Below are 42527 nucleotides of genomic sequence, written 5' to 3' on the forward strand. Positions count from 1 at the left end.
CGCCGAAAAGTAAGAAATAAGATAGAATTACTAAGGATATAGTGAAATGTGATCATTAATATTGAAAAGCTATCTAAGCAATGTTTTAACATTGCTTTTTTATTTTATATGCACCGGTCAGTTGATAGTAGGGAAAAGGAATTTTTGGCGCGAGGTATTAATTAATTGTTAGTTATTAGTTAAATACTCTGCGTAACGCAGAACTTCCTTAATAAGATATGGAGTGATTTATTTTTGTTTAAATATATTTTTTAAATGTTTTTAGATTGAAGTATATGTATTTTAAAATGTTGTTATATATTTTTTGTAATGTTTATTTACGTTAAAAATTGTTAATTAATTAAAAATATATACTTAACAATGTGTTAATAAGTGGTCACTACTTTTGGAGCAAATAATCAACCATTAAAGTGATGAAAATTAAAATGTCCATTCTAAGTGCAATGCTTCTTAGCATTGCATCATTACAAGCCCAAACTGATGATGGTATCATGCGTATGGGTGAATTTGCTTATCCTGTAAAAAGACAGCACGTTAATATTCCCGATGTTAATGGCTTTCGGGTTCTGAAGTGTGATTTTCACATGCATACCGTATTTACAGATGGTCATGTATGGCCAAATGTCCGCGTACAAGAAGCATGGAGAGAAGGAGTGGATGTTATTTCTTATACGGAACACATGGAATATAATCCACATAGTGCAGACGTAAAAGTGGATCATAACCGTTCACATGATTTAGCTATCGATCTAGCAAAAGAGAATAATATTGGACTAATCAAAGGGACGGAAATAACTCGTAAGACGCCTCCGGGACATTTTAATGCTCTTTTTATTGAGGACGCAAATAAGCTGGTTTCTGACAACGATTCAAAACTAGATCAACAGGCGATCGACAGGGCATTTGAACAAAATGCATTCATCTTTTGGAATCATCCAGGATGGCAAGTGAATAAGATTCCTGGATCCTACGAGTGGATTGATTTCGTAGAGAAGATGTATCAGGAAAAAAAACTTCACGGAATTGAGGTAGTGAATGGATTAGGATTTCATAAAAAAGCACTTGATTGGGCGTTGGATAGAAACCTAACAATCATTGGTAATACGGATATACATAATCTTATCGCGCATGATTATAATATTGGTCAGGAAGGTGTTCATAGAACAATGACTCTTGTAATGGCTAAAGATAAAAGTGCGGCATCTATCCGTGAAGCGCTAGACGCGGGTCGTACGGTTGCATGGTCAAGTAAGTATTTATTCGGTAAAGAAGAAAATGTGCGTGATTTGGCGAATGCTTGTATTGAAGTGACGTCAGCTTATCATGAAAAGACGAAAGCGAACACGAACGAAACCACCAAATATTACGAGATCAAAAATAATAGTGATCTATATTTTGAGTTAGTCTTAAAAGAAGGGGATGGTACTAAACGTCTCGTACTGTATCCTGAATCTACCCAAATATTAACAGCACAAGCTGGGCAAACTAAATTAAGTTACGAAATCGTATCCACTTTTATCAGAAGCGATCGACACTTGCAATTTGATATAACCTTACGATAGGGCATACCGGTTTTATGAAACAATACATACCAATATTTCTATTGGCAGGGACCATATTGTCCTTTCCTATGGAATCGAAAGCTTTTAAGTTAAGAAACGAATTAGCTTCGATGAGTAATTATCAGCGGTCTATCAATGGTCAGGTTATTGACGGAAGCGGTAATCCGATCGAAAACGCAACAGTAACAATTCAGGGCACCAATAAAGCCACCTCGACGGATAACAATGGTAAATTTACCTTGGAGTCAGACGCATCTGCAATCACATTAGCAGTTTCTTATGTTGGTTTTACAACTAAGACACAGCAGGTATCAGGGGAGGCTACTAATATAGTTATACAGCTAGATAATAAAAACGATTTGGAGGAAGTCGTCGTTGTCGGCTATGGTACACAGAAAAAAATTAACCTTACAGGAGCAGTGGCTCAGGTAGGATCGGAAGTTTTAGAAAACCGCCCCGCAGCCAACTTAAGCCGGATGTTGCAAGGTGCTTTGCCGAATTTAAACTTGCAAATGGTTGATGGTAGCCCGACTCGTGGGGCAACATTCAATGTGCGTGGTACCACCTCTATTGGTGCGGGCGGGAGTGCGCTAGTTTTAATCGATGGAGTAGAAGGAGACCCTAACATGGTGAATCCGAATGACGTTGAAAGTGTAACCGTATTGAAAGATGCTTCATCAGCAGCGATCTATGGTTCGCGAGCAGCATTTGGGGTGGTTTTGATTACTACAAAATCGCCAAAAGGCGGGAAAGCTACCGTCACATTTAACTCCAATGTGTCGATCAACAACCGTGTTGTGGAGCCTAAACTAATAACGAATGGATATGAATGGGCAAATAATTTCAATACTGCGTTTAATGCTTGGAATGATTATAAATCCACGCCTATATCGGTAAATAATATCTACCCGTTCTCTTTGGAATACCTAGAAAAATTAAAACAGCAAGCGGAAAATCCAACAGGTGAAGATGCGATCTTCAATGAGGCTACCAACCGCTGGGAATATTTTGGAAACACAGATTGGTACAATATGATATATCGTGACGATATGCCGAGCACCGAACAAGCATTAAGTATCTCTGGTGGTGGCGAAAAAGCCTCCTATTATCTGTCTGGTCGTTATTATCATCAAGGAGGGATTTTCAACTATAATCCAGATAAATTTAACAAATATAATATCCGTGGGAAAGGTGACGTCAAGGTAAACGATTGGCTAACATTTGAAAATAATACGGAAATCAGTTCGTATGATTATCATTACCCAATGTTTGCTGACGGTGATGGAAATATCTGGCGTCAATTTGAGCATCAAGGATACCCGATGGCTATCGTGCATAATCCCGATGGCACCTACACTCATTCGGCCGCATATACAGGTGTGGCTTCTTTTATGGAAGGCAATAATGCCTCAGACCTTAATAATACGGTGTTAAGAAACACGGCGGGTGTCATTATTAAGCCGCTGAAAGGTCTTACCTTAAAAGGAGATTTGACCTACTCACGTACTTGGCAGGATGAACAGCGAACAAACAACTATGTCGATTATAGTAATTCCCCCGGAGAGACTTATCGTTTTGGCCGAAGCATGTTAAGAGAGCTAGGGGAGCGGACCAAATATATTGCAGGAAATATTACGGCTAATTATTCAAGGAAATTTGCGGAAAAACACGACATCAATGCACTCGTTGGCTACAATGTCGAATCGCAAACCTTTAAAGCATTAAATGCGCAACGTGACGGTATAATCCTTGCCGACAAGCCTGATTTTAATCTGATGGACGGTTTAAACTATAACATCACGGGTGGGGGAAATGAGTGGGCATATATTGGTTTGTTCTACCGTTTTAATTACGCGTATGACAATAAATATCTTTTAGAACTGAACGGCCGTTATGATGGTTCATCTAAGTTTCCTGAAAACCAGCGATACGGATTCTTTCCTTCTGTTTCTGCTGGCTGGGTAATCTCAAATGAAGCGTTTTTTGAAGACGCGAAACCTCTAGTAAGTAATCTTAAGTTTAGGGCGTCCTATGGTTCCTTGGGGAACGGGAATGTGGCGCCATACCGGTATTTAGAGCAAATGTCTGTTGCGAAGACAGGCGTTGTATTGGGAGGTGTCCAACCGAGTTATACGTCTATTCCTGGGGTAATTCCCGATGGTTTGACTTGGGAGCGTTCAACGACTTTTAACCTAGGTATGGATTTGGGATTCTTTGACAATGCGTTGAATTTTACATTTGACTGGTATAACCGTAATACCTTTGATATGTTTACAATTGGTCAACCATTACCAAATGTATTTGGTGCCGCGGTACCCTATGGAAATTTCGCAGATATGTCGACCAAGGGATGGGAGCTAACGGTTAATTATAACAACCAGTTTGAACTTGCGGGTAAACCTTTTAATTGGGGAATCAACGGGTCACTTTGGGATAGCAGGTCACACCTAACACGTTTCAATAATCCTGAAAATTTGTTGAACACCTATTACGTAGGACAGGAAGTTGGAGAGATATGGGGGTATGAAACCTTGGGTTTTTTTAGCTCGGAAGAAGATGTTGCAAACCATGCCGACCAAAGTTTTATCCGAAATTCCAATAACAATGTTTGGTTGCCAGGGGATCTGAAGTTCGCCGACCTAAACGGCGATGATGTGATCAATGAAGGCGATAATACGCTTGATAATTCTGGAGATCGTCGGGTTATCGGTAACAATTCACCACGTTATCAATTTGGTTTCACTTTATCTGGACGGTGGAATGGAATAGGGTTATCTGCCTTTTTTCAGGGTATTGGCAAGAGGGATTACTATTTCTCTCCGGAAGCAGGATTATTCTGGGGGCCATACAACAGGCCTTATGGATATCAACCTACAAAAATGATGGAAGATATATGGACAGAAGAAAACCCTGATGCGTATTTTCCACGCTATCGCGGTTATACAGCGCTTGGGAAAGACCGGTCGTTAGGGGCTCCTCAAACGAGGTATTTACAAGATGTTTCTTACTTACGTTTAAAAACGTTGACATTGGATTACACATTGCCTCAACGTTGGGTACAGGGAGCTAAACTGAGTAGTGTACAATTGTTCTTAAGTGCTCAGAATCTATTTACATTCTCTGGTTTGTTTAAGCATACAGATAATTTCGATCCCGAAGTTATTGAAAAACCTATCGGAGAATTAACTAACGGATCGGGGGAAGGGTACGCGTATCCGCAACTTAAGACCACGACATTCGGTGTTAATGTTACTTTCTAAACTTATTCCAATGAACATAAAATTTAAAATCGGCATACTAGGATTCGTAGCTTTTGCTTTTTCATCGTGTAGCAAAGACTTTCTTGACAGAGAACCTTTCGATAAGTTAGTACCTTCTACATACTTTAATACAGAAGCTGATCTTCAGCTATATACTAATTCATTTTATCAGCAGTTTATACCAGCGGGACTTGATATCGTACAAGCCGATGAAATGGGAGAATATACGTCCAAGAATAATTCGCCTACGTTCATCGCAGGAAATTTTTCACCTGTTGATCAAAGTGCGTGGAGTTGGACAAAATTGCGTAACGTGAATTACTTTTTAAGTAAATACAATAACCCAGCTATCCCTGAGGAGGCAAGGAATCATTACGCCGGAATAGCACGGTTCTACAGAGCAATGTTTTATTTTGATATGGTAAAGGATTACGGTGACGTACCTTGGTACTCTCAAACACTCTCGACCGAAGATAATGAGCAGTTGTACAAACCAAGGGATCCAAGAGCAGTCGTTATGGACTCTGTACTAGCGGATTTAAATTTTGCTGTTGCTAATATTAGAGATATTAAGGATAACACCTCCTCGACAGTTACAAAGTGGGTTGCGCTGGGGTTAAAATCGAGAATTTGTCTGTTTGAGGGTACCTATCGTAAATATCACGATGAATTGAATCTTCAGAATACGGCCGATAAATGGCTGACCGAAGCATTCAATGCATCGAAGGAGGTGATTGACTCAAAACAGTATAATCTCTATAGTACAGGTGCTCCTGAACTAGACTATAGAACACTGTTTATTAGTGAAAATCCTGTTTCTACGGAAGTGATGTGGTCTAATGTGCATAACAATTCATTGAAGCGTTGGCATAATATTACATGGAAGTTTAATTCTGCCACTTACGGCGCGAGATGGGGATTGAATAAGCAATTTATCAACACCTATCTAAAAATTGATGGGAGCAGATTTACCGATAAACCAGGGTTTGATGAGATTGCGTTTGTTGAAGAGATGAAAGGTCGTGATCCCCGCTTGGCACAAACTGTTCGAAGCCTGGGTTATACACGTTCCGATGGTTCGGCGGCCCCGCCGAACTTTGGTTATACCTTCACAGGCTATCATATATTGAAATTTAGCTTGGATGATAAACGTTTAGATGGCGTTGGAGAAGGTTACAACTCCATCACCATGATGCGTTACGCCGAAATTTTGCTAAATTATGCAGAAGCCGGTGCAGAATTAGGGAAATTAGTTACAGACGAATCGATTTGGAACGAAACTATTGGCGCGCTTAGGACTCGTGCTGGCGTAGATCCAAAGATGCCTGCCGTAGCGGACGGCTATTTACAACAAATATACTTTCCAGAAATTTCAGATAAATATTTGTTAGAAGTGCGCCGCGAGCGCGGAATCGAATTAGTATATGAAGGATTACGGTATGACGACCTTATGCGTTGGAAAAAAGGAAGGCTTTTAGAGATGCCATGGAAAGGTATTTATGTGCCAGCCATGGATCAAGAAATGGATTTAGACGGCAATGGCTCGCCAGATGTATCGTTTGTCAGTAAAACACCGGCGAGTCCTAAAGCCGGCGTATCCTATGTCGTTATTGATGGAACCGCTTCAAAATTATCTCAGGGAACAAAAGGACATATTATCTGGAGAGATGATGAGGATCGTCAATTCGACGACAAAAAATACCTTCGGCCGATATCCAATACAGATTTGGTAATCAATCCTAACCTTGGTCAAAATCCGGGTTGGTAATAATAGATTTAAGTAGTCTTAGTTTTTATCGTTGGAGTCCTTGTGATATAAATCGCCGGGACTCCTCATTTTTAGGCTATTCGAGCTAAAACAAAATGGGGCATTCGCCCCATTTCTTTATTGTTTTTTTAATCATCGGTCTTGTCGGTGTGTGTGATGCGCCAAAGAACAGAGCCTATCACGGCTCCCATAATTGGAGCAACGAAAAATAACCATACTTGCGAGAGAGCCTGTCCGCCAGCAAAGATTGCAGGCCCCAGACTTCTTGCTGGATTAACCGAAGTTCCAGTCACGGGTATAGCCACTAGGTGAATTAATACAAGGGTAAACCCGATGGCCAGACCTGCCATTGTTCCATTTCCGACTTTTGAGGTGGTTGCTAGAATTATAAACAAGAATATCGCTGTCAATATGGTCTCAACGATGAATGCCGCGGTCATGCTATATTCATTCTGGTAGCCTTCGCCCCAGCCGTTTGAACCAAAAGCCCATTCGCCAGCTTCAAAACCGTTAATTTGTCCTGAAAGGATTGTTTTGAGCACGAACGCACCGAGGATTCCCCCGATTATTTGAGCGGCGATGTAAACCAATGCATCCTTTGTCGAAATACGTCCTGCAGCCAGCACGCCAATTGTAACAGCGGGGTTGATATGACATCCTGAAATGCCACCAATCGCATAGGCAAAGACAACGACCGAGAGTCCGAAGGCAAAGGAGATTCCCAGTAATCCTAAGCCGGAAGTTTCAGCTAATGTGTCGGCCCCAGCGATCGCAGCAGCACCACAACCAAAAAGTACTAAACCAAATGTACCGATCAATTCGGCAATAAATTTAGACGAGATTTTCGTTTCCATAATTTAAAATTTAAGTCAAGTTATTACCAAATATACTTTTTTTCGATAAACTAAGAATCATGTAATCAAATTGTTTTATCGTAATTTTATTTTCTAAGCGACTGAAAAGAAAATTTTAGGCTATTCGCCATCCTTCAAAAATTCTAGTAAGTGTTGTAGAAAAATCTCTGGACAGGAATAGTGGATGTTATGGTTGTCACAACTGAATTTGTGGTAGGTGATAAGGTCAGGATGTTCTGATTTTAATTTCTCATTTTCTTTGTCCGTCAGAAATTGATCGGTTTCCCCGGTGGCTTCTATGATTAATAAAGGCACGTTTAGGTTTTTTAAGATGTCTCCTGGATTAAGTTCCACAATAGAACGCGCATACCGAGACGTAGATTTTGGTGAATGCAGGAGCGTCTTGTACGAAGTACCGTTCTCCATATGCATATACTTATCTAATCCATGGTAAATAATCCACTTGTCGTCTTTGGGCTTAATGATCCCGAAATACTGATAATCACCCTTACCATCGTTTATTTCGCTTAGATGTCTATAGGCCATCAACTTCGTGTCGTATATCGAAAAAAGAGCTTCCTTGACTTCAATAGGGGGTTCAATCCCGTCAAGAAATTCGTGGAACTTTGCCGGTGAAAAGGTGTCAAATAGAGATTTAAATGCAACAGTCCCACCATCTTCCAATACGAGTTTCTGCACCTTGTTTGGATGCCTTTCGTAGAAGGCTGTCGCCATGTAAGCCCCACGAGAAAATCCCCCAATAACAGCTGATTGAATATGCAGGTGATTCATTAAGCTATTTAAATCGTCTGAAAAATCGTTAAAACTGAGGTCTGTAGTAGGAATTTGAGTAAGTCCATGTCCGTAGTGATCGATGGAAACCACATAATATCCTGCGTCGACTAGTGCGCTAGCGAATGGTTCAAAGTCATAAGCCGATAAAAAGCTTCCCGGAAGCCATATGAAAGTTTTCTCCCCGGGCTGACCCCAGTGTAGATAGTTCAATTCTACGTGTTTAGTTTTGAATTTTCCTCGATGAATTTCTTCATATGATTGAAAGTACGCTTGGTCTTTTTGAAATTGTACGGCAATTGGATCGACCTCATGTTGTGCAATAGCTGTAGTAATTCCGACAAGAAGATAAAAACCGACAAAGGAGATCCAATTTGTGTAGCTCATATTTAATAGTGCAATATGTTTATCAAAACCTCGAGCAATCAAAACAAAAAACATTTCTCGGTTTGCCGTTGTAAATATAAAGATTGTTCAGAAAGAAAAAATATATAATCCTCTCGTGATGTTTTCGAGTTATCAACTCGAAAAACATCATGAGAGGATAGCAGGGATTTACTATCCTAAGGTAGCAACGCAATCTAAATTTATAATCTACGTCTAACGTCTTTGAACACTTTTTTATAGTGAATGGGAGGTTGACGTGTACGCTGAGGAAGAGAGTTCTACAGAGGTGGTGGAGTGCTGATGGAGCTGAGATAAGGCTTGAATTTTAAGCATAAACTTTAAAGTCTGAAGTCCAGCTAATTAGTTTTGTTGTAGGTCGGTTCGTTTATGTAAATAAGTTACCTTTGGTGGGAGAATTATTTGAAAGAATAAATTGACGATGGTTTGATTATTTCCTGGAGGAAAAGTAAAACCTTGAAAATCGATAACTTGATTGAAACGAAATGAAAGAAACAGATTTAAACCACATAATCGAACGGTCAATAAACATAAGAAAAGCCTACCACAAGTTGGAAAGGCAACACCACGGAAGTGAATGGTCAGTGGAAGAAGATGCCTTGGCATTTTTGACTGATGCGGGGCTTGTTGGGCGGCAAATAATGTCCCAACAGGGGCGCTGGCCATCCAAAAATACAGAGGTGGAACTTGAGCATAAATTAGGAGAATGTCTTTGGTGGATTGCCGTTTTGGCTGCCCGACTGGATTTAGATCTCGAAGATTCTGTTGAAAAATTTTTAACAAAAACAGAAAAACTACTCGAGAAATAGAATCAATCGTTAAATATGGTTCGACGGGCTTAACATGTTATGGTTTTTACCTGGGAGAAATTATTTAAATAACACCGGCTTTTGTTATGAAGAAAGATTAAGTGGAATGTATGTGGTCTAATTAGTTGATTAAAAGCGCTTTAATTATTTTCTTTTATTTTGTCTTTCGCTGAGAGGGGCCCTGGGTAAAAATAATTTTATAGAATATGTCCAATTTCTCTGATTTCATACATTATGATAGTATAAATAACAAAACACATTTAAATTATACTAAAATGAAACAGAGAATGAATGCCTTTGAAAAAGGCCAGAACGCAATGAAGGCGATGTATGGTATCGGTGCTTATCTTAGCAAAAGTTTAATAGAACCAAAATTATTACATCTTATTTACTATAGGGTATCTCAGATCAATGGCTGCGCATATTGTTTGGATATGCATTCCAAGGATTTACTTGCAGTAGGCGAAACAGCACAACGTCTCCTTGTATTGGACGCTTGGCGAGAAGCCCCTTTATACTGCGATCGTGAATGTGCGGCATTGGAATGGGCAGAGGCCGTAACAAAGATTGACGAAGGCAATGTAGCTGATGAAGTTTATGAGACGGCTCGCAAACAATTTTCTGAAGAGGAATTAATAGACCTGACGTTGGCTATCACCGCCATCAATAGCTATAATCGTATTAATATCGCTTTTCGCACCGTTGCCGGTAGTTACGTTGTTGGGCAGCATAAGATACAGGCCAAGTAAATAAGAATGTTATATAATCTTATTAATTCTTATCTTCAAAAATAAAAACAACTACGATGAAAGATTTCATACTCATATTCCGACAGGCCAATTACGATCATTCTAACACGTCGACCGATGAAACAGACGCGTTAAATAAAAAGTGGAACGATTGGATAGGCGGAATAGCTGCTCAGGGGAAATTTAAAGCCCATGGCGCTCGTCTGGAAACGACTGGTAAAGTACTTAAACCAGGCGGTGTGGTCACTGATGGACCGTTTGTAGAGATTCGAGAAAGACTAGGGGGTTTCATTGTGATTTCAGCAGATAGTTTAGACGAAGCAACCACATTAGCACACGGTTGCCCTGCGCTTGATGCGGAAGGCAGTGTAGAAATAAGACCTATCCTAGCTTGATAAAAAGATCATGAGCAGCATGGTTCATTGCTGCTCATGCTAATTATTATGGAAGATAAATTTTTAAAGCAATTATTTCAGGAAGAATTCAGGAAGATGGTTGCTGTCATCAGTAAGCGTTTTGGGCTACAACATATAGAAATAGCTGAAGATATTGCAAGTGAAACCTTTCTGCAGGCTACGGAAACCTGGAAAACCAAAGGAATGCCGGTAAACCCAACCGCTTGGCTTTACGCGGTAGCTCGTCAAAAGACATTAGCATACTTCAGACGGAATAAAATTTTTGAAGACAAAGTAATTCCCGCGCTTAATCAAAACCAAGATCACTTGGAAACCCCTGATGATATAAATTTTTCAAAACAAAATATTAAGGATAGCCAGCTTCAAATGCTCTTCGCTATTTGCACACCTGCGATTGCCAGCGAAGCGCAAATTGGACTTGCTTTACGCATACTTTGCGGATTCGGCATCGATGAAATTGCAGAAGCTTTCCTATCAAACAAAGAGACTATCAACAAGAGACTTTTCAGGGCAAAGGAAAAATTGCGAACAGAAGGCATTCAACTGGCCTTACCTGCAGAAAATGAAATCAGTAAGCGTGTGGACAACGTCTTGCAGATTATTTACCTGCTTTTTAATGAAGGATATTATTCCAGGACTCAGAATCAAATTCTGCAGAAAGACCTTTGCATAGAGGCTCTGCGACTTGGTGTCTTGTTAACAGAGTATGAAACAACCAACCTTCCTAAAACCAATGCCCTAATTGCCTTGATGTGTTTTCATTCTTCACGTTTTGAAGCGCGACAAAGTAATGGCGATGAAGTGATTTTGTATGAAGAGCAAAATGAAAGCAAATGGGATAGGGCATTGATTAGCCAAGGTATTTATTTTCTGAATCTCTCTGCTACTGGTGAGGAGTTAAGTTCGTACCACTTGGAAGCCAAAATTGCTTATTGCCATTGTACAAAGCAAGATACAATGGAAAAATGGGAGGAGATTTTGCAGCTTTATAATCATCTTCTCACAATTAATTACTCTCCAAGTGCAGCCCTTAACAGGACTTTTGCTTTATATAAAGCGAACGGTGCGCTGGTTGCGTTGTGCGAGGCAGAAAAATTAAAACTTGGTACCAACCATTTTTATTTTGTCCTGCTGGGAGAACTTTATAAAAATATAGATAAAACCAAAGCAATTACCGCTTTTAAGAGAGGGAAATCATTAGCAAAAACCATAGCGGAACAGCAGCTTATCCAAAAGAAAATAAATCAGCTTGGAGGGTGATACTAGATTCGACGATGCCGATCACAAACATGGGTGTAAAAAAATATTTAGATGGTTTGTTTTTTCCAAAAAAATTTTCCTCATACCAAGTACACCATCGTTTTTAATTTTCTTGCTCAACAAATAACTTACCAAAGAAAATTTCTATAACTTTATAGTTAATCGAACTCTTCGCCTGCAGAAAACCATGATTCGGTAGAGATTTATTAGGCAATATAAACGAATAATTATGAAGCGGATAGATTTAATATTGTTGTTGTTATGTAGCATATCGACCTCCATATATGGACAAAAAATAAGTGATTCACTTCTAACTTTAGGGGATCAAGCACCTCCTCTAAGGGTAAAAGAATGGATAAAAGGGACTCCTATCAAACATTTTGAAAAAAATCATATCTACATCATTGAGTTTTGGGCCACCTGGTGCGCGCCATGTCGAGCTGAGATGCCTCATCTGTCCAGTATTCAAAAGAAATTTAAAGATAAAATCACGGTCATTGGTGTCGATATATATGAAGAAGAAAACACGTCGCTTGAAAAAATTAGAAGCTTTGTAGATAGTATGGGCGATAAAATGGATTATCATGTGGCGATAGATGACAGCACCCACATGGTGGAGGATTGGATTGTAGCCTCTGGCGAGAAAAATGGCGGAATACCGGAATCGTATGTTGTGGATAACAAGGGAAGATTAGCGTGGTACGGGGATCCTTGGGCGCTTGACACAGTTTTACAGAAAATAATAGATGATAACTGGGATGTAGAGCAAGAATTAGCATATAGAAAGGTTCGAAAACATTTCGAACAATTAACGACACAAGCTAGTGACACTATTCGTGAATTCAGAGTAAATAATGAAATTCTATACTATCCTGTCGAAATAGCGGATTCAACTCTTAAAATAATAAAACGTTTAGTAAGCAGCGAACCACTTCTTAAAAATTCAGCGCCTATTCAATTTTATACGTTAGAGTCTTTACTTGTATTAAATCAAGAAAAGGCCTATCTGTACGGTCAGGAAATTTTATCAAATAAAACAGAAGAACCCGGTTATTTAGATATTATTGGTGCTCTAGAGTGGTATGAAAAAAAAGGATACATTATCCCAAAACTCTATCGGCTTGGTGCAGAGGCCTATCAGGTAAAAGTTAACGATTATATATATCCGGATATTATCGATCTCCCTTATCTCTATAGTAATATGGCGAAGTGGTATTGGGAAGCAAACGATAAGGCTCGAGCTATCGAATCACAAAGACAGTCGATCGACATTCTAAAAAGTAAAAAATCATATAAATCGTCTGAATTGAAAAAATACGAATTGCTACTTCAAAAATATAACGAAACAACCTTAGGAGTGGTAAAGTAGTTCCTTTTGTACTTTGAACCAGTCACGGATGTCGACTGTAGTACGTTTGGTTTCGGTTTTTAATTGAACGCGGTCATAAGAATACGCTACTTAAAAAAGTCCACTGGATTACGTTGCTATACTTTTGTTATGTTTTAGATTCTTTAAGTTAGAATTAATTTACATTTGATGTTTCAGAATAATTCTACTTATTGCTATCTTCGGAAAACGTTATTAACCGATGAAATTAACCTGTATTTTTCTATTTGGTCTCCTGGTATGGATCCAGGGATTTGCTGCGATACCTGAGATATCGAAGGCGAATATTCCTGATTGGGTTCGTCAAACTTCTAAACAACCCAAGACTCCTAACTTGGAAGATATCAGTGATGGTTATTATTTTGAACGGATCGAGTATCAAGTCAACCTTGCTGATCAAACCCGGTTTTACCGAGATGTGAAGGTGTTGACTGAAAATGCGGGAGCAGAAAATGCAGGACAGGTTAATATTACGTTTGATCCGCAGTATCAGGCCTTGATTATGCACGAACTGTTTGTTATACGCGACGGTAAACGAATGGATCGTTTAGATTTAGGAAAGTTCGAGCTGATGGCGTCGGAAACCGAATTGTCACGGTCTATTTATAACGGAACTTATGCCGCCTATATGCTGTTAGCCGACTTAAGAAAGGATGATAAAATTGTCATATCCTATTCGCTACGTGGCTTTAATCCTGTATTTGGCAATCGATTCGCAGACACTTATTTTCTTCAGGGCTATGAGCCTTTCGGCCTATTACACGTGAACTATGTGGTACCAAAATCACGAAAGTTGACATTTAAATCATTTAAGGGGGCGGATTCAGGAAACCAACAAGATTTGGGGTCGGCTACCGCTTATTATTGGGATATTTCGGGAACTGATAAAGTCGAGTATGAGACAAATTTGCCGGCATGGTACGCGACAAGACAGCGAATCGAGTGTTCGGAATTCCCGAAATGGTCGGACGTAGCGAAGTGGGCTGCTGATGTGAATCCTATTCCGGAATTATCTGCCGGAGGGCATTTGAAACTATTTTGTGAACAACTATGGCAAAATAGCAATGGCGATTCGATCGCATACGTCTCGAAAGTGGCTGATTTTGTGCAGAATGATATTCGTTATATGGGCGTCGAAGTTGGTGAATATTCTCACCGAGCGAATAACCCCGAAAAAGTGTTTGTACAGCGTTACGGCGATTGTAAAGATAAGTCTGTCTTGCTTGCGGCTATGCTTCGCGATAAAGATATAGAGGCGACTTTGATATTAGTAAATTCGTATGAAGAATACGGAGTAGACAACTATCTTCCGTCTCCATTCGCTTTCAATCACATGGTTGTTCATCTGGTTATCGATGGCCGAGGTCAATATATCGATCCAACGATAACGGATCAAGGCGGACAATTTCGTGATCGTTATTTCCCTTTTTACGGGAAAGTGCTATGGGCCAAACCGGGAGGGAGATTACAAGACACTGAGAAGATCTTGTCCGGAAATATGCGCGTGGAAGAAAAGTTTAAATTGCAGCGGGACGGAAGTGCACAACTTGATGTGTTGACCGTTTACACAGGCGCAAATGCAGATAACATCCGAGCTTACTTTAAACAAACCGCAAAAAACAATATTGATAAATCGTATGTAGAGTACTATCAAGCGTTTTATAAACAATTGACTAAGCGATCGGCGCTTACATATAAAGATGATAAAATGAATAATGTTTTCCGCGTGGAAGAACATTATGATATAAAATCCTTGGCAGGACTTGATCCCGCCACAAACAGAACTAATGTCTCTGTGTACGCGACAAATCTGAGTAGGTACCTACCTTCGATTGCAGATGGACGCGTTGTACCAATAGCATTACCGTACCCCTTGTCGCTAGAACACGATATTTACATTATTAATCCGGACGGTATTGCTGTTTCTCCCTTACGAGAAAACAAGTTTACCGATCGTGAAAGTTATTATTATGGGAAAAGTATTTCTTCGATCAACGACACCTTGAAGATTGCATTCCGTCTTGGTTTTCACGACACGCACGTTAAAGCGGAATCTGTATCCGATTATCATTCAGATTTTTCTGACAAGGAGGCGTTCTTTTCGAGCGTGGTTTTTTTAGATGATGATGGTTTGATTACAGGATCCAAGACGGCCAATGAAATAAATATCTGGGCAGTATGTAGCTTTGTTAGTATGCTGGCCCTGTATACTGTATTTGTATGGAAATGGTACCACAGACGACGACCATCTACGCTTGTGCGCGTTTATGAGGAGGGGCGATACGATAGGATTGGGGGGTGGCTGATATTCTTGTTGATTGCTTTATTAATGACTGCGCTCCGAGTTTTCTATCAAGGCATGGTTCAGCTGTTTTTTACCCAACAAATGTGGAATACGCTTGATTATAATTTTGGCGTTCATCCCATGCTGTATGGTCTAGTTTTCATCCTGATGTTTGTTGGAAATACGACTATTTTTTTTCTATCGCTCTATTGCGCCTATTTGTTGGTCAAGCGCCGCGATATTTTTCCGCAAACATTATTCTTCCTATTGATATTTCAACTAACACTCGTGCTTTTCGATGAGTTTTTTTCGCGTAGCATCTTCAAAGAGGAGGTTACTAATTTAGAGGGTTTTTCGGAGCTAATTCGTGGAATTTCCTTTGCGGTAATTTGGTCATTGTATTTGTTCAATTCTACACGGGTCAAGGGAACATTTGTGATACCAAGTAAAACGACACTTATGGAAATAGCAACAACTCCTGCACTTTCTTCGCTTCCTACTATACCGGTTTCCGAAATGCCAAATAACGAGCATACGAGGCCCAGTCATCCTAACCAGGAATAGAGCATGTCTTTGAATAGTTAAGTGTCTAAAAGGATCGGTGCCAATTTACTTATGAAAGAATGCTTAGATCTGGCTTTCTTTCGCTTAGGACAGGGCGATAAGTTTCAGTTAAATATCTGCCGGTGATCGAAGTAGGTTGTGCTCTTTATGTTCGCCAATTAGCGTGAAAAAGATAGAACGAGTTTCGTCTCAATGCGCAAATGTAAGTCGTAACCGTTCCTTCAGTCTGTTTAGGGTCATTCGCGTTATTGACTCAAAAACTTTGCGTTAATATCCAAATCGCCAATTAATTTGTCTTGAACGAGGAAATGTAAGTAATTATATTTCTTAACCTATATATTATTTTTTGTATTATTAGCCTGAAATTTTGATTTTTCAAAAAAAGGTTAATTGCTGATGTATAAGGTTCTTTTAATAGGTAGTACAGGAAAGATAGGCAAATACGTATTAAATGCATTGTTAAGGGATCAAGAATTTGATGTTAGGATACTTTTGAGGAAAAATACCAGTAATCAAATTTCTCCAGCCTCCTCTTTTCAAGGTGATATAAATGAACATGAGAGTTTGTATCCTGGAATTGAGTGGTGCGATGTTGTTGTGAACTGTGCTGGTGTGGTGTCTTATAAACCGCAGGATCGTCTAATATTACATCAAACTAATGTTGATGGGACCAAAAATATATTAGAGGCTTGTACGGCTTTTAAAAAATCGCTATTACATACAAGCTCAGCAGTAGTTTATGGTTCCAGCAATGAGCCAGTTCCGCATACAGAATTGTGTAATTATTCTACGGGTTATCTGTCTAGGTATGCCTTGTCTAAATTAACCGCTGATCAATTAATACTACAGTCTCCAATAACATCAATGATCCTTCGTCCAAGTACACTGATATCATCTTACGGATCGACCTTTGCGAAATTATTAGCATTATACCGAAAGGGTGGCCGAGCTGGGTTGAAGGGTGGAGCAAGTTTTGTCGACCCTAATGATATTTCTAAGGTATATGGCCCCGCGATTTTGTATCTACTAAAAAAAGATATTAAAAAGAACATATTTAACCTAGGAGGCAACAATATTCCGATACGAGAAGTTTTCGAACTATTTCTTAAAAATGAACCGCGAAAGACCTGTTATATTTCTAGTAATGTTCTAAATGGACTGAGTTTCATTAACGATAGGTTTCTTTTTCCTGTTTTTAATAGATCTTTTATAACTCGCGAAAACTATTTAACAGGTAGTCTATTCACCTATTTGAATTCTGATAAAGCAAAACAGGAATTGGGTTATTCTATTACACCTTTTTTGGAGGCCGCCAAAAATATACTTAATTATAATGAAAGCAGATAGTTTACTGAATTATTTTAGAATTAATTATATTGGTTAGGTTCAATTAGGTTGAAAATGGTCATTTAATAATCAAACATGTAAGGTAACAACTTTACAGATACAATGTTAGATGAGAAAAGAAAAATTATTAAACCAAACATGGGGTTGAAATTCTAAATCTAGAAAAACAGTAATTAATTACTATGAAAAGAATCTTATTTTTTACAATTGCAAATTTTATTTTCATACCACTCTTCGGGCAGGAACGGGCGGCGAGTTTTACCGAAGATTTTATTAGAATGAATGATGAAAAGGTAACTGTAGAAGTAAATGAAGTTCAAGAGTTAGTCCATGTCCTAATGGCGATTACCGATATCGGATTGCAAGATTCAAATATGATTAATCACAATAGTGAATATTATGATAGTGTTATTAAACATTTTGGTCCTTTTCGAGAACATCCGGCAGTAAGAATAGCTGATTCCCTACTGAACGGGAGTATACTTTATTATATTTTTTTATCGTCAAATGCAAATGGTTTCACGTTCAATGGAAACAAATTAATAAGAACTAATGTCTATACCTTTCCAGCAAAAGGTGTTGGTACGGTAGAAATTAATGAAGATCCAATCCTTAAATATCAAAATCAGTTGGAAGATTTTGCGATGGCAACTGATTTCAGAGGATTTTATGTTCAAAACAAACCATTCTACGACAAAATCAAACGGGATTACGAAAAATATGGGGAGATTGAGAAACAGAAGGAGTGGTTGGAGAGAAAGTTTGATTATAAAATAAATAGCTATAGGGTTTTGACGTCCCCTCTTATCGGAGGCATACACGCCACGACTACCTTCGAGGACAATAATTTTAAAGAGATGCTCCTATATCTTCCAATGATCCGAAATGATAAAGAACTAACCAATGCATTAAATATCGCGATGAATAGCAGGGTGATATTCACTGAGATCGACCATAACTACGTTGGGCCTGTGAGTGATAAATATAGAAACACTATCGACACAGTATTCAATAATAGAGATTTATGGGTAAACTCAGCAAATAGATCAACCGCGCACTATTTAAATCCAGTTAAGGTTTTTGATGAATACATGACTTGGGGACTTTTTATCTTATACGCATCAGACACCTATGTTAACGCTCAAAAAAACTTACAATATATTGTAGATCATATCAACAACAAAATGAGGGCTAAAGGATTTCCTCAATCTGAAGCGTTCAACAAAGAATTATATAGACTTTATAACGAAAATCCGAAGAATAAGATTGAAACGATTTATAAAGATATCTTAGATTGGAGCTCAACCCACCACTAAAGCAACCTCAAAAAAAGTTGAAACTGATAAAACATATAAAAATATTCGCGCAGCAAACTAACTATATTAAATACTAAGCTTATTCATCCTTCAAGCTGTCCACCAGATTTGATTTGGCTGCTTTGAACGATTGGTAGCTGATAGAGACCAAAATAATCGAAAATACAGTTAAAGCCGCTAGGCCGAAATACCACCATTTTATTTGAATGTGGTAGGCAAAATTATTTAACCACTTTTCGATTAAGAGGAAGGACGCAGGTATAGCAATTATACAAGAAATTATAAATATTCTGAAGAAGGGCCTGTTTAATTGTATGAATATTCGATGAATCGAGGCCCCCAAAACTTTGCGGATACTCACCTCTTTTTGTTTTACCGCGATTTGGTAAACCGACATACTAAATAGCCCTAAAGCAGCAATTAGAACAGATATTAATGTGAAAATAATGAAAGCCAATTGCATCTCCTTTTGTTTAGTGTGAAGGTTAGCGTATTGTAGATCCATGAACTTATAATCTAAAGGTAGATCTTCTGAATATTCGTTTTTTTTCCATTCATTTTCTACAACTTCAATAGCTTGATCAACCCTCCCCGGTGCCGCTTTTACCATTAAGCTCATTTTATATCTCCCCGGTCCACATTCATCTTTATAACTATAAACCGTTGGATTTACTACATTTTCAAATCCATTAGTTTTACTATCCTTAACGACAGCGATAATCTTGAAATTAACATCACAGCCGGAAATGCTAGCCCCTATTGGACTATTTAGCCCTAATGTTTTGGCTGCGGTTTCATTTATTATTGCATAATTAGCTAGCGAATCTTTTAAAATTTGATCTAATGAAAGATTTTCTTCACCAGCAATTCTTCCTATGTTAAGCGTTTTAAAATATCGTGTGTCAATACCAACATGTTCTAAATCGAATTTATGATCGTTTGATGTAAAAGACTTTTTAGGAGGTAATTCTCCATTGCCAGGGACGTTAGTGGGCGAGGAGACCGATTCTATATTGGGGTTATTTTCTAATCGTTGCTTAAAATCTTCAAAATTTCCTGAAATGCTCATGTTATAATATAAACCAATTCCATTGAAAGTTATGATTTGCGCAGGCTCAAACCCCTTGTCAGTCGTTTGGATATATTTAATTTGTTTTTGAACGACAATCATTCCAACAACAAAAATAATCGCAATGACAATTTGAAAGGTTAGTAATGCATTACGGAAATTAAATTTATGACGGGTCTTTGTAAGTCCACCCTTTAATAAGTGCATGGTTTTATAACCAGATAATACTATGGCGGGATATATTCCGGATATTAGTGTTGTCGCAAGGATGGCAATGCTTAATTGTATTAAAGTTTTATTTGATATTAAATTTTGTTTTAAATCATCATTGAACCATTTCTGCAGGATATTCCCGGTAATACTCAGTAAAATAAAACTAATCCCTGCAGCTATCAATGTTAACATTAAAACTTCTGCTAGCAGCTGCATCATGATCCCTAATCTCGAGCTCCCCAGCACCTTCTTCATTGCTAGTTCCTTTAATCGCTGATCTGCCTGCGCCATGATCAAATTTGTAAAGTTGACCGATGCAAGAATCAGAATGGTAATTGAAAGAACAGTAATTATCCAAACAGTTAGATAGGCGGTGTTAGATCCTGCTTTAGGTTGTAAATGCAATTTAGATAAAGGATCCGTATATGTGTTTCCATTTGCATAGATTGAAGATTTAACCCGATCATGCGGAGCTATTTCTTTTCCAAATAAGTCGGTCATTTTACTGTTTAAAGCTTCAATATCTGTTCCCGGTCTAACTTGGATAAATGTTTGGTAAGTGAAGGGGTTTCCTACTGCTCTTTCATCGAAAATTTCTTTTATTAATAATAGGTCATAATTGATCAAAGAAAGCGGTCTTTCTTTGATGATACCATAAATATTCTCCGTCATTCCTGACTTTAGAGAGAGCATAGGTAATGATTTTGGCTCATTAAATGCTAAATCCGCTGGCTTGAAAATTAAATTGGCATCTCTTTCGTTAATAAGACTTGCTTCCTTTTGATCCCGCCACTTGAACAAGGGACCATTTTTACTTTCTACTTGAAAAATCTTCGCGGCAGACGAATCTAGCAAGGCGGTATTTTTCATATACACTGTTGATTCCCCAAAAATGGGGTAGCCCCCATAAGGATAAACCATCAATCTCCCGGCGAGTTCAATTTCAGGGAAGTTCTCTTTAATTAATACCGCCAAAGAGGGGGGCGTCTCTACAGAATATTTTCCATTGGCCTCTAAACCTACTTGATAAATTCTATCATAATTTGGATTCCATTTATCGTAACTTGTTTCACGATTGATATATTGGTGAGACAGAATAAATCCAGTAAAACCTAAGGTTAAACCTAATATATTCATCAAAGAAAAAACTTTGTTTTTCCATAGATTTCTCCAGGCAATTTTCCAATCGTTCTTATTCATACTTGCATGTCTTTTGTCTGAACTTTAGTTAATCAATTTATTGTTACAATCGCCTTGCCATAAGTGTAATTGAATGGTAGTCAGTTTATTTCGATATTATCAATGTTCGAATTCGAACAGTTTTCGTACGTATTCGAACATTGAGTCATTGCTGTCAACACACCCTGGAGGAAGTAATATTATTGGTCACGGTCGTCGCTATACTTGCCTATAGCGTTCCTGCGGCTTGGCGTTCGGGCGGGCAATCGAAGTATTAAAAGCGAATTTATTACTAAAATTCATTAGAAAGACAAAACTCAAAGTTTGCACGTCAGCCCGTCTGACGCAACACCCGTTTTATGCGGTCGTGATTTCTTCTGTATTGTTTGTCCAACAGTCTATATTCAAGTGAATTCCACTTTGCCCAAGTCATAACATTTCCTGAGGATGAAATTCCATTCCGCATTGTTGATCATTGTCATAAAGCATCCAAAACAAAATTTTGTCTCTTGTCATTCCAATCTTTTCAAGTTCACAAAACTTTGGCTCTAAAATGTCAAGGAAATTATTAATAAAATCATAGTAGCGGTCATTTTTAGTTTTCACTTACCATATACATCCAATTGCTATATCGGTCTTTCGAAACCTTGTCATTATCGTTTTCAGTCGGCTGAAGATCTAATAGTTTTGTTACGCAATTATAGATTTCAGAGTTATTGTCAGTGTCAATGAATAATTGATAATATTTTATTCTCTTATAGTTGTTTTAGCATGCCGCATTACGGAAAACGCATTGACGAAGTGGCGGTTAAATGTGCAGAAACGTTCAACTTAGCTGCAAACCCGCCATTTTACCAATGCGATGTTAGCTGCGGTTATTTCAAATAGTCAAATATATTTTCAACTTTGTATTTGGGGCTTCTTCTCAAAAAATCCATAAAAAAAGCTGTGTGTGTTCCTCCCATTAAAATAAATATCCTGTCACTCTTGTTAACAGTTATTTGGTTGAGATTTGAAAACATAACTAAATTTCTATGATAAAATTTAGCAGCTTCATCTGCTCCTTCCGAATTTCCTTTGCTTGAAATATATGTCAATAAATCGGCATTAAAATTAATTAGACTTTCCAAATATTGAGGATGATTGTTTAACTTGAATAAATCATAAAAAGGAATTCCTTCTACCGGATATTTTGCCTTATTCTCTTTGACTAGCTCCCAATATTTATTTAACGTAGTTTTATCTAGGTTATCTTTCACACTAATATTATAGTTATACCCCTCTTTAAAATCTATTCCATAAATTTTTTTTGCTCCGCTCAATCTTCCAACTTCATAAGCCAATAACTCTCTTTCATCAGGCTTTTTAAATTTTTTGTGTGGATTATTGATATAATCTAAATAGTCTGCTTGTCTTATACTATCATTTTTAGGTAATGCTTCTATAAGAATTATAGTAGGTTTAAATTCTGCTAAAAGTTTTGCTACTTTTTTAACTTCTATTTGGTTTTTCTTGTCATTTTCATCGAATTTTATCGAGTTGGCATCCGAAGTTTCTCCCATATGAAACGTTGCGACATTTAAAACCGGAACTGCATCGTTAAATTTGGTTTGAAAAATATTTTTTTTATCAAAAGTGGTTTCTTGTCCATAAAGATTTATTGTCACAAATACCAGAAATGTTAAAAGTGTTTTCGTTTTCATATCGGTTTGTTTTTATAATCACAGCTAACATTGATTTTTACGAAACTAATATACTAAAAGTTTCGTTCGTCCATTACTATAGACGTATTTCGTTAAAGCGAAGCATCTTATTTCGCGATCAATAATTATATTGAATAGTCAAAAGCTATCTTTTAAGTAAGTTAAGTTGTCGTTTATCAAGTTTTTAACTTGAGGAGTAAAGAATAAAAAATTCTGTCAAAAATCATGTATTAATTGAAAATTCGCAGATTTTGTACATGATCCGGGTAAAATTCCGCTTGATCCGATAAAAACAGATTTCGGAACCTCATCACCTTTGAACCAAATAATCAAGATATGCAAAAGCGAATTTTAGATGAATTAGGTGGGAGTTTTGGTGGGATTTTTACTTTTTGTTAAAACAAGAAAAACCCACTGATCTTCAGCGGGTTTTAATACGTCTTGGCGGAGAGGGCGGGATTCGAACCCGCGGTACCGTTTCCAGTACGACAGTTTAGCAAACTGTTCCTTTCGGCCACTCAGGCACCTCTCCGTTTTTCAACAGTGCAAACATAAATCAAAAATTCCAATCTACAAAGCCTCAAAACGGATTTTTTGATTATTTTCAATAACCTTCTGAGTCTCAAAATGATTTTTTGTCTAAGGGTTTTCTGCGGATCGTTTCTTGTTGACATCGTAGTCAATCCGGACATGATAAATGCTCTTTAACATCGATTTGAAGATTTCAGAAACCTCTGTAATGTCTCGCATTGTTATGTTTGCGTTTATGAACTGACGTTGTGTTATTTTATAGTCAATAATTTTGTCCACTAATGTATTAATTGATTCTTCGGTCGGATCTTTTAATGATCTGGAGGCTGCTTCTACAGAGTCGGCAATCATAAGGATAGCTGTTTCTTTCGAGAAAGGTACCGGACCCGGATATCTAAAGATACTTTCGTCTACTAACTTTTCTGGATTATTCTTTATAGCGAGATTATAGAAATAATCAACTTTTGTTGTTCCATGGTGGGTCCGAATAAAATCAATTACAACTTCAGGTAGAAGGTTCTTTTTCGCCATATCAAGCCCTTTGTGGACATGTGAAATAATGATTTGAGCGGATTGTTCCGGTGTTAATTCTGCGTGAGGATTAGTTCCAACTTTTTGATTTTCGATGAAGAAAAGGGGATTCAACATTTTACCTATATCGTGATACAGAGCTCCCGCACGAACGAGTAAAGGGTTGCCACCAACTTTATAAACTGCCGCTTCAGCTAAATTTGCAACTTGTAGAGAATGCTGAAAAGTTCCCGGCGCTTTCAATGATAACTCTCGTAGTAGGCGAGAGTTACTATTGGTAAGCTCCATTAAGGTTAAATCAGACACAATACCGAATAAGCGCTCGAAGGCATAAATTAGAGGATAAGCGAGCAGCGTCAATCCAACGCTTACAATAAACGGAATAATGTCTGACCAGTAAATACTTTGAAGCGAACCGTTCCGTGTGAGAACCAATCCAATATAAGAAACTGTATAGGTGACCAAGATGAGGAGTGAGGAAATAAGAAATTGTTCTCGCTTTACGAGGGTTTTTATACTATAAATAGCAACCATACCGGCAATAAATTGTAAAAATACAAAGTCGTAACTATTCGGTACAAATAATGCCGCAATAAGCACCATTAATAAATGGATATTTAATGCAACTCTCGTATCAAATAGTACGCGGAAGATAATTGGTACACTACAGTAAGGGATATAATAGAGGCTTGGGATTTTAACGTTCAAAGCCCAAGATAACACGCCTAACATCGCCACAATGACGATTAATATAATGAATATTAGTCTATTGTTTTGATAAATGGAGGCTCTAAAGTAAAACAAAAATACCATTAACAAAGCCATGCAGGTCGAAATCATCACAAATTGGCCCAATGCGACATAACTTTGGTTTCCACTAATCCGTGCCTCATCTTCGAAAACCTTCCGTAGGGATTCGATTTTTTGATAGGTTTCATTATTAATGATTTTATCTTTTTCGGCAATCAGCTCCCCCTTTTGTACAACCCCTCTAGTTGTTGAAATATTTGTTAAGGCACTCTGTTCTACCTTATTTGTTAAGTTCTCGTTAAATATGTAGTTGAGCGTTATGTATGTTTTTAGTACTTCTGCTAGCCATGCTTTTCGGCCTATCTTATTGTTTTTGGCGAGTGTTTTATTAATGTATTGATTCGCAGATTCAATTGTGAAGATATCAGCAGTGTTTTTTTGCTGCGCGATGTTTTCGTGCAGAAGGGTAAAATTGTACTGGCTTTTTGTTTGGTCAACCTTTTCTGGATTTTCACCTTTGTTTTGATATCGATTGTTTAACGAAATAATACCGCGATCATAGACGTAATTTAATAATGCATTGCCGACTGCTTGGTAGTTTTCTAAGTTTTGACCTGCTACCGAATCCATGTTGCTTATTTGCCATTTTTCGGCTATATCAGTGTTGAATTGATCAATTTGTTCTTTGCTGGCGCTAAGGTTTAAATTATATATGGGCTGAACTGTTTTCAGGATCTGTTCACGATCTTTATTAAGTTCTTCCTGTGTCTTAAGAATTGCGAAATTATATGGTGATATGAGGTTGTCGTGATTCCAGGCTTTACCTTTTTGGAATTCATATCTAAAACGGGGTTGTTTCGGCAAGAAGATACAGATGAGTACAATAGCCAAAATAATCATCGCAAATTTGATAATAAGAGAGTTGTTTTGGTTCTTTTCGCGTAGATAGTTTATTTTAAGTTTCGCCACGTTTGTATTCTTTTGATCTGTTTCACAATATTTAAAACAAATGTACTATTAATTGATGAATGCATTAGGTTATTTAAATTACGAAAAACCCAGTAATTAGTAGCAGACTTGTGTATCTTTGCAAAAAATTAAACATTCTTTAAGATGAAACACTTAATCGCTCCTTCCGTATTGGCTGCAGATTTTGCTAAACTTTATGATGATATTCAAATGGTCAATAATAGTCAGGCGGATTGGTTCCATATCGATATCATGGACGGTGTCTTCGTGCCAAACATTTCATTTGGTTTTCCTGTAATGCAGGCTATTGAGAAACATGCGCAAAAACCCCTTGATGTTCATTTGATGATTGTCGACCCTGATCGTTATTTGAAGGTATGTAGGGATTCGGGGGCTGCAGTTATAACGGTGCATTATGAGGCATGTACACATCTTCATAGGACTTTAGCAGCGATCAAAGAATTAGGCTGTAAGGCTGGTGTTGCGTTAAACCCGCATACGCCCATTAGTCTACTTCAAGATGTGATTCAAGATATCGATTTGGTATGTTTGATGTCCGTGAATCCCGGTTTTGGGGGACAAAAATTTATTGAACGCACATATACGAAAATCAAGGAACTTCGAGCTTTATCTGCGGGCGTTAATGACACTCTTTTAATTGAGATAGATGGCGGGGTAGGTGACAAGAACGCCGGATTGTTGTTAGAGGCAGGGGCAGACGTTTTAGTGGCGGGGAGTAGTGTCTTCTCTGCAGAAAATCCGACAGAAGCGATACAAAGACTTAAAAATGTGACGCTTGGTGCGCAACAAATTTAGAATGGATAATCGGAAGGGCGTTTTGCCCTTTTGTTTTTTGATGCGTAAGTATGGATTATTGTTAGAGTAGTGGTAACCTATTCCGTTAAATCATAAATGAATATTACTCTTGTTTGGATTTATTCCAAATTAGGGTTCCGCTTGGTTTAAAACTATTTTTAACCTATTCTTTTTCGTATTTTTGTGTGAATTGAAAAATCGGGTAACCGATTTAGTTTTAATTGAGTACATCAAATAATAATTATAATAAATGGCTTTTGATATTGAAATGATCAAAAAGGTTTACAGCCAATACAACGAGCGCGTTTCAGCCGCCCGTAAAGTGGTGAATAAACCTCTGACCCTATCTGAGAAAATTTTATATACTCACTTGTGGGATGGAAATGCAACTGAAGCATACGAACGTGGTAATTCTTACGTTGATTTCGCTCCAGATCGTGTTGCAATGCAAGACGCAACAGCACAGATGGCATTGTTACAGTTTATGCAAGCGGGACGTCCGAAAGTGGCGGTACCTTCAACAGTGCACTGTGACCACTTAATTCAAGCAAAAGAAGGAGCTGAGAAAGATTTAACACGAGCAAAGAATGAAAGTTCTGAGGTGTTTAATTTCCTGTCGTCAGTTTCAAATAAATATGGTATCGGTTTCTGGAAGCCAGGTGCAGGTATTATTCACCAAGTAGTGTTGGAAAATTACGCCTTTCCAGGTGGTATGATGATAGGTACAGACTCCCATACGGTGAATGCGGGAGGATTAGGTATGGTGGCTATTGGGGTCGGTGGTGCGGATGCATGTGACGTGATGGCAGGATTACCATGGGAGTTGAAATTCCCCAAATTAATCGGTGTTAAGTTGACGGGTAAATTAAGTGGATGGGCTTCCGCGAAAGACGTAATTCTGAAAGTTGCTGGTATCTTGACTGTAAAAGGCGGTACCGGTGCTATTGTAGAATATTTCGGAGAAGGTGCAGAATCTTTATCATGTACTGGTAAAGGAACTATCTGTAATATGGGAGCAGAGATCGGAGCTACAACTTCAACTTTCGGCTATGATGCGTCCATGGAGCGTTACTTACGTGCGACAGATCGTGTTGAAGTTGCAGAGGCAGCAAACGCTATAAAAGAACATTTAACAGCCGATCCAGAGGTTTATGCCAATCCTGAGCAATATTTTGATCAATTGATTGAAATTAATCTTTCTGATTTAGAGCCTTCGTTGAACGGACCATTTACACCGGATTTATATACTCCAGTTTCTCGCATGGCAGAAGAAGCTGAAAAGAATGGTTGGCCTTTGACGGTGGAATGGGGACTAATCGGTTCTTGTACAAACTCTTCTTACGAGGATTTGACTCGTGCAGCGTCGATAGCTAAACAAGCCATCGATAAAGGATTGGTTACAAAAGCAGAGTTTGGTATTAATCCAGGGTCGGAGCAGGTGCGTTATACAGCTGATCGTGACGGTTTACTTAAAACGTTCGAAGATCTGAATGCGACGATTTTCACCAATGCATGTGGACCATGTATTGGGATGTGGGATCGCGCAGGAGCCGACAAACAAGAGAAAAATACCATTGTTCACTCGTTTAACCGTAATTTCGCTAAACGTGCCGATGGTAATCCTAATACTTATGCATTTGTAACATCTCCAGAAATGGTTGCTGCAATTGCAATTTCTGGTAACCTAGGTTTTAACCCTGTTACAGATACCTTGACTAACAAAAACGGCGAGCAAGTGAAATTAGATCCACCGACGGGCGACGAACTTCCTACGAAGGGTTTTGCTGTTGAGGATGCTGGTTATCAAGCTCCTGCAGCTGATGGTTCCGGTGTTGAAGTGAGTGTTGCTCCTACATCTGACCGTCTTCAGTTGTTAGAGCCGTTTGCAGCGTGGGAAGGTACTGATTTGAAAGGATTGAAGTTATTAATCAAGGCAAAAGGGAAATGTACAACGGATCATATCTCAATGGCCGGTCCATGGTTAAAATATCGTGGTCACTTAGATAATATTTCGAACAATATGCTAATCGGAGCTGTCAATTACTTTAATGACAAAACTGATTTAGTGAAAAACCAATTAAATGGAGAGTACGGTGCTGTGCCTGCGACGCAACGCGATTATAAGGCTGCAGGTATCGGATCTATCGTTGTTGGAGATGAGAACTATGGTGAAGGTTCTTCACGTGAACATGCTGCTATGGAACCACGTCATTTAGGTGTCCGCGCAGTACTTGTGAAATCATTTGCTCGTATTCATGAAACTAACCTGAAAAAGCAAGGAATGTTAGGATTGACTTTTGCTAATAAGGATGACTATGATAAAATTCAAGAAAACGATACGATTGATATTGTAGGGTTAACTGAATTTACTCCTGGCAAACCTTTGACTATCGTATTGAATCACGTAGACGGTTCTAAGGATGAAATTTTAGCAAATCATACTTATAATGCACAGCAAATTGAATGGTTTAAGGCTGGTGGAGCATTGAATATTATTCGTGCGAACCAAGCGAAATAAATTGTAATATTGTTTAATAAAGAAAACCTCTCAAATTGATTTTTGAGAGGTTTTTATGTTGCGATCTATTATGAAAGGTACCTGTAATCTACACAGGGGCCAAACTAAAACTCGGATACTACAGTTAGTTCAGCCATGGCTACGCGAATAGATTGTTGCGTAGATGTGCTGACTGGCACTAGTGGTAAGCGCACCTGATCCGATTGAATAACTCCTAACTCCTTTAATATGAATTTTACGCCACAAGGGTTTCCTTCGACAAAACACAGATCGATTAACTTAAGTAACGATTCATGTATTGGTCGGGCTTGTTGGTATTCTCCCTTAGCACAATGAGATGCTAATGTTTGTATCTTTTTCGGATACGCGTTACCGACCACAGAAATAATTCCTGAGGCACCCAGTGCCATCATCGGTAGGGTAATCGGATCATCCCCCGATATTAGAAGAAATTCTTTCGGTTTGTCTCGAAGAATTTCGCTAAACTGACTAAAGCTGCCCGAAGCCTCTTTAGTGGCGACTATATTTGAATATTCTTTTGCCAGACGAACGGTTGTCGCAGCACTAACGCTACTGCCGGTACGCCCCGGAACGTTATACAAAATTACAGGTAGGTTAGAAGCTGTTGCAATAGCTTTGTAGTGTTGATATATTCCTTCTTGAGAAGGTTTGCTGTAATATGGCGATACAGAAAGCACTGCGCAGAAGCCTTCAGTATTGAACGCTTTTAGTTGTTCGACTACCTCGAGTGTATTGTTGCCGCCGATGCCAGCAACTAGAGGTACTCTATGGTTGATCTGCTTCGCGGTGAATTCGAATACCTGTTTTCGTTCTTGTGCACTTAATGTGGCTGTCTCACCGGTGGTACCTAGTGAGACTAGGTAGTCCATTCCCTGTTCGATTTGGTACTCGATTAGGCCGGCTAATGAATTGAAATCAATCGTTCCGTCTACATTAAAAGGTGTAACTAATGCCACACCTGCTCCTTGAAGCTCGTTCATTTTTAGTATATTATTTAATTGTCTTGATTAATCATATTTATTATTTCGTCCTCCGAAATAATAGGAATTTTAAGCTTTTCAGCTTTCGCTAATTTCGATGGGCCCATCTTATCGCCAGCTACTAAATAACTTAACTTAGCAGATATGGAGGAAACCATTTTTCCGCCGTGAGATTCGATAAGTTGGGTAAGCTCTTCTCTAGAGTAATTAGTGAAGACTCCCGAGATTAAAAATGTTTTGTTAGAAAGGCTGTCTCCAGCGAGAATACGCTCCTTTTCAATTATAGAAAACTGTAAGCCAGCAGCTTTTAATTTATCTAGCTCTAGCTGATGGTTCGGGTTGTGGAGATAATCGTAAACACTCATCGCGATCCGCCCGCCTATATCTTGGACCGCTGCAATTTCCTCTATAGTGGCGTCGCTCATCGATTGTATATTTTTGAAGTGCGCAGCCAGCTTTTTAGCTATCGTGTCTCCCACGTGGCGGATTCCTAAGGCGAAGAGTACCTTTTCAAAAGGTTTATTCTTCGATTCTTCGATGCCCGTTAGCATATTTTCGATCGATTTTTCACCAAACCGTTCAATTGTCTTCAAATGCTCGCGTTTATCCGGCAGGGTGTAGATATCCGAAATTTTATTGAGAAGCCCATGGCTGAAGAAAGTTTCCATTGTTTCGTTCCCTAGGCCCTGAATATCCATCATTTTTCGTCCGATGAAGTGTTGTAGCTTGCCAACGATTTGTGGGCGACATCCATCCTCATTTAAACAATAATGTACTGCTTCTCCTTCTTGTCGCACTAGAGGAGACCCACATTCAGGACAAGATGTCGGATAGATTATAGGTAGCGTGCCTTTCGCACGTTTCTCGTTATTGACGCCGATAATCTTAGGGATAATCTCACCACCTTTCTCTACAAAGACGGTATCACCCTCGTGCAGATCTAATCGCGCGATTTCGTTTGCATTATGGAGTGAAGCTCGTTTTACCGTTGTGCCGGCCAGAAGTACAGGCTGTAGATTCGCCACTGGTGTGACAGCCCCTGTTCGGCCTACTTGATAGATGATGCTCTTTAAGATTGTTTCAACACGCTCCGCTTTAAATTTATAAGAAATTGCCCATCGAGGCGATTTTGCTGTAAATCCTAGTTCCTCCTGCTGCGCATAATCGTTTACTTTAATAACGATTCCGTCGATATCGTAGGATAATTGATGACGTTGTTGATCCCAGTAATTTATGAAGGTTAAAACGCCGTCTATGCTATCACATAAATTGGTGTGTTCACAAATTTGAAAACCCCAGTTTTGCACAGCGTGTATACTTTCCCAGTGGCTGGAAAATTTTCTATTCCTATCGTCGCAGTATAAAAAATACAAGAAACAATCTAATGGCCGTTTAGCCACTTCTTTAGGGTCCTGAAGTTTTATTGTTCCAGAAGCGAAGTTTCTAGGGTTTGCATAGATTGGTAGGCCAGCTTCTTCACGACTTTTATTTAAACGTTCGAACGCTCTGTGGTGCATAAATATCTCACCTCGAATTTCAAAAAGCGGAGGGTAGCTATTGTTGCCGAGATTATGGGGGATGCTACGAATCGTCTTTACATTATTGGTTACCTCATCACCCTGAGTTCCATCCCCGCGTGTTACGGCACGTATCAGTTTGCCATTTTCGTAAGTAATAGAAATTGAAAGGCCGTCGAATTTTAGCTCACAAACATATTGTACCTGATCACCTACAATCTTACGCACTCGTTCATCAAAATCTCGTAACTCCTGTTCATTGTACGTATTACCAAGGGAAAGCATTGGCCAACGATGTTGGACCGTATTAAATTTATGCGTGATGTCCCCACCTACTTTTTGACTAGGGGAGTTCGGATCTTTGAATTGCGGATATTGCGCTTCTAATGCCTCAAGCTCTTTGAGTTTGATATCAAAATCATAATCGGAAATTTCCGAGTTCGCGAGCACATAATACTGATAATTATATTCGTTGAGCTCTTTTGTAAGTAGGGCGATTTTTTCCTGAACATCTGCAAGCATAGTCAGCAAAATTAAGAAATAAATGCCTTAAATAAATTAAAAACAGCCTTTTTTGAAAAACACGCAAACTACAGTAACTTTTGAATTTCGGCATCTACGAGATTCTTCGATAAACGAATTGCTATTTAAAATTTTCAACTTTCAAACCGGTAAATTTCCGGATTTTATTCACGTAAAAATCCCAAATAACGCAGCGTTTGAAAAGCCCGGTTAGATTGGATTTTCCGGGATAGCTTCTTCGTTTTGCTGCGTTTTTGAAAATATGCAAGAAGAAAAACTGATGAGCACGCGATATAGCCCATGCATCTCTAGGCTTCCCATCGGCCAGAAATTTAAAAACCGCAATCAAATCAAGCCACATGCGAACGAAGATTACCCAAAATCCAAGAATAAAGCTCGTGTTTTTTTGTAGCATAACAAGGTTATTCCGGAAATTCAGATATGTTTTTTTAGGATTACTCGTATTGAGTGTGCCTCCACCAACATGGTAAACTGTTGATTGTGCAACGTAGCCTATTCTGTGCCCCATTCGTTTTAAGCGCCAACAAAGATCAATTTCTTCCATATGCGCGAAGAAGTCGGCATCGAAACCGCCCGCTGCTTTCCATGCATCGCTACGGATGAATAATGCAGCTCCTGTTGCCCAGAAAACTTCACAATTGTCTTCGTATTGCCCATTGTCTTTTTCAACGACATGGAATAGGCGGCCTCTGCAAAAAGGATATCCGTAGATATCGATAAACCCTCCGGCACCACCAGCATGTTCGAAGAAACCTTTTTGGTGAAAAGCAATAATCTTTGGTTGGGCAGCGACCATACCGGGTTCGGACTCAAGGTACTCAATCACAGGTTCAATCCAATTGGGCGTCACTTCGACGTCGGAATTCAGTAGCACGTAATAATCGGCATCAACATGTTTTAATACTTCGTTATAGCCCCCAGCAAATCCGAGATTGTCAGGGTTACTGATGATTTTTATAGACGGATAATTTTCTTCTACAAACGATACGGAGTCATCTGTGGAAGCATTGTCCCCAATGATAAATTCAATATTTGGATATGTGCTGTTGTACACTGACGGGAGGAATTTTTCTAGAAAAAATCGCCCGTTCCAGTTTAAGATTACCACAGCTACTTTAGGTGTGTTTCTCATGATCTGCGTTTTCGTTTCCATCGTCTATGTGACCATAACCAATATTCAGGTTGTTTTATTATCAATGCTTCTGTAAAACGGTTGTGAATATCAGTGATTTCATGTTCGGCGTAATTGTCTGGATTTTCAATAAGAGTAGTAAATTCACAGTAGTAATAACCCCGTCGTTTCTTCCGGCCTATATGGCAATAGACAATTGGATTTTTTGTCAACCGGGCAATACGTTCTGTTCCTGTATAAACAAGCGTCTCCTGATTTAGGAATTTCATGAAATAATCGGAATCCTGATAGGTCGGCGTTTGATCTGCTACAAACATACTAATATGAGGGGTGTGTTTTAAGCGGACAATATGTCTTAAAATTTGTTTCATTGGAACCATGGTCGCTCCAAAACGTCCGCGTAAATCATTGTACACTTCGTTAAAGTATCCACTATTTAAGGGCTTGTAAATGACAAGCCGAGGATTGTTCGTCATCGTTGATAACCGGTATATTCCCAATTCCCAATTTCCGTAGTGTGCGGTCACACCAATAACACCCTTACCGCTATCGAAGTGGCGTTCTACTTCCTTTGGATTTAGGAGTTCAATTCGTTTTTCGACCTGCTTTTTCGACATAGTTGCCATTTTTAGGGTTTCAACGATAAGGTCAGGCAGGAATCTGTAGAATTTTTTGGCTAATACGAGCCGTTGCTCTTCCGTTTGATTCGGAAAAGCGTTCTCCAGGTTTGTTAATACAACATGTTTTCTATATTTGATAATATAGAAAAGTATATAATAAAGAAAATCTGATAAGCAATACAAAAACCAAAACGGTAAAAGCGAAGTGATATAGAGTATTGCTGATATGGCTCTTTTTCTCATGAACAGGGTCAAATTCCTTGGATTCGCTGCAAATATCCCTAAATAAGTTTACTTTTGCCTAAAATAGTTAAAATCGATGGAATCACAATTGCTTTTACCCGCTTTTTATTTGCCCCCAGTGTCTTATTTTCATGCGATTAAGGAGACAGGAGTGACGTTAATGTTGGACCGTTTCGAACACTACGCTAAACAAACGTATAGGACAAGGGCAAAAATAGGCACGGCAAATGGTATCTTAGAACTGTTCGTACCAATAGAACATGGGCGTAAAGAACACGTTGCGATGAAAGACGTTCGAATCAGCTACGAATTTGACTGGCAGCGTTTACATTGGATGAGTCTGCAAACGGCTTATCGTAGTTCGTCTTTTTTTGAATTTTATGAAGATGATTTTGCTGTTTTTTATAATCAAAAACATTCGTTCCTATTTGATTTTAATATACAACAGCTTGAGCTTATATTAAAGTGTTTAAAGTTTAATCGGACGCTAAATTTTACTGAATCTTACCATGAAGTAGCGGGTGACATCGATTTACGCCATGCAATACATCCGAAAAAACAAAGTATTTGGACGGATCATACACCTTATTATCAGGTTTTTGAAGATAAGACGGGGTTTATAGCCGACCTTAGTATCGTCGATTTACTTTTTAATCAGGGCCCGCAAAGTAAAAGCTATCTGTAATAGCTGTTGTATATAGCCATTTTTGTTAGGTATATGACCGATAAGACCGAGAGGCTATTTTACAGTATTTCAAATAATAGATACTAATGTACGCAAGTTTGGATGCAAGGTTATTACGACTTAGATGGATATGCTGAACACGAGCGCAGCTGAAAGAGCTAAAACAGAATTTGGATTAAGCCAAATGCGTAAAATATAAAAGTCCAGCTCGTCGGCTTTATGCGAGAGGGCAGTCTTTCAAACTAAAGTTTCTGCTTGGAAATGAGGGGCGAAATAAATTTTTAACGATTTATACGCCGTTGTTAAACTTTATGTCCTCTTTGTTGTTTTAAATTAAACAATGATCGATTGATGAAAAGAATTTTCGTTATACTAATAATAATTAGTTTATTCCAAGGCAGCATATGGGCCCAAAGTTCTGCCGATACACTCCATTATAACAAAATTTATTATCTAGGTGGAACTGGATTGTCTTTTCCGATAGGAAAGACGGCCAAGACGCTCAGTACCAGTTTTTTTTCGGGAAGTGCTGGGTTGGATATTGCGCTTAAAAACCGAAATTATTTTTTGATGCCTACATTGTATATGTTGAGTTTTGGTTATGATCAGCAGATAAAGGACCCCATGTTCAATTCGATGGTAGATAATGGAAAAGCTAGTTTTTATTTACTTAGCCTTGCAGCCGGAAAGCGTAAACAATTTAAGCGTTTAAATACCTATTCCTATTTAGGGCCTGCCTTTGGGCTGCAGTTTGAACCACGCGCCGAGATTGATGGTGAATTGGTACGTATGAAAAACAAAAGTTCTTGGACAGCAGGGGGGAAAATAGGTTTAGGTGCTGATTATAAGTTTCCAGGGTTTTTTATTGGAGGCGAATTAGGTTATCTTTATAGTTTCCGAAAAATAGAAGGAAATCCGGTCCAATTTTTAACAATCATGATAGGGCTAAAATCGGATATTACTCGTCTGAGCGAGAAAGTTACCGAGGTGATTGGAGTGGATACATATAAAGACTAAACTATGTATGGATTTAATAAAATAAAGCGTGTCGGGCAGATTCTCCAGATTCTTTCCAAACATGGGTTTGAAGAAGCTATCTCAAGATCGAATATAGATCGAATAATTCCCGACAGTTTTTTACTTTGGAATAGCCATACCAAGCGTATTTTCCAAGAGGATTTTAATGTGCGCGTACGCTTGGCAATCGAAGAACTGGGGCCTGCATTCGTAAAATTTGGGCAAATGCTCAGCAACAGAGCTGATGTTATACCGGAAGATTTGCGCCGAGAACTCGTAAAGTTGCAAGATGACGTGCCGGCCGAACCTATCGATATTGAACAAAGAATTGTAGAGTCCCTAGGAATAGACTCCATTGCGGATCATTTTCTGTCAATAGACCAACAGCCCTTAGCCGCGGCATCAATCGGGCAGGTACACCGGGCTGTACTTTCTGACGGTACCCAAGTTATTCTCAAAGTTAAGCGTAAAGGAATTGATGATATCGTTCGAACAGATTTATCCTTTTTGCAGGATCTCGTTAAACTATTACGAAGTAAATATGAAGCTATTCAAAAGATAAACCTTTATGAAATCGTTCAGTCTTTTACTAACTCCTTGCAGGGTGAGCTGTCATTTACAAATGAATTGAATAACGTAGAGCGTTTTCGACGGAATTTTAGAGGAAATCAGCAGGTATACATTCCTAAAATTTATCGTTCGTACTCAAATGATGAAATTCTTTGTATGGAGTTCATTGAAGGGGTAAAGATCAACGATATTCAGGGGCTTACCGGATTTAATCTAACGGCGAAATCTGTGTTGCAGAATTGCCTTGACCTTTACTTGGAACAAGTATTACAACACGGATATTTTCATGCGGATCCGCACCCAGGAAATGTATTTGTGAACGGTAAGGGACAGATTGTATTTATCGATTTTGGGTCGATGGGTTCGATGATTCCTCAAGATAGAGATTTAATTGAGGGAATGGTTATGAATTTCCTGATGAACGATGCAAAGGGGCTTATTCGCAACATTAAAAAGCTTGCAGTCGTACACTATATCGAGGATGAACGGCAGCTTGAACGTGATGCCTACGAGATCTTTCAAATGATTGAGGAAAATACACTCGAGGATATTGAAATTGCCGTGATGTTACAAAAGCTGAATAAAGTGCTTCAAAATAACAGCATCTTAATGCCAGATTTTGTATATATCCTTCTACGAGGGGTATCTATTCTCGAGGGAACAGGAAGACAACTTGACGCTGGCTTAAATATTCCAGAAAGCATCTCTCCGTTTGCTGAAAAGATTGCTGCTGAGAAGATGACTGCAACATATTTGAAGAAACAGCTTTTGAAAAAAGGGAAGCTATTAAAAGAGGTGCTTACCGATGTTCCCGAGGATCTTATTATGCTGCTTGAAAAGGCCAAATCGGATCGGTTGACCTTAAATCATAAGATTCAGGATTTTGATATGTTGCAATTGGTTTTTCACCGGATTGGTAACAAATTCCTCCTTTCTATTCTTGCGATGACCTTTGGGGTAGGGGCTAGTATCCTTGCTCACCGACGAGTCGGATATTTATTATGGGGAATGCCTATACTTTCTTGGCTGGGCTTTACTGTTAGCTTTCTGCTGTCCGGAATTCTGATCGCCTATTTGATCCGTAGTAAATAGTGTTATCAATTGATGGCAGAGTTGGTGGTCTCAGCTTGTGTCGATTTTTAATATTTTTTGGTACCTTCATACCCAAATTATCAACTATGAGAGCAATCATTTTAACTTTTTTACTTGTAGGTAGTTATTTGTTAGGTTTTTCACAATCGAGAAGTTATAAAACTGCGACTAATATCTCCTACGTCGAAAAACCAGAATCCGATTATCAGAGTACACGTTGTCGATTGGATATTCACTATCCGACCTCGGGAGAAAAAAAACCGATCGTCATATGGTATCATGGTGGGGGGCTTACAGGGGGAGATCGCGAGGTTCCAGAGTTTTTGCGTGAAAAAGGGTATGTAATTGTTGGAGTGGGTTATCGTTTCGCTGATCAAGTCAAAGTCGAAGAGATTATACAGGATGCAGCAAAAGCTGTGGCCTATATGGCTCGTAATGGGCAGAAATATCACGGAGATACTTCAAATATTTTCTTATCAGGTCATTCTGCCGGAGGTTATTTAACTCTGATGCTTGGTCTTAATAAAGCGTATCTTGAGCGTGAGGGTTATGACGCAGATAAGCTTGCAGGAGTAATATCTTTCAGTGGACACGGAATTAGTCATTTTGCCGCCCGTCAGGAAAAAAACATCCCAGAAAAGCAGCCGCTTATCGATGAATATGCTCCTCTTTTTTGGGCTCGTAAAAGTCCAGTCCCCTTTATCTTATTGACGGGAGACAGGGAATTGGAGATGCTTGGCCGTTACGAGGAAAATGCATACCTAAAACGTATGTTGCTTATTAATGGACATACGGACGTGAAACTAATGGAATTTCAAGGTTATGGACATGGAATGACGCATCCCGGATTTCCTATACTTTTACAGGAAATGGAACGAATTTTGAAGTCCAAAACTGACAATTAAATATTTCTGCAGTTATTGAGATGACAGATTCTCTGGAAAACGTTCTTGTTTAAAATAATATATTTTGTCACGGTCGGATATCGGGCGAAGGACTCGACAGGGGTTCCCCGCCGCTACGACATTATCAGGGATATCTTTGGTGACAACTGACCCCGACCCGATGACCGTATTTTTGCCAATTTTTACTCCTGGATTTACCACGGTATTTCCGCCGATCCACACGTTATCTCCGATAGATATCGGTTTGGCGTATTCCCAGGATGCCATTCGGAGCTCGGCATCAACCGGATGGCCCGGCGTGAATAATGAAACGTTTGGACCAAACATAACATTATCCCCAATAGTCACTGGTGCACTGTCAAGAATGGTGAGATTAAAGTTAGCGTAAAAGTTGTCTCCTACGGAGATGTTAAAGCCATAGTCAACACGCAGCGGTGGTTCGACGTATAACCGGCTAGTAGTTTTTGCAAAGAGCGATTTCAATATCTGTGCCCGTTGTTTGATCTTCGACGGTTCTAGATTGTTGAATAAATTCATCTGTTCGCGAGCACGTTGGCGGTCTTGGGCCAGCTCCTTTCCTGAAGGTTGGTGTAGTTCACCAGAAATCATTTTTTGTTTTGCTGTTTTCTCGTTTTCCATATCTCGCCGGAAAATAACGAAAAATTACTGACTACTGAAAGATTTTGGTCTGATGGATCGCGATTAAACAATTTTAGAATTAGTACTTTTGAAGGATTAACGAAAATATAAGATGAGTTTAGTCCTACAAAAACTAGAGCCTAGCGCACTTTGGCAACATTTCGAGGCTTTAAATGCTGTGCCTAGAGCTTCCAAAAAGGAAGAGGAAGTTATTCAGTTTATACTGGATTTCGCAAAAGAAATAAATCTATCTGCTCAAAAAGATGCAGTTGGTAACGTAATTATACGAAAACCCGCAAGTCTCGGGATGGAGGATCGTAAAACTGTGGTCTTGCAATCTCACTTAGATATGGTCCATCAAAAGAACAACGACACTGATTTCGATTTTGCGCGCCAAGGAATCCAGATGTTGGTGGATGGTGACTGGGTAAAAGCTCAGGGGACTACTCTTGGAGCCGATAATGGTATAGGTGTTGCGGCAATTATGGCCCTTTTATCGTCCAACGATATACCGCACCCGGCTATAGAGGCTCTATTGACAATCGATGAGGAAACAGGAATGACCGGTGCCAAGGGCCTTCAAGGAGGCGTGTTGACTGGGGATATATTGCTAAATTTAGACACCGAAGAAGATACCGAAATCGATATAGGATGTGCCGGGGGGATAGATGTTACTGCGACGCTTGACTACACTTTAGAATTACTCTCGGGGGGCGTGACAACGTTTGAAATTGCAGTGAGGGGACTGCATGGTGGACACTCGGGTATTGAAATTCACAAAGGGCTGGCTAACGCAAATAAAGTGTTAAACAGGATTTTGTATTATCTATCAGGATCCGGTTTGGATGTACGTATCATTGAAATTCAGGGTGGAGGGTTGCGCAACGCAATTCCTCGTGAAAGTTCGGCCCTGATTGCAACGCGGGGTACGAACCTAGAGCTGTTGTCATCTACTCTTAAGGATAAGATCGAAGCTGTCAAAAAGGAATACGCTAACGTCGACGCAGGTTTAGAAATTACGGTGAGTAAGATCGCCGACGAAGCTGAAGTCTCAGTGATGCCGATCGATGTGCAAGAAAAGCTAATTAAAGGAATTTATGCGGCGCATAATGGTGTTTACAGAATGAGTGTCGATTTCGCGGACCTTGTCGAAACATCTAACAATATTGCACGCGTAGAGGTCAAGGATGGAAAAGCTACAGTGAAATGCTTAACACGGTCTTCTGTAGAATCTTCAAAGCAAGATTTGGCTAATGCATTAAAAAGTTGTTTTGAATTGATGGGGGCGAAGGTTATTTTTTCAGGAGATTATCCCGGATGGACCCCGAATGCGAATTCAGCAATCTTAGATGTGCTTGTGGAAACGTATAAGGACCTGTTCAATGAGTCTCCGGATGTTGTCGCTTGTCATGCAGGCTTGGAATGCGGAATATTAGGAACCAATTATCCGAAGATGGATATGATATCTTTCGGCCCGACGATTCTTGGGGCACACTCCCCACAGGAGCGTGTTTCTATTTCTTCGGTTCAAAAATTCTGGATGTACTTAAAGGAAATTTTAGTACGTATTCCATCTAAGTAAGTTTCTAGAGAAAGATTAATAGCATAAAAGAAGGGGACACATACTTGTATGATCGTCCCCTCTTCAATTGTTTCAAAATAGTATTTTAATTTAATTGGATAACGAAATCTTCCTTCGCTATTCGGACTTTTTTCATGTTTACTAACCAGTCATTTTCGGTGTCGCGATAGCCTAAAGCCAGAATTGTGACTGATTTCAAACCTCGAGCTTGTAAACCTAAGAGCTCATCGAGTTGTTCATTGTTAAATCCTTCCATAGGTGTGGCATCGACTTTCTGTTCGGCTGCTGCTGCAATTGAAAGTCCGAAACCGATATACGCTTGACGGGCCGAGTGTTCGAAATGCTGCTCTTTGCTTTTTTGTTGAAGGGAGCTAAAAAGCGTGTTTTTATAATCATCGGCGAATCCCTTTGGTAGACTTCGTTCAAGCTCCTGTTGGGTAAATACAGAATCTACACGTTCTTTTGTGTATTCATCGTATGCGGCAAACACCAATAGGTGTGAAGCATCGACAATCTGGGTTTGTCCAAAGGCGATAGGCTGAATTTTAGCTTTTAATTCCGAACTTGTAATTTCAAGAACTTTAAACGGATGCAAGCCGGAAGAGGTTGGAGCCAAACGCGCTGCTTCAACGATGTAGTCAACTTTCTCTTGTGGAACGGACTCTCCGTTCATTTTTTTTGTGGCGTAACGCCAAGTTAAATCTTGTAAAAGGCTCATTTTATTTTTTATTTGTTAAGGTGTATATATAACTTTCGATCGCATCATTGAATATCGGACTAGACTTTTCCGGAATAGTACTATTTGAGAGGAGCTCGATGGCGATAAACCCATGCAGCGTCGACCAAAAGCTTTTTATTTTTAAATGGATATCAATATTTTTAATGCCACTGGTTTTCGCTGTATCCAAAATAGCGTTGCTCATAATTTCGGAGACCTCATGCATTTCCATAACGCTGTTTAGCTTCTCACAAGTTGGAATTCCTAAGCCAAACATAATACGATAATAATCGGTTTGTTGGGCTGCAAATTTCCAATAGCTATTCGCGATATCACGTATTTTTTCGCTAGGATCGGTAGATACTTGTTGTGCTAGATCTAGGTGTTCCGTTAAAGCTGCGAATCCTTCCCGAATGAAATGTTCTTGAATCGCTTCTTTATTTTCAAAATGTTTGTAGATAACAGGAACGCTGTATTCAATAGCCTCCGCAATTCGACGTATGGACAGTGCTTGCCAACCTTCGTTCCTAACGATTGTCCACGACTGTTCGATAATGTTATTTCGAATTTCATCTTGCTGCCTAATTTTACGTTCGCTGATTCCCATTGTATTACCTATTTAGTTAACAGTGTTAGCAAAAGTAACATTATTATTTTATCTTGTTAATTTATGTTGAATAAATCAACATAAATCTGACATTTGTGTAGAATATCGGCTATATTTAGATGATGGAATTAACTAAATCAAAGAAAAAGGTTTCGCTAGTATTGGGTGGTGGTGGGGCGCGTGGACTGACACAAATAGGCGTCGTGAAGTATTTAATCGAACAGGGGTTTGAAGTTGACGAAGTTGTCGGATGTTCTATTGGTGCCCTGGTGGGGGCGGCCGTTGTAATGAATCGAACCAAAGAATTAAGTAATTGGATGGAAACCCTCACCAAACGGCAGGTGTTCCGTTTAATGGATTTTGCGAACCCCAGATTCGGACTTTTAAAAGGCGACCGAGTATTGGAACGGTTACATGATGTATTCTCAGATATTAATATAGAAGATTTGCCTATTCGGTATACAGCAATAGCGACCGATCTTAGGAATGAGGAAGAAGTGATCTTTAGAACGGGTAGTATTTATACAGCTATACGGGCGTCGATGGCGATACCCGGTGTATTTAGAGGAGTGGTGTTTGGTGATCGATTTTTAGTTGATGGCGG

31 protein-coding genes and 1 tRNA gene are annotated in these 42527 nt (G+C 39.0%); 19 read left to right on the plus strand and 13 right to left on the minus strand.

Annotated features, from left to right (window positions below; genetic code table 11):
- The first annotated feature begins 413 nt into the window (after nt 1-413).
- The 3 genes from HP439_RS03660 to HP439_RS03670 are packed head-to-tail and all read left to right on the plus strand — an operon-like array spanning nt 414 to nt 6590.
- Entirely contained in the window at nt 414-1562 is a 1149-nt protein-coding gene (locus tag HP439_RS03660; RefSeq protein WP_172388995.1) for an Sb-PDE family phosphodiesterase, read from the plus strand.
- 14 nt (nt 1563-1576) lie between these two features.
- Complete coding sequence (locus HP439_RS03665; RefSeq protein WP_172388996.1) at nt 1577-4822, plus strand: SusC/RagA family TonB-linked outer membrane protein; 3246 nt, start codon at nt 1577-1579, stop codon at nt 4820-4822.
- A gap of 10 nt (nt 4823-4832) precedes the next feature.
- Nucleotides 4833-6590 carry a RagB/SusD family nutrient uptake outer membrane protein gene (locus HP439_RS03670; RefSeq protein WP_172388997.1) on the plus strand — a complete coding sequence of 586 codons (1758 nt, stop codon included), beginning with the start codon at nt 4833-4835 and terminating at the stop codon, nt 6588-6590.
- 128 nt (nt 6591-6718) lie between these two features.
- On the opposite strand, the gene aqpZ is transcribed toward HP439_RS03670, so the two are convergent.
- Together aqpZ and HP439_RS03680 are read right to left on the minus strand one after the other, a co-directional pair.
- Nucleotides 6719-7444, minus strand: coding sequence for an aquaporin Z (gene aqpZ / locus HP439_RS03675; protein WP_172388998.1), 726 nt, complete (start codon nt 7442-7444; stop codon nt 6719-6721).
- Between the two features lie 120 nt (nt 7445-7564).
- Nucleotides 7565-8623: an alpha/beta fold hydrolase gene (locus HP439_RS03680; protein ID WP_172388999.1), complete on the minus strand. Its 1059-nt coding sequence runs from the start codon at nt 8621-8623 to the stop codon at nt 7565-7567.
- Nucleotides 8624-9126: 503 nt separating this feature from the next.
- Between HP439_RS03680 and HP439_RS03685 the strand changes: the two genes are divergently transcribed.
- The 8 genes from HP439_RS03685 to HP439_RS03720 all read left to right on the plus strand — a co-directional run bounded on the left by HP439_RS03685 (nt 9127) and on the right by HP439_RS03720 (nt 18773).
- Nucleotides 9127-9450 (plus strand): nucleoside triphosphate pyrophosphohydrolase family protein, encoded by a 324-nt coding sequence (locus tag HP439_RS03685; protein WP_172389000.1) that lies wholly within the window; start codon nt 9127-9129, stop codon nt 9448-9450.
- Nucleotides 9451-9725: 275 nt separating this feature from the next.
- Nucleotides 9726-10199, plus strand: coding sequence for a carboxymuconolactone decarboxylase family protein (locus HP439_RS03690; RefSeq protein WP_172389001.1), 474 nt, complete (start codon nt 9726-9728; stop codon nt 10197-10199).
- Nucleotides 10200-10255: 56 nt separating this feature from the next.
- Nucleotides 10256-10594 carry a YciI family protein gene (locus HP439_RS03695; RefSeq protein WP_172389002.1) on the plus strand — a complete coding sequence of 113 codons (339 nt, stop codon included), beginning with the start codon at nt 10256-10258 and terminating at the stop codon, nt 10592-10594.
- 48 nt (nt 10595-10642) lie between these two features.
- Nucleotides 10643-11875 carry an RNA polymerase sigma factor gene (locus tag HP439_RS03700; RefSeq protein WP_172389003.1) on the plus strand — a complete coding sequence of 411 codons (1233 nt, stop codon included), beginning with the start codon at nt 10643-10645 and terminating at the stop codon, nt 11873-11875.
- 229 nt (nt 11876-12104) lie between these two features.
- Nucleotides 12105-13244, plus strand: coding sequence for a TlpA family protein disulfide reductase (locus HP439_RS03705; protein ID WP_172389004.1), 1140 nt, complete (start codon nt 12105-12107; stop codon nt 13242-13244).
- Between the two features lie 220 nt (nt 13245-13464).
- Nucleotides 13465-16110, plus strand: coding sequence for a DUF3857 domain-containing protein (locus HP439_RS03710; protein WP_172389005.1), 2646 nt, complete (start codon nt 13465-13467; stop codon nt 16108-16110).
- A 396-nt stretch (nt 16111-16506) separates the two neighbouring features.
- Nucleotides 16507-17457, plus strand: coding sequence for an NAD-dependent epimerase/dehydratase family protein (locus HP439_RS03715; protein WP_172389006.1), 951 nt, complete (start codon nt 16507-16509; stop codon nt 17455-17457).
- 182 nt (nt 17458-17639) lie between these two features.
- On the plus strand, nt 17640-18773 hold the full coding sequence (locus HP439_RS03720) for a DUF4932 domain-containing protein (RefSeq protein ID WP_172389007.1): 1134 nt from the start codon (nt 17640-17642) through the stop codon (nt 18771-18773).
- A gap of 79 nt (nt 18774-18852) precedes the next feature.
- Here the strand turns inward: HP439_RS03720 and HP439_RS03725 are convergent, their stop codons facing one another.
- The 4 genes from HP439_RS03725 to HP439_RS03740 form a co-directional block, all read right to left on the minus strand.
- Entirely contained in the window at nt 18853-21255 is a 2403-nt protein-coding gene (locus HP439_RS03725) for an ABC transporter permease (protein WP_172389008.1), read from the minus strand.
- Between the two features lie 854 nt (nt 21256-22109).
- Nucleotides 22110-22937: a DUF5694 domain-containing protein gene (locus tag HP439_RS03730; RefSeq protein ID WP_172389009.1), complete on the minus strand. Its 828-nt coding sequence runs from the start codon at nt 22935-22937 to the stop codon at nt 22110-22112.
- Nucleotides 22938-23379: 442 nt separating this feature from the next.
- Nucleotides 23380-23469: transfer RNA gene (locus HP439_RS03735), tRNA-Ser, on the minus strand.
- 107 nt (nt 23470-23576) lie between these two features.
- The gene (locus tag HP439_RS03740; RefSeq protein WP_172389010.1) at nt 23577-25718 is read right to left on the minus strand and encodes an HDIG domain-containing metalloprotein; all 2142 of its coding nucleotides are present in this window, start codon (nt 25716-25718) and stop codon (nt 23577-23579) included.
- A gap of 144 nt (nt 25719-25862) precedes the next feature.
- Between HP439_RS03740 and rpe the strand changes: the two genes are divergently transcribed.
- Both rpe and HP439_RS03750 read left to right on the plus strand, forming a co-directional pair.
- On the plus strand, nt 25863-26534 hold the full coding sequence (gene rpe, locus HP439_RS03745; protein ID WP_172389011.1) for a ribulose-phosphate 3-epimerase: 672 nt from the start codon (nt 25863-25865) through the stop codon (nt 26532-26534).
- Nucleotides 26535-26784: 250 nt separating this feature from the next.
- On the plus strand, nt 26785-29052 hold the full coding sequence (locus HP439_RS03750) for an aconitate hydratase (RefSeq protein WP_172389012.1): 2268 nt from the start codon (nt 26785-26787) through the stop codon (nt 29050-29052).
- 104 nt (nt 29053-29156) lie between these two features.
- Here HP439_RS03750 and dapA read toward each other — a convergent pair whose 3' ends face one another.
- The 4 genes from dapA to HP439_RS03770 all read right to left on the minus strand — a co-directional run bounded on the left by dapA (nt 29157) and on the right by HP439_RS03770 (nt 34108).
- Nucleotides 29157-30053 carry a 4-hydroxy-tetrahydrodipicolinate synthase gene (gene dapA, locus HP439_RS03755; RefSeq protein WP_172389013.1) on the minus strand — a complete coding sequence of 299 codons (897 nt, stop codon included), beginning with the start codon at nt 30051-30053 and terminating at the stop codon, nt 29157-29159.
- A gap of 14 nt (nt 30054-30067) precedes the next feature.
- Entirely contained in the window at nt 30068-32092 is a 2025-nt protein-coding gene (gene ligA / locus HP439_RS03760; RefSeq protein ID WP_172389014.1) for an NAD-dependent DNA ligase LigA, read from the minus strand.
- A gap of 121 nt (nt 32093-32213) precedes the next feature.
- Nucleotides 32214-33245: a glycosyltransferase family 2 protein gene (locus tag HP439_RS03765; RefSeq protein ID WP_172389015.1), complete on the minus strand. Its 1032-nt coding sequence runs from the start codon at nt 33243-33245 to the stop codon at nt 32214-32216.
- Nucleotides 33242-34108, minus strand: coding sequence for a lysophospholipid acyltransferase family protein (locus HP439_RS03770; protein WP_172389016.1), 867 nt, complete (start codon nt 34106-34108; stop codon nt 33242-33244). The genes HP439_RS03765 and HP439_RS03770 overlap by 4 nt, the downstream gene beginning before the upstream one ends.
- Before the next feature lie 76 nt (nt 34109-34184).
- Between HP439_RS03770 and HP439_RS03775 the strand changes: the two genes are divergently transcribed.
- The 4 genes from HP439_RS03775 (at nt 34185) to HP439_RS03790 (ending at nt 38377) form a co-directional block, all read left to right on the plus strand.
- A complete protein-coding gene (locus tag HP439_RS03775; protein WP_172389017.1) occupies nt 34185-34793 on the plus strand; it encodes a WbqC family protein in 609 nt (202 codons plus the stop codon).
- 351 nt (nt 34794-35144) lie between these two features.
- Nucleotides 35145-35810 carry a hypothetical protein gene (locus HP439_RS03780; RefSeq protein ID WP_172389018.1) on the plus strand — a complete coding sequence of 222 codons (666 nt, stop codon included), beginning with the start codon at nt 35145-35147 and terminating at the stop codon, nt 35808-35810.
- A 3-nt stretch (nt 35811-35813) separates the two neighbouring features.
- The gene (locus HP439_RS03785; RefSeq protein WP_172389019.1) at nt 35814-37472 is read left to right on the plus strand and encodes an ABC1 kinase family protein; all 1659 of its coding nucleotides are present in this window, start codon (nt 35814-35816) and stop codon (nt 37470-37472) included.
- 86 nt (nt 37473-37558) lie between these two features.
- Nucleotides 37559-38377, plus strand: coding sequence for an alpha/beta hydrolase (locus HP439_RS03790; protein ID WP_172389020.1), 819 nt, complete (start codon nt 37559-37561; stop codon nt 38375-38377).
- Nucleotides 38378-38389: 12 nt separating this feature from the next.
- On the opposite strand, the gene HP439_RS03795 is transcribed toward HP439_RS03790, so the two are convergent.
- Nucleotides 38390-39016: a sugar O-acetyltransferase gene (locus HP439_RS03795; protein WP_172389021.1), complete on the minus strand. Its 627-nt coding sequence runs from the start codon at nt 39014-39016 to the stop codon at nt 38390-38392.
- A gap of 112 nt (nt 39017-39128) precedes the next feature.
- Here HP439_RS03795 and HP439_RS03800 point away from each other — a divergent pair, with 112 nt between their 5' ends.
- Complete coding sequence (locus tag HP439_RS03800) at nt 39129-40598, plus strand: aminoacyl-histidine dipeptidase (protein WP_172389022.1); 1470 nt, start codon at nt 39129-39131, stop codon at nt 40596-40598.
- A gap of 85 nt (nt 40599-40683) precedes the next feature.
- Here the strand turns inward: HP439_RS03800 and HP439_RS03805 are convergent, their stop codons facing one another.
- Both HP439_RS03805 and HP439_RS03810 read right to left on the minus strand, forming a co-directional pair.
- A complete protein-coding gene (locus HP439_RS03805; RefSeq protein ID WP_172389023.1) occupies nt 40684-41316 on the minus strand; it encodes a nitroreductase family protein in 633 nt (210 codons plus the stop codon).
- Between the two features lies 1 nt (nt 41317).
- Complete coding sequence (locus HP439_RS03810; protein WP_172389024.1) at nt 41318-41923, minus strand: TetR/AcrR family transcriptional regulator; 606 nt, start codon at nt 41921-41923, stop codon at nt 41318-41320.
- 119 nt (nt 41924-42042) lie between these two features.
- Between HP439_RS03810 and HP439_RS03815 the strand changes: the two genes are divergently transcribed.
- Nucleotides 42043-42527 (plus strand): patatin-like phospholipase family protein (locus HP439_RS03815; RefSeq protein ID WP_172389025.1); only part of this gene is annotated, 485 nt, incomplete at its 3' end.

This window comes from Sphingobacterium shayense (assembly GCF_013179575.1).
Lineage (GTDB): Bacteria > Bacteroidota > Bacteroidia > Sphingobacteriales > Sphingobacteriaceae > Sphingobacterium > Sphingobacterium shayense.

Excerpts from the sequence above, each read along its gene's own strand:
- HP439_RS03660 (WP_172388995.1), top strand. The coding sequence starts at position 414 with ATGAAAATTAAAATGTCCATTCTAAGTGCAATGCTTCTTAGCATTGCA.
- HP439_RS03665 (WP_172388996.1), top strand. The coding sequence starts at position 1,577 with ATGAAACAATACATACCAATATTTCTATTGGCAGGGACCATATTGTCC.
- HP439_RS03670 (WP_172388997.1), top strand. The coding sequence starts at position 4,833 with ATGAACATAAAATTTAAAATCGGCATACTAGGATTCGTAGCTTTTGCT.
- aqpZ (WP_172388998.1), bottom strand. The coding sequence starts at position 7,444 with ATGGAAACGAAAATCTCGTCTAAATTTATTGCCGAATTGATCGGTACA.
- HP439_RS03680 (WP_172388999.1), bottom strand. The coding sequence starts at position 8,623 with ATGAGCTACACAAATTGGATCTCCTTTGTCGGTTTTTATCTTCTTGTC.
- HP439_RS03685 (WP_172389000.1), top strand. The coding sequence starts at position 9,127 with ATGAAAGAAACAGATTTAAACCACATAATCGAACGGTCAATAAACATA.
- HP439_RS03690 (WP_172389001.1), top strand. The coding sequence starts at position 9,726 with ATGAAACAGAGAATGAATGCCTTTGAAAAAGGCCAGAACGCAATGAAG.
- HP439_RS03695 (WP_172389002.1), top strand. The coding sequence starts at position 10,256 with ATGAAAGATTTCATACTCATATTCCGACAGGCCAATTACGATCATTCT.
- HP439_RS03700 (WP_172389003.1), top strand. The coding sequence starts at position 10,643 with ATGGAAGATAAATTTTTAAAGCAATTATTTCAGGAAGAATTCAGGAAG.
- HP439_RS03705 (WP_172389004.1), top strand. The coding sequence starts at position 12,105 with ATGAAGCGGATAGATTTAATATTGTTGTTGTTATGTAGCATATCGACC.
- HP439_RS03710 (WP_172389005.1), top strand. The coding sequence starts at position 13,465 with ATGAAATTAACCTGTATTTTTCTATTTGGTCTCCTGGTATGGATCCAG.
- HP439_RS03715 (WP_172389006.1), top strand. The coding sequence starts at position 16,507 with ATGTATAAGGTTCTTTTAATAGGTAGTACAGGAAAGATAGGCAAATAC.
- HP439_RS03720 (WP_172389007.1), top strand. The coding sequence starts at position 17,640 with ATGAAAAGAATCTTATTTTTTACAATTGCAAATTTTATTTTCATACCA.
- HP439_RS03725 (WP_172389008.1), bottom strand. The coding sequence starts at position 21,255 with ATGAATAAGAACGATTGGAAAATTGCCTGGAGAAATCTATGGAAAAAC.
- HP439_RS03730 (WP_172389009.1), bottom strand. The coding sequence starts at position 22,937 with ATGAAAACGAAAACACTTTTAACATTTCTGGTATTTGTGACAATAAAT.
- rpe (WP_172389011.1), top strand. The coding sequence starts at position 25,863 with ATGAAACACTTAATCGCTCCTTCCGTATTGGCTGCAGATTTTGCTAAA.
- HP439_RS03750 (WP_172389012.1), top strand. The coding sequence starts at position 26,785 with ATGGCTTTTGATATTGAAATGATCAAAAAGGTTTACAGCCAATACAAC.
- dapA (WP_172389013.1), bottom strand. The coding sequence starts at position 30,053 with ATGAACGAGCTTCAAGGAGCAGGTGTGGCATTAGTTACACCTTTTAAT.
- ligA (WP_172389014.1), bottom strand. The coding sequence starts at position 32,092 with ATGCTTGCAGATGTTCAGGAAAAAATCGCCCTACTTACAAAAGAGCTC.
- HP439_RS03765 (WP_172389015.1), bottom strand. The coding sequence starts at position 33,245 with ATGAGAAACACACCTAAAGTAGCTGTGGTAATCTTAAACTGGAACGGG.
- HP439_RS03770 (WP_172389016.1), bottom strand. The coding sequence starts at position 34,108 with ATGAGAAAAAGAGCCATATCAGCAATACTCTATATCACTTCGCTTTTA.
- HP439_RS03775 (WP_172389017.1), top strand. The coding sequence starts at position 34,185 with ATGGAATCACAATTGCTTTTACCCGCTTTTTATTTGCCCCCAGTGTCT.
- HP439_RS03780 (WP_172389018.1), top strand. The coding sequence starts at position 35,145 with ATGAAAAGAATTTTCGTTATACTAATAATAATTAGTTTATTCCAAGGC.
- HP439_RS03785 (WP_172389019.1), top strand. The coding sequence starts at position 35,814 with ATGTATGGATTTAATAAAATAAAGCGTGTCGGGCAGATTCTCCAGATT.
- HP439_RS03790 (WP_172389020.1), top strand. The coding sequence starts at position 37,559 with ATGAGAGCAATCATTTTAACTTTTTTACTTGTAGGTAGTTATTTGTTA.
- HP439_RS03795 (WP_172389021.1), bottom strand. The coding sequence starts at position 39,016 with ATGGAAAACGAGAAAACAGCAAAACAAAAAATGATTTCTGGTGAACTA.
- HP439_RS03800 (WP_172389022.1), top strand. The coding sequence starts at position 39,129 with ATGAGTTTAGTCCTACAAAAACTAGAGCCTAGCGCACTTTGGCAACAT.
- HP439_RS03805 (WP_172389023.1), bottom strand. The coding sequence starts at position 41,316 with ATGAGCCTTTTACAAGATTTAACTTGGCGTTACGCCACAAAAAAAATG.
- HP439_RS03810 (WP_172389024.1), bottom strand. The coding sequence starts at position 41,923 with ATGGGAATCAGCGAACGTAAAATTAGGCAGCAAGATGAAATTCGAAAT.